Genomic DNA, 57,671 nt, shown 5'->3' on the forward strand with positions numbered 1-57,671 from the left:
AGAGGGTAAATCTAAGGTGATAATGACTCTTACTGAGAGATTATCAAGAATTAATATTGTTCGTTTATTAGATGCTAAGACTAATGATAATGTTATTAAAGAGGTTGAAAAGATTATTAAAAGTAATAAATATTTAATTCATTCTATTACTTCTGATAATGGTTCTGAGTTTTCTAATGTTAAGTATATTACTGATTTAGGTATTAAGTGGTATTTTGCTCACCCTTATTGTTCTAATGAGAGGGGTAGTAATGAAAATAATAATAAGATGATTAGGAGATTTATTCCTAAGGGTAGGTCTATGAATAAATTAAGAAAAAAAGATGTTAAATTTATTGAAAATTTTATGAATAATTATCCTAGAAAAATTTTCAATTCTTCAACATCTTATGAAGTTTATGAATGTCTTTTAAATCTTGTTTAAGTTGTTTTTGGACATTTACTTTTGGAATTTAGGAAAAATGTGATATTATAAATAAAAAAGAAAGTAGGTTTTTATGAAAAATTTAATTGATACTCATTTACATTTATATAGTGAACTATATATAAATAATAGAAAAGAAATAATAGATGATATGAAAGAAAAATTAGATATAGCTGTAAATATATCATGTGATATGGAAAGTACACTTGAATCTGTTAAATATGCTGATGAATATGATTTTATGTATGCTACTGTAGGGTATCATCCCTGTGATATATCTAAATTTAATGAAAAAGATTTTGAAGAAATGTTAAATTTAGCAATTAATCATCCAAAAGTTGTTGCAATAGGAGAAATAGGTTTAGATTATTATTGGATGAATGATTCAAAAGAAGAACAAGAAAAATATTTTAGATTACAAATAGAAAATGCAATAAAATTGGATATGCCAATAGTAGTTCATACAAGAGATTCATTAGAAGATACTATTAGTATAATAAATGATTATCCTAAATTAAGAGGTATATTTCATTGTTATTCTGGTAGCTATGAAATGATAGAACATCTATTAGATAGATTTTATGTAGGTGTAGAGGGAACTTCTACATTTAAGAATAATAAGATAACACATGAATTAATAAAGAAAATAAGTTTAGATAAAATAGTACTTGAAACAGATTCTCCATATTTAACCCCTGTACCTTTTAGAGGAAAGTTAAATAATCCCATTTATGTTTCTTATGTTGCAGAAAAAATCTCAGAATTAAAAGAAATTGATTTAGAGGAAGTAAAAAAGAAAACTACTGAAAACGCATTGAGGGTGTATAATATATGTTTAAAATAGGTGTAGATATAGTTGAAGTAAAAAGAATAGAAAAAGCAATAATTAAAAGTGAACATTTTTTAAAAACAGTATTTAGTGAAAAAGAGATAGAGTATTGTGAAAAGAAAATAAATAAATATGAATCATACAGTGCAAGATTTGCAGTAAAAGAAGCATATTTAAAAGCTATAGGAACAGGAATAACAGATATAAGTTTAAATAATATTGAAATAATTAATTCTGAATCAGGCAAACCATTTTTATATGTAAATGGAGAATTAATTGATGGCGATGTTTCTTTAAGTCATACTGAAACATTAGCTATTGCAAATGTTGTATTAAAAAAGTAGCATTTAATAAATGCTACTTTTAAGGTATTTCATAACCTAATTTTTTTGATATTTTTTTAGAACATTCTTTAATTTTTTCAACAAAAAAAACTTTAGATTTTTCTTTTTCTGAAAGAGGGATAGAAATACTTAAAGATCCACATACTTCAGTCTTAGAATTAAATATAGGACAACCTATACAATATAATCCAAGTTCATATTCTTCATATTCTACTGAATATCCATTTTTCTTTACTAGTTTAAGATTATCCATTAATACATCAAGATTAACTATCGTTCTAGCAGTATATTTTATTTTTTCAGTTTGATTCCAAATATTATTTATATCTTCTTCACTACAGTATGCAAGTATGGCTTTACCTGCTGATGTACAGTGCATAGGAGCCCGTCTACCAATCTTAGACCATTCCATATTGTTTGAAGTATTTTCAGGCGAAAATTTATCTATATACAATATTTGACTGCCATCTCTAATAACTAAATGTATTGTTTGGTTTGTTTCAACAGCAAGTTTAGTAATATAGCTTTTTGCTGGTTGAGTAAAATCAATATTTTGAATAATTCTATTTCCAACTCTAAACATTTTAAATGTTAAAGAATATTGACCTTTTTTATTTTGTTTAACATATCCATTTTCTTTTAGTGAATGTAATATACGAAAAGTTGTGGTTTTATTTAGTTTGCTTTTTTTGCATAGTTCAGATAATGAAAAATTTGTTCCTTGAGATAATATTTCAAGTAAGTTCATAGCTCTGTCAATTGATTGTACATACATATTTATTATTATTCTCCTTTCTTTTTATTATATCTTATAACTATCTTAAAATCAAGTATTTATGCCTATTTAGTTGATAAAGTTTTTCATTTGTGTTAAAATATAAAGAAAATGGAGTGAAAAATAATGAATGATTTCATAAAAAAAGCAGTTGATGATATCTATAATGAAATAGTTATTCATAGAAGACATTTACATGAAAATCCAGAACTAAGTGAATATGAATACAATACATCAAAATATATAGAAGAATTTTTAAAAAAACAAGGTATAGAGTATAAGAGAGTTGCAGATACTGGAATATATGCGTATATAAGAAATGGTAAAGGAAAAACAGTTGCATTTAGAGCAGATATGGATGCTTTACCAATATTAGAAGATAGTGATTTTGAATTTCATTCAAAAAATAAGGGTGTAATGCATGCTTGTGGTCATGATGTACATACAAGTGTACAATTAGGTGTAGCTAAAATTTTATCTGAAAATTTAGATAAATGGCAAGGAAATGTTAAATTTTTCTTTCAACCTGCTGAAGAAACAGTAGGAGGAGCAAAAAGAATGCTTGAAGATGGAGTTAATTCAGATTTTAAAGCAGATGCTCTTTTTGCATTTCATGTCGCACCAGAAATAGAAGTTGGAAAAATTGGCGTAAAATATGGGAAATTACATGCTACATCATCAACTTTTACAATAACTATAAATGGATTTGCATCACATGCTGCTCTTGCATACTTAGGAATAGACACTGTAGTTGTAGGTTCAAAAGTTGTAGAATATTTACAGTCTATAGTTAGTAGAAGAGTAGATGCAAGAGATTGTGCAGTAATAACTGTTGGAACATTTAATGCTGGAACTGCTCAAAATATTGTTGCAGATAAAGCAATATTAACTGGAACTATTAGAACATTGACACTTGATTTAAAAAAATGGATAGTAAATGAAATAAAAACTAATCTACCTAAATTTGTTGAAAGTATGGGAGCAAAAATAGATATTGATTTTAAAGATAGCTATATACCTGTTATAAATAATGATGAAAAAACTAGTTTTTTAGAAAAAAATGTAAGAAATATTTTAGGGGATGAAAATTGTGTGATAATTGAAAAATCAAGAATGGATGCAGAAGATGTAGGATATTTTTTAAATGAAATAGAGGGTTCATTTTATAGACTAGGGATAAGAAATGAAAAAATAGGAGCTATATATGACCTACATCATCCTAAATTTAAAGTAGATGAGAATGCAATAAAAATTGGTATGATAGTTCAATTAAAAAATGCTTTGGAGTTTTTGAATGAAAATTAATGATATAATAGATGTTAAAATAGAAAAATTAGTATTTGGTGGAGAGGGTATAGCAAAATACAATGATTTAATAATTTTTGTACCTATGTCTGTTCCTGGAGATGAATTAAAAATAAAAATAATATCTATCAAAAAAACATATGCAAGAGGTCTTATATATGAAATTGTAAAACCATCTGTAGATAGAATATCTTTTGATAAAATTACTTTTGAAGATTACTCAGGCTGTGATTTTGCAATGATGAATTATGATGCACAAATAAAATATAAATCAATGATTTTAAAAGATGTAATGCAAAGGATAGCTAAAGAGGACATAAAAGAAGATATTTTTGTTGAAAAATCAGAAAATATATTTAATTATAGAAATAAAGTTGCTGAACCATTTATTAAAATAAATGGAGAAATAAAGACAGGATTTTTTAAAAAGAAATCACATGAAATATTTGTTAGCGATGAAGTAAATTTAAGATCTAATATTGCAACAAAAATATTAGAAAAATTATTATTTAAATTAAATGAATATAAAGGAACTAAGAAAGAATATAAGGTATTTAATGATATAACTAATACTGGATTTTTAAAAACTTGTGTAATTAGAAATAATGATATTGGTGAAGTAATGCTAATATTAGTTGTAAATGGTAAATCTTCTATTAATCGTTTAAAAGATACTTTGATTGAATTATACAATAAAAATAATGAAATTAAGTCTATATATATTTCAATAAAAAATAAAGTTGATAATGTGATTTTTGGTGAAGAATTTATTAAAATAGTAGGAAATTCATATATTGTTGAAAATCTATTTGGAATTAATTTTAAGATATACCCTAATTCTTTTTTTCAAATTAATAAAAAACAAACTGAAAAACTATATTTAGAAGCATTAAATTTTTTAGGAGATTATAACAATAAAAATATTATTGATGCTTTTTCAGGAACTGGTACTATTGCTATGATAATGGCACAAAAGGCAAATAAGGTTATAGGACTTGAAATAGTACCAGAATCAGTTAAGGCTGGTATAAAAACTAGCAATGAAAATAATATAAAAAATGTTGAATTTATAGTAGGAAAAGTAGAAGAAACTATACCTAATGTTTTAGAAAAAAATAAAATAGATTACATAGTATTTGACCCTTCAAGAAAAGGAATAGAAAAATCAGTTTTAGAAAAAGTTAGTGAAAATAATATAAATAAATTGATATATATTTCATGTAATCCAACAACACTTGCTCGTGATATATATATTTTAAAAGAATATGGATATAAACTAGATTTTATAAAAGGCTTTGATATGTTCTCACAAACACATCATATTGAATGTGTGGTACTTATGACAAGAGTTGATAAATAGATAAGAAAATAAATTATACAGAACTTGTTGACCGCTATAGGGCATATTGTGTTGCATTCGGTTTTTAAATAGACTGTGATATTGCTGAGATAGTAGATGTTTAAAAATCAATATAAAGATTTACTTGCACGAATAAAAATTGTGAAATTGTGATATAATAACACATAGTATTAAATGTATAGATATAAAGTTAGAAGAATAAAATTAAATTACACATTATTTAATAATAATCTTGTGATTAAATAATATTATGAAAGGAGAATTTGTGATTGAATATAAAAAGGTTTCTCTAATATGTCCAATAGCTGGAAAAATTTTGAATGATATTAATTTAGAAATTCAAAAAGGAGAATTTTTTGTTATCATTGGACCAAGTGGAAGTGGTAAAACTACAATGTTAAAATTAATTAACAGACTTATTAAACAAACAGATGGAAATATTTTCTTTCAAAATAAGAATTTAAAAGACTATAATCTTAGAGAACTTCGTTTAGAAATAGGGTATGTATTACAACAAATAGCTCTTTTTCCTAATTTAACAGTAGAAGAAAATATAGCATTAATTCCAGAAATGAAAAAAATGGATAAATTATTAATAAAAAAGAAAACAGTAGATTTATTAGAAAAAGTAGGACTTGATCCAGAAAAATATATGAAAAGATTACCAAAGGAATTATCAGGGGGAGAAAAACAAAGAATTGGAATTTTAAGAGCTATTATTTCTAATCCTAAAATTTTACTTATGGATGAACCTTTTTCAGCATTAGACCCTATAAGTAAAACACAATTACAAGATTTAATTAAAATGTTACATGATGAATATAATATGACAACAGTTTTTGTAACACATGATATGAGTGAGGCTTTAAAATTAGCTGATAGAATTTGTATAATGAAAAATGGAGAAGTTATTCAATGTGATACTCCTACAGAAATGAGAAAAAATCCTATAAATGACTTTGTAAAAGAATTTTTCTATGTAAAGGAGTGTGAATAATGAGTATTATTAATGTATTTTTTGATAAAAAATCAGAATGGTTAGTAGCTTTATTTGAACATTTACAAATTTCTTTATTATCATTACTTATTGCAATTATTATTGCAGTTCCATTAGGGATTTTAGTTGTAAATTATAAGAAAACAAAAGAATGGTTATTACAAGTTACAGGAATATTTCAAACTATTCCATCATTAGCTTTACTAGGACTTTTTATACCAATTATAGGAATAGGTACATTTCCAGCAGTTGTTACTCTTGTAATATATGCAATATTTCCAATATTGCAAAGTACAATTACAGGATTATCTGAAATAGATACATCATTAGAAGAAGCTGCTACTGCTTTTGGAATGAACAGATGGGAGAAATTAAAAAAATATCAATTGGCTTTATCAATGGGTATATTAATGTCAGGTGTAAGAACTGCAAGTATTATGATTATTGGTACAGCAACTCTTGCAGCCCTAGTTGGTGCTGGAGGGCTTGGGTCATTCATATTATTAGGAATTGATCGTAACAATACAGAATTAATTTTTATTGGTGCTATTTCTTCAGCAATTCTTGCTATAATTTTTGGAGGATTAATTAAATTTTTACAAAATAAGAAACCTAAAACTATATTAATTGCATTAATTCTTTCAATTGTTTCAGTAGCTTTAAGTTTTACTCCTTTATCAAGTAGTTCAGAAAAAACATTAGTTATTGCTGGAAAACTTGGAGCAGAACCTGAGATTATTATAAACATGTATAAGTTACTTATAGAAGAAGAGACTGACATAAAGGTAGAAATAAAACCTAATTTTGGAAAAACTAACTTTCTATATGAAGCATTAAAATCAAGAAGTATTGATATATATCCAGAATATACAGGAACAATTGTAACAACACTTTTAAAAAATCAAGTAGAAAATATATCAAATGATTCACAAGAAGTATATGAAGTAGCTAGAGATAAAATATTTGAACAAGATAATTTAATTTATTTAAATCCAAGTAAATTTCAAAATACTTATGCTATAGCAGTAAAAACAGATTATGGTAAAATTCATAATTTAAATAAAATTTCAGATTTAAAGAAAATAGAAAAAAATATAATGGCTGGATTTACTTTAGAATTTAATGATAGAAAAGATGGGAATATGGGATTAAAAAGTCTTTATGGATTAAATTTAAAAGTAAGGACAATGGAACCATCTTTACGTTATAGTGCTATAAATAGTGGAGATGTTGATGTTATTGAAATTTATTCTACAGATAGTAAAATTTTAACATATGATTTAAAAATATTAGAAGATGATAAACAATTATTTCCACCTTATCAAGTTGCACCACTTTTAAGAGAAGAAACATTAAGAGTTTATCCTGAATTAAAAATTATTCTTGAAAAATTATCAAATAGAATTAGCTCTAAAGAGATGATAGATATGAATTATAAAGTGGATGTATTAGGAAAAACAGCAATAGAAGTAGCTAGAGAATATTTAATGAAAGAAAATTTAATAAAATAAAAAAAGAAAAGGAGTAATATGTTTAAGGTAATAATTTTAATTGTTTTGTCCTATTTATTAGGTTCAATACCTAATGCGTTGTGGATAGGTAAAATATTTAAAAATATTGATGTTAGGGAATATGGAAGTGGTAATGTTGGTGCAACTAATGCAGCAAGAGTTTTAGGATGGAAATTAGGAATATTTACATTATTATTAGATATTTTAAAAGGTTCAATTTTTGTATTAATTGCTAAAAAATTAAATTTAGATGATATTTATTTAGTATTAATAGGTATGGCTGCTATTTTAGGGCATAGTTATAGTATATATCTTGGATTTAAAGGTGGGAAAGCAGTTGCTACATCATTAGGAGTTTTCCTTATTTTAGTACCCAAAGTTATTTTATTTTTATTAATAATATTTTTTGTGATAGTTTTTATTACACAATATGTTTCTTTATCTTCTATAACTTGTGCTTTTTTTCTTCCAATTTTAACATATATGTTGTATAATAATCTCATATATACTATTTTTGGAATATTTATCGGTACTATAGTTATAATAAGACATAAGTCTAATATTATAAATTTAATAAATAAAAATGAAGCAAAATTCTTTGATAAAGCGAATAAAAAGTGAGGATTCAAATGAATATATTAACAATTGGTGGAGGAAGCTGGGGTACAGCTTTAACATATTTATTAGATAAAAAAGGACATAAATGTTTTTTATGGGAATATAATGAGGACTATAGAAAACAGATGAAAGAAAAAAGAGAAAATGAAAATTTTCTGAAAGGCTTTAAATTAAGTGAAAGTATTGAAATAGTAGATGATTATGGATTAGTTTTGGAAAATGAAAATATAGATATTATCTTACTTGCAACACCAACACAATTCTTAAGAAATACATTAAATAAATTAAAAGAAAGTATGAAAAAGAAATACATTTTAGTAAATGTTGCAAAAGGTATTGAGGTTTCAACAGGACTTACAATTTCTAATATTTGTGAAGAAGTACTTAAAGATAAAGAATATGAATATGTATTACTTGCAGGTCCAACTCATGCAGAAGAAGTTGTTAATAATATGCCATCAGTAATACTTTCTGTATCTAAAAATATTGAATCAGCTAAAATAGTACAACAAACTTTTAATAATAGTTCACTTAGAGTTTATACTGGTGTTGATGTTATAGGAGCAGAATTAGGGGGAGCAATTAAAAATTGTTTAGCTATATGTGCAGGTATTTGTGATGGTTTAGGTTATGGAGATAATACTAAAGCTGCTTTATTAACACGTGGAATGAATGAGATAATATTAATTGGTTCTACACTTGGAGCAGATCCTTTAACTTTTATGGGACTTACAGGTTTAGGAGATATGATAGTTACTTGTACAAGTAAACATAGCAGGAATAGATATTTAGGAGAGCAAATAGGTAAAGGTAGAAAATTAGAAGATATAGTTAGTGAAATGAAAATGGTATCTGAGGGAGCAACAACAATTAAAGCTCTTTATCAAATTATTAAAAAAAATGAAATAAGAACTCCGATTTTTACAGCCTTATATGAATTATTATATGAAAATAAGGATATAAGTACACTTACACAAACATTTATGGAAAGAGAATTAAGATCGGAATTTTAATGAGGTGGAGATGAAAAACGATAAAATAACTGGTTCTGATAATAATATTAACCTTATTTCTTTATATATTTCAGATTTACAAAATCATGAATTATTGACATCAGAAGAAGAAGTTGAATTATTTAAAAGAGTTAGAGAAGAAAATGATGAACAAGCTAAACATTTATTAATCTTATCAAATTTAAGATTAGTTGTATCTGAGGCAAAAAAACTTTTAGGTAATGGCTTACCTTTAATTGATTTAATTAGCGAGGGGAATTTAGGATTAATAAAATCAATAGATAAATTTGACTATACTAAGGGATTAAGATTTAGTACTTATGCAGTATGGTGGATTAAACAAACAATAAAAAAATCTATAGTTAATTTAGGTAGAGATATTAGAATACCTTCATATAAATATGAGCAATTATCTAAAGTAAATAAGGTTATTGAGAGTTACCAAAATGAGTTTGGAGATATTCCATCTGCTGAATATATTGCTGAAGTTTTAGGTATGAAACCTTCTAAAGTAGTATTATTACAAAATGAATTTCAAGAAATAATATCATTAAATGATGCTATAGGAGATAATATTTTTTTAGAAGATGTTATAGGACAAAGTGATAATGTAGAAGATGATATTATTAGAAATGATCAATTAGCTGAAATGTATAGTTTATTTGAAAAGACTTTAAATCCAAGAGAAAGAGAAATATTAGAGTTGAGATATGGTTTATCTAATAATAAAATACATACATTAAAAGAAATAGGGGAAAAGTTAAGTATAACTAGAGAAAGAGTAAGACAAATAGAGAAAAAAGCAATAACAAAATTAAAGAAAAATTTAGAAGAATATAAATACATGTATTAAGAAGGAGAGTAGTTTATGTTAAATATTAGACTTAATAGAAAAGAATTTCTAAAGAAAATACAAATTGTTGAAAATGCAATTGTTGATGATAAAGCTAATGGAATAAATTCAGGTATTTTTATAGAAACACTTGAGGATAAATTACTTTTAAAAGCAATGGGAGAGGGATTATACATTAAAGCTGAAATGCCTTGTGAAATTATAGAAAAAGGTGAGTTTATAATAAAGCATAAATTAATGGAAGAATTTTTAAAACAATTAGATCAAGAAATAATTGAGATAAAAGAAGTTAATGGTAAAATATCTATAATTTCTGGTAAAAGTAGTTCAGAGTTCTCTATTTATGAATATGAGAAAAGAAACGAACCATATATTACAAATGGTTTAGAATTTTCATTTAAAAGAGAAGAATTATTTAATGATTTAGAAAGAGTTAAATTTGCAGCCTATTTAAATGTAGATAGATTAGCAGTTAATTGTATTAGATTTGAAATAGATAACAATGGTTTAAAATTTGTTTCATCTGATGCACATAGATTAATATTTTTAAATAAAGAATTTGAAGAAAAAGCAAATATTGAAACTTTAAGTATAAGTATACCTTTAAGATCTGTTAATAGTTTAAGTAAAATATTGAAAGTTATGGAAGATGAAGTATTAACATTTAAATCTGAGGGCACAAGAATATTATTTAAATTTAAAGATGTTGAAATATTAACAAAATTAGTTGAAATGCAATATCCAGATTATAAGACACTATTAAATTCTGTGAGAAATAATAAGAAAGCATTGTTAAATACTAAAGATTTAATAAGTATTTTGAGAAGAGTTTCTGTATTTGTTAAAGATAATAATGATAAAAAAGATATTGCTATATTCAAATTTAATGATAATCAATTAGAAGTAGTAGGAAGTAATGATTTAGCAGTTTCAAAGGAAAAAATTAATTGTATTTATGAGGGAGATACTTTAAAAATAGCCTTAAATGTTAAATATATACTTGATTATTTATTAACAATATCTGAAGCTCCTGTAGTTGAAATGAAAATGTTTGATGAAAGAACACCTGTATTGATAAATGTTGAAAATAATTCTGAAAGCATATATTTAGTTGCACCTACACAAGTATAAAATAAAAATAAATAAAAAAGGTAAAATTAATACAAAATACTTAATTTTACCTTTTTATATTTCAACTATAATTCTATTTCATTATTTTCAGTTTTAATTTCAGAAATTTCTTCTTTGTTAAACATAAATTTTTTAAATTCAAATAAAACTACTATAAAAGATCCTAGAGTTCCTAAAAATAATACTATCCATCCCCAAGAGTATGAATAACTTACATTAAGTAATTTTATTGCAAAATTTTGACTTAATATTTTTTTAAGTTCAGTTCTTAGTATTAAAGAAACAGCTATTACTAAAATCATATTTAATGTAACAAAAACAATAGAGAATTTTTTTTGTAAATTATCTGATAAATAAAATGAATAAAGTGATAGAGCTACAATAATAAATGCTAGAATTGTTGCTTTTAAACCTAGATTTATAAGTCCTACTGTAAAATATCTAGCATCAAATCCAATAGGTTTTATTGTAAACTTTAATAATGGTAATAATGCACCAAGAGATGTGATAATTCCTAAATTTTTTTTAATATTTTTCATAATACTCCTTTCAAATTACATAAATTCAACATCAGAATTTAAAATATAAACCATGTCTTTTCTTTCAACAACGATTTTTATTTTATCTTTAATATTTTTATCATCTAATATTTTCTTGAATAATCTTTTTGCAGGATTTATTGCAACAGGATTACCTACCATTTCAAACATTCCAAAATCTCCTGTTGTATCTCCATAAGCATAAGAATTTTCTAAATCTATATTATATTTTTTCTCAAAATTTTTTATAGCATTTATTTTACTTTTACTATCCCACATAGGTATATTTTTACCATTATATTTATTGTTTTCATCAAGTAAATATTCAGTTGCTATAAAATCTGTTGCATTTAATTTTTTAGCCATTTTATCAACTAAAAATGATGGTGAACCAGAAATTATGATTACTAAATGTCCTTTTTCCAAATGTTCTTTTATCTTATTTCTTGAATAAGCATACAGTTTCTGAGCCCTATTTTCTATAACTCTTTGAGCTACATACTCAATATCTTTTTTATCGACATTTTTTATACATTCCATGTATATATCAACTAATTCTTCAAGATAATCATCGTAACTTCCTTTTCTTTCTTCCCACATTTTAAACTTGTGTTTTATTTCTCCGAAAAAACTACCCTCATCAATAAACTCAAATCTAATTAACATTTTAAAATGTTCTATTAGTAAAGAATTTCTAAATATGGTACCATCAACATCAAAAAAAGCTGCAATTTTTTTCATATATATCACCCTTAAATGTTTTTTAAAAGTATAACATAAGTTTATATTAAAATCAAATTGTATAGATATAAACAAAAATTGAAAAAAATGTTAATTTATAGTATAATTTAAACATGAGGTGATTATTTTGAAAATTAGAGTTCATGAAGATATGAATATTGATGAAGTAGTTGAAAAATATCCTATAGTTTCACATATTTTAATGCGTTATGGATTAGGATGTTCAGGTTGTATAATTTCTTCTGCTGAAACTATTGGAGAGGGTATAGAATTACATGGTTTAGATGCAGATATAATACTTGAAGAGATAAATATGATACTTGAAATGGAAGAAGAAGAAAAAAACAAGGAAAATACAATTTAATATGGTAACTACAGGAGAAATAATTTATAAATACTTAAAAATTAAAAATATTAATCAACTATTTTTAGCAAAAAATGTGGGAATAACACCACAATATATAAATGGTATTATTAAAAATAAGAGAAGTGCTTCTCAAAAAGTAATAGATAAAATTATTAAATTTTTAAAAATTTCAGATAATGATATTGATATGATTAAAAAATATGAAATTTTTAAAAAAACAGGAGTAATAAAAAAAGAAGCAATAAGTCTAAGAATTGAAGCTGTATATACTGATAATGGTTATATTATAGAATATAAAGATGGGGTAATTGTTTTAGAGCAATTTGGAAATAAGTATTTAGATAGCTATCTTATTAAGATTGAAACAGATAATTTAAATAGATTTAATTATGGAGATTATGTTGTTATAAAAAGAGAAAATATTGAATTAACAGAGCACCTTGATAAGTATTTATTAGTTAAATTTGATGATGAAATTGATTTTTGTAAATTAGAGAAAATTGATAATAAATTATTATTAACTTATTTAAACAAGAATAAAGCTAAAAAAATAATAAGATTTAATAAAAAAATTGATATTATTGGGACTATTATTGGTAAATATAGTCTATGGAAGGAAGAAAATGAGTAGAAAATATTTTGGAACTGATGGAATAAGAGGAGAAGCAAATAAGGATTTAAGTATTGATTTAGTTACAAATTTAGGATTAGCTTTAGGATATTATTTAAGAAAAGATAAAAAAGAAAATGAAAAAACTAAGGTAATACTTGGTACAGATACAAGAATATCTGGATATATGATAAGATCTGCACTTTCAGCAGGACTTACTGCTATGGGTGTTAATGTAGATTTTGTTGGTGTTTTACCTACTCCAGGAGTAAGTTTTTTAACTAGAACTTTAAATGCTGATGCAGGTATTATGATTTCAGCTTCTCATAATCCAATAAAAGATAATGGAATAAAAATATTTTCAAATACTGGATTTAAATTAAATGATGAAGATGAATTACAAATAGAAGAATTAATGGAAAATAGAGAAAAATTAATGGAAAACTTAGTACATGGAGAAAAATTAGGTAGATTTATTTTCATAGAAGATTATTTAAGAATGTATAGAAAATTTTTACAAACTACTGTTAAAAATAGTTTTAAGGGATATAAGGTAGTTATAGACACTGCAAATGGTGCAGGATATAGAGTTGCTGCAAAGGTTTTACAAAATTTAGGAGCAGAAGTTCAAGTTATAAACAATATACCAACAGGTAAAAATATTAATGTTGACTGTGGTTCTACAAATCCAGAAAAATTATGTCAAGCTGTAAAATTATTCAATGCTAATGTAGGGATTGCATATGATGGTGATGCTGATAGATTAATAGTTGTAGATGAAGAGGGAGAAATTTTAGATGGAGATATAATAGTTTCTATACTTGCTTTAAATTTACAAAAAAAAGATATGCTTAATTCTAATAAAGTTGTAATGACTGTTTTATCAAATATGGGTGTTGAAAAATATCTTGAGAAACATGGTATCAGAATGATAAGAGCAAATGTTGGAGATAGATATGTTTTAGAAAAAATGAGAGAGTTAGGTTTAAATTTAGGTGGAGAACAATCAGGACATGTAATAATGTTAGATCATAATACTACAGGTGATGGTGTATTAAGTAGTATACAATTAATGCAGGCATTTATTGAATCTGGTAAAAAATTAAGTGAACTTAGAAAAGAAATAAAATTATGGCCACAAGCAATGATAAATGTACCAGTTTTAAAAGAAAAAAAGAAAGATTGGGATAAAAATACTAACCTAGTTAATTACATAAATGAAAAAGAGGAAGAAATATTGGGAGAGGGTAGAATTTTAGTTAGACCATCTGGAACAGAGAATTTAATAAGAGTAATGGTTGAGGCTAAAACTAAAGAAACTATGGAAAGAATATTAAATGAAATAGTAGAAAAAGTTAAGGAAGAATTAGCATGAAACATAAAAAGTTTGCACAAATATATGATGAATTTATGAATTTTGTTGATTATAAATCATGGTTTAAATTTTTAAAATCATTTTCAAAAGGAAATAAGTTAAAAGTATTAGATTTAGGTTGTGGTACAGGAACTATTGCTTCAATGTTTTCTAAGGAAGGACATAGTGTTGTTGCAGTTGATATTTCAAATGATATGATAGAAATTGCACAATCTAAATACGGAGATTTAGATATAAATTTTTTAGTTGGAGATATCACTAAAGAAAATTTTGGAAATAATTATGATTTAATTATGTGTAATTTTGATACTGTAAATTATTTTAATGATTTAAATTCATTTAAGTCTTTTTTAAAGAATGTAAAAACTAGTTTAAAAGATAATGGTATTTTTATATTCGATATAGTTGAAGAGGGAATATTTGATGAAATGTTTGAAAATGACTTATTTATTGATGAAACTGATGAATATTTATGTATAATGAGGCATGAAAAAGTCAAAAAATTTAAACATTTAGTAGAAATGACTATATTTGTAAAAGAGGACGGGAATTTATATACAAAATATTCAGAAACACATAATAAGATAATATATGATACAGATTTAGTATTAGATACTTTAAAAGTAGAGGGTTTTAAATTATACGACAGTGCTAGAAATTCTGAATACGGAGAATCAAGACTATTTTTAATATGTAAGAAGTAGGAGTATTATGAAAAATATAGAAGATATGAAAGAATTTGAATTTAGTGAGTTATTATCTAAAACTAAGTTTAATTCTACTATTGAGGAATCAAATATTAATAAGGGAATAGATGAAGATGGAGATGAGATTAGAGAAGAATTTATTGACAACCATAAGGTAGAAAGAAATTCAAAATTACGTAAATATTTATCTTTTGCTACTGGATTTGCATATACTATTTTATCTCCTGTTATTTTACTTTTAGGTATATATTTTTTAGCTGAAAATATTATATCTTTTAAAAGGAATGAATTAGTGATTATCCTTCTTATATTACTTGGAATTTTAACTGGATATTGGACTTTATATAAGGATATTAAAAAGATTACAGCTAAAAAGGAGAATGGAAATGGAAGTAAAAATAAAGAAGTTAAATGATAATGCGATTATTCCAACATATGGGACTGAATTTTCAGCTGGAGCAGATTTATACGCATGTATAGATGAAAATTTAATAATTAAAAGTGGAGAAACAGTTATGGTTAAAACTGGTATTTCACTTGAAATACCTGAAGGATTAGTAGGATTAGTATATGCCCGTAGTGGACTTGCATTTAAAAAAGGTATTGCACCCTCAAATAAAGTAGGAGTAATAGATAGTGATTATAGGGGAGAAATAATGGTTGCATTACATAATCATAGTAAAGAAGATTATGTAATAGAAAAATTTGAAAGAATAGCACAACTTGTTATTGCTCCATATATTAAAGCAGATTTTGTAGTAACTGAAACATTAAATGATACTATAAGAAATCAAGGTGGTTTTGGAAGTACAGGTAAAAAGTAAACTATACTTAGGTATAGTTTTTTGTCTATGTAAGGAGTGAAATTATGGAAAAATATATAGTTGATGTTGCAGGTATGAAAATTGAGCAAATAAAAGGTTTACAATCTTTTACACTTGATTCCATGCTGATTGCTGATTACGTAAATATAAATAGAAAATCTAAAAAAATTCTTGAAATAGGTTCAGGATTTGGGATAATTTCTATGTTACTTAGAAAAAAGACATTGGCTGAAATTATAGGTGTTGAGATTAATAAAGAAGCATATAATATATCAGTAGAAAATTTAAAAAATAATGATATAGATAATGTTTTTTTTATAAATGAAAACATTTTAAATTATAGAAAATTTTTATCTGAACAAACATATGATATCATAGTATCTAATCCACCGTATTTTACTCATAAAGATGAAAATCAATTGAAAGAAAACCTAAATTTAAGAAATGCAAGAGTTGAAAATACTTTAAGTATAAAAGATATATTAAATATTTCAATTTATTTGTTGAAAAGTAATGCGAGTCTTTATTTAATTTTTAGAACAGAAAGACTTGCAGAAATAATAGGGTTATTAAAAGATACTTGTCTTGAAATTAAAAGAGTTAAACCTATATATACTAAAGTTGATGATGATAAAGCATTAATCTGTATGGTAGAAATAGTTAAAGGGGCTAAAAGTGGTTTTGTATTAGAAAAACCGATATATGTATATGAAAATGATGGTGAAAGAAGTGAATATATTGAAAGACTATATAAATAAGTTTCCTAAACATATTGGAATAATAATGGACGGAAATGGTAGATGGGCAAAAAAAAGAAATTTAGTTAGAACAGAGGGACATAAAGCTGGAGCTAATAAATTAGAAGAAGTAATAGAACATATTATTAATTTAGAAATAAAATATTTAACAGTTTATGCTTTTTCTACAGAAAATTGGAAAAGACCAAAACTTGAAGTAACAGCTATTATGAAATTATTTACAAAATACCTTAAGATTAATGAAGAAAAATTTATGAAAGAAAGAATTAGAGTTTGTATTAGTGGAAGTAAATCTAATTTATCTTCATCACTTATAACTCAAATTAATTATATAGAAAATTTAACAAAAGATAATGATAGATTAGTATTGAATATAGCATTTAATTATGGAGGAAGATTAGAAATTGTAGATGCTGTTAAGAAAGTTATTGAGCAAAATTTAGAAATAAATGAAAATAATATTTCAAATAATATGTATAACAGTTTTATACCTGATGTTGATTTAATTATTAGAACAGGTAATGATTTTAGAATAAGTAATTTTTTACTTTGGCAAATGGCTTACTCTGAAATATATGTTAGTGAATTACTTTGGCCTGATTTCACTCAAGAAGAATTACATAAATCAATATTTTCATTTATAAATAGAGAAAGAAGATTTGGAGGGATAAAATGTTAAGTAGATTATTTGTAATAATATTGGCATTACCTTTGTTGATATATATTTTACTTTCAGGAGAAATATCATTTTTAGTATTTAATGTTGTTGTAATAGCAGTAGCTTTACATGAATTTTATGTAATACTTAAAAATAAAGGTAATATTGTATATTATAAAACAGGGATATTAATAGGAATGTTTTTACCTATTTTTATATATTATAGAGAAGATATTAGTTTCTTTTTTAGATATGCTAAAATATTAAATAAAGAAAGTATTACTTTTGATGTTGGAGGATATATTATTTTTGCTATGTTACTTATAGCAATTATGCAAATATTATCATCAAGAATTAAAAATTCTACTAATGAATTAATGTTGACACTATTTGGTATTATTTATGTTCCTTTATTTAGTTCATATATGGTATCAATTAGAGAGGGATTATATAATGGTAGAATAATATTACTATATTCTTTTTTTAGTATATGGGCTGCTGATACATTTGCATATATAGTTGGTATGTTAATTGGTGGTAAAATATTTAAGAAAAGATTATCTGAAAAAATAAGTCCTAAAAAATCTATAGAGGGATTTTTTGGAGGTATTTTAGGTGTATTTATTGTAACTTTATACTTTGAATATATATATAATTTTTTAGTAAATATATTATCATATTTTAAAATATTAACTTATGTTGAAAAAATTGATAAAGTACTTATTTCTCAAAATATTATTAAATTATTCATTTTATCAATATTGATAGCAATTTTCTCAGTATTAGGGGATTTATTTGAGTCTAAATTTAAAAGAGAATTTGGAGTTAAGGATAGTGGTACAATATTGATGGGACATGGAGGGTTTTTAGATAGATTTGATAGTGCATTATTTGTACTACCTATAGTTTATTATTTTATTAAATATTTTATTTAGGGGTAAAAGATGAATAAAAATTTTATAGTAGAAGTGTATTTTAAAGATGATATAGAAATTAAGGATATTAGATATAATGAAATTCATAATTTCGTAGATAGTAACTGTAAAATTATAAAAAAAGATTATATTTTTTATGAAAATGTTAAATTAGAATATTATAATCCATTTAAATTATATTCATATGTTAAATATGAGGTTATGAACTTTGATAAAAATATAAATACACAACTTGGTTTATTTTATGAAATAAAATTAGTAAAATTTAGGACAAAAGTAAGTAATGAAGAAACAAACAATATAAATGTTTCTATAGAGCAAATAAATAATATAATAGAAAAAATTGATGATATTTATTTTATAAGAAAAGATTTGAATAAATTTACTAAATATATAGATGATAAAAAGAAAAATGACTTCTTAAAAGAATTAAAATTATTATCTACCTTAAAATATGATTTAAAACGTGAAACATTCTCTTTAAGAATAATAGATATAAAAAGAGAAATGTATTCAATAGAAAAAATAATTAAAGAATATATTTCTTTATTAGGGTTAAATATAAAATTTAATATTAATCATAATGATATTAAAATAGATAAAACAATGTTTGATAAAATTAAAGAAGCGTTAATTGATGTGTTACACAATTCAGTTTTATCATTTTTTGAAACTAAAAATTCAAATATTAATGATGAGGAAAATTATACACTAGAGTTAAATTTGAAACAAAAAAAATATAATTTAATTATTGAAATAGTTGAAAAAGGAAATAAGGTAGATATTAATAGTATATATAATAATGCTATAAAAGCAAATATATTAAATAGCAATGAAACATACAGTGAAAAGGATATATTATTAAGTATATTAAACAAAAACTATATTAATGCCTTAGAAGATTTAGAAGAAAAAGAAAAAATAATGAATTTTATTAAGATAAATAATGTTATAGAAGAATTAGATGGAAAAGTTGAAATATCACATGTTGATGATGTTATGAAATTTAATATTAACATACCATTTAAAATATTATTTATTAATGGTTTTGTTTTTAGTGAAATGAATAAAACTTATGTTATAAATACTGAATACATAGTGGATTCTTTTGATTTTGATAATAAAAATGTAAGTAATTTGAATGGATATAATTATTATATGTATAAAAATAATAATATAGAATATATTAAATTACCAATAGAAATTGAAGAAAAAGATAGATTAGGTTTATTGATTAAAACAAATAATAAATACACTATAGTAGATGTGAATAAAAAACATTATTTTGAAGATATATTCTTTAATAAAGATGAAAAATCAAAAATATATATGGGAGAAGTTCTTTTAAAGTCAGTAAAAAAAGCTAAGATATTAAATTTAGAAAGCATAATAGATATGTTGAAAGGTTAATATGGAAATAAAATATGTAAGAGAAATTTTAGAAAAAATTAATCAAGTAGAAAAAATATTACTTCAGATTCAAACTCCAAGAGAAGAAGAATTTATATATTTCACTAAAATTATTAATGAAATTGAAAATAATATATATTTTTTAAGAAATAATGAAGATATTAGTATAGTTTCTACATTAAAAAAGATTTTTGTTTATATAGAAAGATATCCTTATCAGTTTTTTATATTTAAATATTTAATTTTTGAAACATTATTAAATTTTGAATCATTATATAGCCTTTATAATACTAATGATATAGATAGAATAAGAGATTTAAGAGATAAATTAAATATAAATATACTTAACTTAAAAAAGGAATTTGAAATAATAAATAAAAATAAAGATTATTATTATATCAATTTTACATTAGATAAGAGTGTGCCTTATTTTTATCTTTCAAGGCGTAATATTTTATCAAGGTTAAGAGAATATGGTAAACCATATAATTATATTCCAATTTCTTTAGATGATGATAGATATACATATTTTATATTAGATTTTAAAGTAGAAAATAATATAGATGTTTCATTGTTGCTTGAAGAAATTAAAAATGATGATGATGGTATACTTGATTATAAATTTAATAAACTTGAAAATGATAAAAATATATATAATGTAAAATTGTATTTAGATGAATTAGATGATAAAGTATATACAGATATAATAAAAAAGTTTAATAAAGAAATTTTACTTGATATTATATCTTATGAAAACATGTATGATATTTATGTATATGCTAAAAATCAATTAGAAGTACTTAATATTATTAATTCTATTAATAACGAAAAGGTATATTTTGTGTTGTCTAAAAATGTTAATAATAGAGAAACTAAAGGGATAGCATTAAATGGAATTAATGTGAATAATGTAGAGAAAATTAGAAAATTAATTTCTATTACAATGCTTGATAAAAAAATTGTAGATATAATTTATCGTGATTTTGTAGATTTTGTTGGAAAACAATTTTTAGAATATTTAAAAGAAAATTATAATATAGAAAATGGGGAATACATAGTTTAAACAGTGTAATTACATTGTATTTAACATATATTTATGATATAATAATAAGAAAAAAGAGGTCATTAATGAGAAATAATAATAGAAAAAATAATGAATTAAGAGAAATAAAAATAACAAGAGAATATATAAAATATCCAGAGGGTTCAGTTTTAATAGAATTTGGTAATACTAAAGTAATTTGTAATGTTACTATAGAAGAAAAAGTACCACCTTTTCTTAAAAATTTAGGTCAAGGTTGGGTAACTGCTGAATACTCAATGTTACCAAGATCTACTAATACAAGAAACAAAAGAGAATCAAGCCAAGGTAAATTAAGTGGTAGAACTATGGAAATACAAAGACTTATAGGAAGATCATTAAGAGCTGGTCTTGACTTGAAAAAATTAGGAGAAAGAACAATAATAGTGGATTGTGATGTAATTCAAGCTGATGGAGGTACAAGAACGGCTTCAATCACAGGTGGTTATCTAGCTATGGAAATTGCTATTAATAAATTAATCTCATCAGGTATGTTAAATGAAAATCCAATTAAAGCAAAAGTTGCAGCTATAAGTGTAGGAAAAGTTGCAAATGAATTACTTCTTGATTTAGATTTTTATGAAGATTCACATGCTGATGTTGATATGAATATAGTTATGAATAGTAAAGGAGAATTTATTGAAATACAAGGTACAGGGGAAGATACTACTTTTACAAAACATGAATTAGATAAATTTATTGACCTTGCAAATTTAGGATTTGAAAAATTATTTAAATTATAGGAGAAAGATGATTAAAATTGATATTTTAGATTTATCTCTAATGGAATTAGAAAAAATATTTTTAGAGCTAGGTTTAAAAAATTTAATGCCTTACAAGTTTATCAATGGTTACATAAAAAATTGGTGTTTAACTTTGATGAATTTTCTAATATTTCTAAAGAAACAAGAGAATTACTAAAAGAAAAATTTGAAATAGGAACATTAAAATATGTTACACATCAGGTGTCTAAAGATAAAGAAACAGTGAAATTCCTATTTTCATTACCAGGTAAAAAGTTAATTGAATCAGTTTTGTTAAAATATAGAAATAGATACAGTATATGTGTTTCATCTCAAGTTGGTTGTCCTTTAAAGTGCGATTTTTGTGCAACAGGTATGATGAAATTTGAAAAAAATTTAAAAGCTTCAGAAATATTAATGCAGTTTTATTATTTACAAAATTATTTAAAAGAAAAAAATGATAAGATATCTAATGTTGTATATATGGGCATGGGTGAACCATTTTTAAACTATGATGCAGTTAATAAATCTATAAATATACTTAATTCAAAGGAAGGACAAGAATTTTCTAAAAGAAATTTTACTGTGTCAACTTCAGGATTAATTAAGGAAATAGATAAATTTGTGGAAGATCAAAAACAAGTAGGACTTGCTATTTCATTACATAGCGTTAATGAAAAAAGAAGAAGTGAATTAATGCCTATTAATAAGATTAATCCATTAGATAAACTAAAAGATTCATTGTTAAATTATCAAAATAAGACAAAAAATAGAATTACATTTGAATATATATTGATTGATGATTTTAATTGTGAAAAGGAAGATGCGATTGCATTAGTTAAGTTTATGAAATCGTTTAATCATTTAGTAAATTTGATACCTTATAATAAGGTAGCTGGGAAACCATATAAAACACCTAGTGTACAAAAACAAAAAGAATTTTATAATTATTTACTATCACATAAAATAAATGTTACTCTTAGAGAAACTAAAGGTGAAGATATACAAGCTGCATGTGGACAGCTTAAAGTAAAAAAAGAGGAGATTAAAGATGAAAAAATTAATTAGATATTTTGCGATGCTTATAGCAAGTTTATTTATTATAGGATTTTTTGGTTTATCTTATATAGTTTATGAAGTTAATAAAAGCTATCCACCTGAATTAATAGATAATTATAAACCATTAATACCATCAACTATATATGACATTAATGGTAACCAACTTGATTTGATAACTATTGAAAGAAGAGATCCAATAAGTATAAGTGAGATTCCAAAAATGGTTCAAGATGCTTTTATTTCTGTTGAAGATAAGAGGTTTAGAGAACATAATGGACTTGACTATATTAGACTTACTAAAGCATTAATATTAAATGTTACAAAAACTGGTCGTGAGGGTGGTTCAACTATAACACAACAATTGATTAAAACAATATTTTTAACACCTGATAGATCATTAAAAAGAAAAATAGTAGAAGCAGTTTTAGCTACTAGAATGGAAAGAAAATATACAAAAGATGAAATATTAGAACTATATTTGAATACTATAAACTTTGGTAGAGGGTCTTATGGTATTAAAAATGCTGCTAAAAATTATTTTGATAAATTACCTTCAGAGCTAACTATTGGAGAAGCAGCAATATTAGCTTCAATACCAAAATCACCTGCTAAATATTCAAAATTGGAAAATGCTTTAGAAAGACAAAAAATAGTATTAAATTTAATGTATAAAAATGGAGCTATAACTAGAGAAGAATATGAAAATGCAAAACAGGAAAATATAACTTTTGTTAATTTAGATACTAAACATTTATCAGATGATGAAAGAATATCTAAATCTAATATTTCACCAGAATTTACAACTACAGTAATTAATGAAGTTAAAAAAATTCTTCAAATTGATACTGAGGAAGATGAAAAATTATTGTTTAATGGATACAAAATTTATGCAACAGTTGATATTAATATGCAAAAGGCAGCATATAAAGCATTTGCAAGTAATAATAATTTAAGAAATAGAAAAAACTTAGAGGCTGCATTAATTTCTATTGATCCATCAAATGGATTTGTTAAAGCAATGGTTGGAGGTAAGAAGTATCAAAAAGGTGATTTTAATAGAGCATTAAATGCGAAAAGACAACCAGGTTCATCGTTTAAACCTTTTATATACTTAGCTACTTTTTTAGATAACTATACTATGGCAACTACACTTGAAGATTCACCAAGTACATTTGGTAAATGGACACCTAAGAATTATGACTGGAAATTTAGAAATAATTTAACAATGCTTAAGGCATTAGAAATATCTGATAATGTTGTTGCAGTTAAGGCTTTAGATTTAGTAGGAATTAAGAAATTTAATGAACTTTGGGAAAGTTTTGGATTTTCAAAAAAAGATATACCTCAAGATTTAACTACATCTTTAGGATCTATAACTCTTTCACCTATAGATATGGCAAAAGCTTATTCAATAATAGCAAATGGTGGACATAAAGTTGAACCTCAATTTATTTATAAAATTGAAAATAGATTTGGAGATGTAATATATGAGGCAGATACAACTAAGGAAAAAGTTTTAGAACCTGAATATGCTTCATTAATAACACATATGATGGAATCAGTTGTTAAAAATGGAGGAAGTAAAGGAGCCCAATTATATGCAAAAGGTAATGCTGTACCAGTAGCAGGTAAAACAGGAACTACAAGTGATTACATTTCAGCATGGTTTACTGGATATACACCTACTTTAGTAACTGTAGTATATGTTGGAAATGATGATAATAAATCTATGGGTCGTGGTATGAGTGGAGCTAGTGCCGCACTACCGATATGGAAAAACTATATGCAGGCAGTTGTAAATTTAGGAAACTTTGATATAGGAAGATTTGAATTTATTAGAGATGGAATTGTATCAGAAAAATTAGTGAAAAAAATTATAGATTTAAGATCTGGTTTACTTGATAGTGACGGAGTCAATGCAAGAGAAGCTTTATTTATCTCTGGAACAGAACCAATTGAATTAGAAAATATTATATATGATGGATATTAAAATAGAGTATCATTATTGCAAATTTTGCATTAATGATACTTTTTATTTCTGTCTTTACATTTCAATGATAATATGCTAGTATATACCTAATAACGAGATAGAGGTGCAAAATTCAATAGTAGAATTTAGGAGCTAGTCAAGGCTGTGATTAAATTTTAAAGGGGAAATTGCCGAACTTATGTATATGACAATTACATAGGTGGGATTACAAATAATATTTGTAATACTGTCATTATAGAATATAATGTTGTGCTATTGGTTAAGTATATCGAATATTTTTTATACTTACTGATAGAATACTATCAGTTTTTTTTATTTAGAAAGGAAAAAGTATGAAAAAAAGAATTTTATTATTTATTTTATTAATTTATTCTAGCTTTTCTTTAGGTATGGATAAACTTAGAGTTGGAATGGAAGCTGGATATGCACCATTTAATTGGTTTCAAAGTGATAATAGAAATGGAGCAGTAAAATTAAAAAATGGATATGTTGGGGGCTATGATGTAGAAATAGCAAAAATTATTGCTGAAAAACTTAATATGGAATTAGAAATAATACAAAGTGATTGGGATTCATTATTAGGTCCAGCATTAAATTCCGATAAAATAGATGTTGTAATTGCAGGAATGTCCCCTACCAAAGAAAGAAAAGAAAATTTAGAATTTACTAATCCATATTATGAATCAGATTTAGTAGTAGTTGTAAAAAATGATTCCAAATATTTAGATGCTAAAAATATAGAAGAATTTTCTAATAGTAAATTAACAGCTCAGTTAAATACTTTTCATTATACTGTATTAGATCAAATAAAAGGATTAAAAAAAGAAAATGCGAGTGAAAATTTTTCTAATATGTTAGTAGCATTAGAATCAGGTAAAATAGATGGATATGTTTCTGAAAAACCTGGAGCTTTGTCAGCTAAGATATCTAATCCTAATATATCATTTGTTGAATTTGATGAAGATAATGGATTTAAATACAATAGAGATGATGTAAATATTGCAATAGCCTTAAAAAAAGGTAATACTGAACTTAGAGATAAAATTAATGAGGCATTATCTGAAATTTCTTCAGAACAAAGAGAAGAAATAATGAAAAAAGCAATAGAAACACAACCTAATCAAGACTCAAATATATTGCCAACTAATTTTTCAGCTTGGATAAAATATTTTATTGTTAATTATTGGAAAGACTTCTTATATGGAACATTAACAACAGTTAATTTATCTTTAATAGGAACTTTTTTTGGATTTATTATTGGATTAATATTATCTTTATTAAGGGATGAAAGAAATGTTAATAAGAAATCATGGATATCAGTTTTCATATATACTATTTTTAAATATTTTGTAGAAATATATGTTACATTTATTCGTGGGACACCTATGATAGTTCAAGCTATAATATTCTATTATGGATTTTCACAAATAACTGGAATAAATATTCCAGCATTGACATCAGCATTAATAATAGTTTCATATAATACTGGTGCATATATTACTGAAATAGTTAGAGGTGGAATAGATTCTATTGAAAAAGGTCAATATGAGGCAGCACAAGCGTTAGGTATGAGTCATTTTAATATTATGAGAAAGGTTATACTTCCTCAAGCTATTAGAAATGTAATGCCATCTGTTGCAAATGAATTTATTATTAATATTAAAGATACTTCTGTTCTATTTTCTATAGGAGTTACAGAATTATTTACTACTTCAAAATCTATAGTAGGTTCTCATGTGAGATATTATGAAGTGTTTGTTATAACATGTGCTATATATTTTGTTTTAACTTATTCATTATCTAAATTATTTAGATATTTGGAAAAGAAGATGGATGGAAATAAAGAATATGAAATTGAGGGATAAATATGAATATAATTAAAGTTGTTAATTTAAAAAAGAGTTTTGGTAAAAGAAGTATATTAAAAGGAATAAACTTTGAAGTAAATGAGAGTGAGGTAGTTTCAATTATTGGTTCTTCTGGATCAGGGAAATCAACTTTATTAAGATGTTTAAATTTACTTGAAACATATGATGAGGGTAGTGTACTGTATAAAGATATAGATATAAATGATAAAAAAATATTACTTAACGAATACAGAAGTAAAGTTGGAATGGTATTTCAGCAGTTTAATTTATTCAATAATTTAAACGTACTTGAAAATTGTATGTTGGCACAAGTTAATGTTTTAGGTAGAACAAATGAAGAAGCTAAGGAAATTGCAATAAAATATTTAGAAAAAGTTGGTATGGATAAATTTATTAATGCAAGACCAAATCAATTATCTGGAGGACAAAAACAAAGAGTTGCAATAGCAAGAGCTCTTTCTATGAATCCAGAAGTACTATTATTTGATGAACCAACATCTGCTTTAGATCCTGAAATGGTCGGAGAAGTTTTAAAAGTTATGAAAGAATTAGCAGAAGATGGTTTGACAATGATAATAGTAACACATGAAATGGATTTTGCAAGAGAAGTTTCTGATAAAATAGTATTTATGGATGACGGAATTATTCTTGAAGAGGGTAATCCAGATGACATATTTACCAATCCTAAAAATGAAAGGACAAAAGAATTCTTATCGAGAATATTGAAATAAAGATATATATTTAAAAATTTAAAATAGATGTTTTAAAAATTCACAAGAAAAAATTATATAATTTGATAGTTAAAAAAATATGATAAAAAAGAAATGAAGTTAATATGAAGAATTATAAATCATTATTTAACACAGTATTATTTATTGCATTTTTGACAACAGAAAGTATTTTTGCTAATAGACAGACTACAAATTCAATGCCAAAGGGATTAAAAAATCAAAATGGTATGGATTATGAAGTAGCATTAACATATTATGGAATAGGGCATGATAATAGGGAAAGTATTAGTATAGGTTCTAAAAAAGAACATAGTGAAGAATACTCAATATCAATTGGAAATGAAAATTCAAGTGAAGGATATGGTTCAATATCACAAGGATATAAATTGAAATCTGATGGATATGCTTCTATATCACTGGGTTATGAAGCAGAGGCTAGAGCAAATCATTCAATAGCACATGGACATAAAGCCCAAGCTGATGGAGGAGTTTCAATATCAATAGGAAGACATTCAAAAGCGAAACAAGCATATTCAATATCAATAGGAGATGAGGCACAAGCAACTTTAGAAAATTCAGTAGCTATAGGTTCTGGAAGTATAACAAAAAATGCAATAAACACAAGTGAAGTTATAGTTGAAAATATAAAATACAATGGATTTGCGGGCATAAGACCTAATTCAGTAGTGTCTATAGGTAAAAGTGGACAAGAAAGGCAATTACAATATGTATCAGCTGGACAAATAAGTACTACATCAACAGATGCAGTTAATGGTTCACAACTTTATTCAACAAATAAGGTTTTGGGAGATTTTGCAAATTCAGTTAAAAATGTTTTTGGTTCAAGTTCAAATTTAGATACAAATGCTAAAATTACCATTACAAATATTGGTGGAACTAATAAAAATACTGTACATGATGCAATAAAAGAAATTTTTGATAAAAACAAAGAAACAAGTGAAAAATTAGAAAAATTATCTAAAAATACTTTATCTATTAGTGGAGATACTGGAACTACAGAAAAACAAGAATTAAATAAATCTGATGGACTTAGTTTCAAGATTAAAGGCTCAGAATATATTAGAACTAAAGCAAGTGGAAATGAAGTTAGTGTAGATTTATCAGATAAGATTAAAAAAGATATAGGAAAAGGAGTTATTGCAAATAGTGGAGTAGCAAATGCAGTAGCAATGGCAAATTTATCACAAGTAAGTGGAAATAATCATAATATTGTAGGTTCATATGGTTACTTTAATGGAGATCATGCTTTTGCATTAGGATTTTCAGGCTCAAATGATATAGTAAATTTAGTATATAGAGCAAGTGGAGCATTAAATACTAAAGGATATTTATCAGTTGGAGCAGGAATAGGTTATCAGTTTGGAAGTTATAGTAGTAATGTAAAAGATACAGATACTATTATGAATAGTTATTCAGAAAAATTAAATTATTTAAATGATTTATTAAATGAACAAAACCATAAATTTAATACACAAAACAGTAATTTATGTAAAGAAATTGAAGATCTTAATCAAAAACTAAAAAATATTAAAGTAAATGAAGATGACTTATATATATTAAATGGATATAATTTAGGAGTATCAGAGCTGACAAGCTCACAAATAGATAGACTTAAAAATATAGTAGAAGATCTAAATACTAATTGTAAGAATAGAAAGATATACATAACTGGGTATACAGATAATGTTTCAAATGAAAGAATAAATCTTGAGCTAGGTTTGAAAAGAGCTAAAAAGGTTGCTAAAAAATTAGTAGAATTAGGATTAGATATGAGTATATCTATAAGAAAAGTAAGTTCATCAGGATATAATAATATTATAGAAACAAATAAAAATTCAAATGGAAGATATTTGAATAGAAGAGTAGAAATTGAATTAAGATAGAAGATGTTTTGTTAAAACAGGTAGAATAAATGTTCTATCTTGTTTTTTTGAAAAAATTATGTTAAACTATTGTAGATGGCTGGGTGGCGAAATCGGTAGACGCAGCAGACTCAAAATCTGCCGAGAAATCATAAGGGTTCGAGTCCCTTCCTAGTCACCATTTTTTTTTGAAAGGATAATATAATGGAATTAAAGCTAACAAAAAAAGAAATAGAAATATTTAATAAAAATGAAGAAGTAATAAGAATGAATTTAGTTTCAAAAGCTATATATAATGAAAGTTTAAATTATGAATTTAATGAAGATGATAATAAAAATATATGGTTTAGTGAAGAAAATTTAGTTTTAGAATTATATATGAGAAAAAAAGTTGAACCAAGAGTTATGGTAAATGAAAATTCTATTATAGAAGTATATAATGATAATAAAGAATATTTTGAACAAAATAAAATACCATTTAATGAAGCAAGAGAAATGATAAAAGATGATTTAACAGAACAATCAAATTATGCTTTATTTGAAGATTTAGTAAAAAAACTAATGAATGAAATGGACGATAATGTTGTTTTATCAAAAGAAGATGTCTTATTTACTAAAGGAAATGAACAATTAATTAAATCTATATTATTAATAAATGTATTAAAAGAAAATGCTAAAAAAGATAATTTTTTCAAAGAAAATAAAGAAGAAATAGAATTAATTAAAAAAGATGCAAGACTTAATTATTATTTAAATAAATTAATTGAAGAAAAAGCTGTAATTTCTAATCAAACTGTATTAGATGAAATGCAAAAGTTTTCAAAAGAAAATTTTAATGCAGTGAAAAATTATTCTCAAGAAGAGTTATTCAAATATGTTGGAGATAATTTATTAAATGCAAAAGTTTCGGAAGTTAAAAAAGAAATAGTTGAAAGAATAATTAAGGAATATGATATAGAAAAACTTGTAAAGGAATATGTAAAATAGATAAATATGAAATTTAGAAATAAGGAACTTTGGGAATATTTTTTTGATAAACCTAAAAAACACTACAATATATACATGTATGAAATGCCTAAGTATCCTAATCATTTAATATTTGATGATGAAGAAATCTTGAATGCAAAAGGTATGTGGAATGAAATTTATTTTAAAAATAATAATGAATTACATTTAGAAATTGGAAGTGGTAGTGCTAATTTTACGAATAATAAAGCATTGCAAAATCCTAATATTAATTTTTTGGGCGTTGAACTTAGATTAAAAAGATTGGTTCAAGCTGCAAGAAAAGCTGAAAAAAATAATTTGAATAATTTAATATTTTTGAAAAAAAGAGTAGATTCACTTAAAGAATTTATAGGTGCTAATGAACTTTCAGGTCTTTATATAAACTTCCCAGATCCTTGGGAAAATGAAGAACATAAAAGAATTTTTGGACCTAAACTTTTAAATGATTTAGATGTAGTACTAAAATCAGGTTCAAAGATATATTTTAAAACAGACCATTTAAATTACTATTTAGATATTTTAGAATTAATAAAAGATACTGAAAATTATAAGGTTGTTTATCATACTGATGATTTACATAATTCTGAAAAAGCTATAGATAATATTAAAACTGAATTTGAACATTTATTTTTATCTAAGCATAATATGAATATAAAATATATAGAAATAATTAAAAAATAATATAGTAAGAATGTACCAATTTATGGTACATTTTTTTGTTTTAAGAAAATTAAATTAAAATTAAAAATAACTTGACATTAAAATTAAAAAATTATATAATGGGTTATCAATTGAGGAAAGGAGGTTAGTTGGGAAAATTTAGGGGTTAATTGATAAATAAGGGGGAGAGTTATTGGAGGTTATAAAACAAACAAATCGTGCATTACTGTTTGAGAAATTTAATGATGAAGTTTATGATATATTAACTTTAATAGGTGATGTTGAAAATATTAGTAGTTTAGATGATGAAAAAATTCAAGAAATAAATAAGTATTTATTAGTTTTTAATGAATTTTTAGAAAAATTTGAACCAAAAATTTATTCTTATATGGATGTTGAAAATAAAAGAATAGGATATACACTTACAAAAAATGAGAATATTCCTGATTCAATGTATACAACAATATATATTAATAATGAAAATACTTTTATTAGAATGTTATCAACATTGATTGAAAATAGAAAAAATCTTGATAAGAAAAATGTTGATTTTCAATTTGAAGATATATTGGAATTAATATCACCAAGAAAAGTAATAGAAAATATAAAACAACAGAGAAAAGAAATTAATTATTTATTTGCAAAATATGAAGCATTAAGTGATAAAAGTCCTAAAAAACTGGATGTTGGTGATTTACTTAACTATAAGTTTCAAGAAGCATCAAAAAATTATAATAATATTTTGGCAATGTTACCACTGGCGATAGAAGATATAAAAACTAGACTTGAAATAGGAGAAAATAAAGAAAATATAAATATTGAAGAAATTAAATTAGGTTATTTAGAATTTTCAGATGGTGGAGAAATAGAGTTTATAGAAAATCAATTGGAATTAGAAACTACAAAACTTTTACCTAATAATAGTCAAAAATTATTAGAGATATTTGAAGATGATTATTATGAAAGTGTTGAAAAACCAAATAATTATGTAGCTAATTTAATTAAGAGAACATATGTTCCTATAACAACAAATAATCTTAAAATCGATTTTGAAAAAGAGGTAAATAACTATAATCAATATTTAGAACTATATAAAAATTCACAAGAAGATTTTATCAAAATAGCTAAAGAATTAATAGAAAAGGTTATGGGGGTTAAATTATTCTTTGATCAATATTCAGTAAATACTAAAAATATGCTACCAAAATTAATCATTACTAATATTGATAATGAATTATTAATTCAAGCTAAGAACAGAGAAAAAATAGAAAAATATTTAACAACTGTTAATGATAAAAATGAATTTGAAAATACTATATGGTTTTCTATTTTTCCTAATATATCTTTAAAAGATGATTTCAAAAAAACTAATAAGAATATATTTAGTGGAAATAGTGATGTTAAATCAAAGAAAGTAAATACTATACAAGATTTAACAAATTTAATGGAAATACTTTATAAGCATAAAGTTCAAACTTTTATTAGTTTTGAAAGAAATAATGAAAATACTTTTGAAAATCTTGCTATACATGGAATTAATAAATATGTTGAAAAAACACAACCTTTAGAAAATAGTAAATTTTCAGAATATGTTATACCAGTTTTACCAAACTTAACTTTAATACCAAAGGATAAATCTGGTATTAAAATTGATAAAAGAGCTATAATAAATGAAGCTGGAGTATTTTTTAATGATGAGGATAGTTTAGAATTTTTCTTAGATGGGATATATATAGATGGTGCATATATAGCAGCTGGATTAGTTGCATCATATCAATGCCCTACCTATTTAAAGGAAAGATTTAAAAATGTATCTAATAATCCAGGTGTTAGATTTAATATAGAAGCAGAAGATAATTCATTAATAGTAAGAACAGTAATGGCACGTGAAATTAGTGGATTTACGGTTGGAATAAAAGAAGAAATAAATAGTAAAAATTATGGATTTATTTTTGCATCAGAACAAGCACAAATAAAAAATGAAAAAGTAAAAAATATAACAGTATATAAAGCGAGAAGTTTATACAAAACAAGTAATAATAATTATGAAAGTATTTATAAAACTTTAACGACTACATATATAGAAAGATTATTAAGATTTATGAGTAATGATTTTAAATCAGATAAATTAAATTATTTCTTTAGTAACAGTCCAAACAGTCAAAAAAGTATTTGGATAAAAGAATCTACAACTGTAAATGCTATATTAAGACAAGGTGATGATATATCACATATAATAGATGAGCAAAATAATACTTGTCAATTGAATTTAGTATTCCTTGGAGAAGTTAAAAATCTTAAAATTGAAATAAATAAAACTAATTAAAGTTGGAGGAGTTAATGGGATTTAAATTAAATTTAAAAGGAAATAGCGAAGAATTTACAATAGAACAAGAAAATATTGTAAGTGTAAAATTTTTATCAGATACAAATGATAGTTCTAATGCAAGATCTACAGATTTAAGCATTGGACTTGAAATAGAGGGTAAGATAATACCTAGTATAGGTCAAAATGATATTGAAGATCCAACAAGAAAGCTCTTGCTTTGGTCTTTAGTTAGTGCAGAAGATTTAGAGGCATATAAAAATGTAACACTTGAAGTAATTTTAGCTGGAAATGTAGTTAGAAAAATAAATTTAACAAATGCGTTTTTAATTGACTATAATGAATATTTTGATGAAAAAAATGGTAACGGAACTTTTTTAGTTAAAATTAAACAAAAAAAGGAAAAAATAAAAGAAATAGTTATTGAGGGTGGTTATCAAAAATAAGGGGGTTAAATGTTAGAAAATGAATATATAATACCAAAATTTTCTAGTAGAACCGTATTAAGAAGTGCAGATTTATTTACTATAAATCAAAATATAAGCAGTGCTAGTTTTTTAAAATATATAGACTATGAAGAAGGAATAATTCTAGGGTTACATCCAACAACTGATGGAGAAAAGATATTTATAGATAAGGGTATATATAAATTTGATAATGAAGTAATATTCTTATCTGAAAAAATTTCTATTGATGTACCTAATGATGAGGGGGAATTTATAGTATATATAATGACAGAAGATTATGAAGAAGAATACACTAAAAATAAAAGAATTTATTTAAAAATAAGTAGAAGTGAAGAAAAAGATTCTATAGAAGTTGTAAGATTTAATTTAAGAAAAGGTGCAACTTTGAAAAATTATGACTATGAATTGAAGAAGTTTTCAAAAGAGTATAATTCCTTAAATATTAATGAAGTTAAATATTCTAAAACGGGTATTAATCCAAAATTACTTAAAATATGGTCTAAAAAAATGATGGCTTTGAAACTTAATGAAAGTATGGATCTATGGATATCATCTTTATGTAATATAGAAACAATTAATATTGAAGTATTAAAAAAATATATTTTTACAAAGCTTAAATTTTATAAAGAAAAAATGACTAATACGGAAATATTAATTAAACTATATGAAATACTAAATATATTGACAGAATCTAGTGAAGAATTTGATTTTGATAAAAAAGTAGAAGTAGAGTAATATGAAAAAATTGTTTACTAGATTTAAAGTGAAGTTATTTAAATATATTATGTCAAATTCAAAGATTTATGGTAAAGTTAAATTTCAAAAAATTAATTCATACACACAATATATGATATTTTTGATTATTTTAATAATAATCTCTATTATATTTATATCAATTAAATTTTCATACAAAACATTACTTATTCTATATTCATTACTTAATGTATATATACTGTATTTTTTTCTTTTTTATTATCCTTATGAAAGAAAAAGAAATATTAGATATATAAATAAGATTTTACAAGAGAAAAAAGAAGAATATATAAAAGAATTAAATGAAGAAAAAATGAAATTAAATATAGATAATATAAAATTACTTACACTTAAAGATGATTTTGATTATGATATATATTCGTGGGATATTAGAAATAAAGCTTCAATAGTAATAGGTAAAAAAACTGAAAAAATTTCTGAGATAGATATTGATTTATCAGCTCATGAATATTCCCATTTAGTAAGTAGAATTCATGGTGTATTAAATAAGGTTAATGAAATATGGTATTATGAAGATTTAGGTTCTAAAAATGGTAGTGGAATAGAGAGAAAAAATAAAATAAAGGAAAAATTAGTACCAAATAAATCATATTTAATTGAGTCAGGAGATATTATATATATTGGTGTGATAAAGATATTGGTTAATTAAGGTGTGATTTAATGAAATTATTGAAATGTAGTAATGGGCATATGTATAATACAACTAAATATTCAAATTGTCCATATTGCGATGGAAATAAAATAAATATTGAAAAAGAAGAAGAAAAAAGACCAATAATATTAGAGGGTGATACTAAAACATCAGTTTTTTGGATTAAAGAAACTAATGTTTCACCAGTAGTAGGATGGTTAGTATGTATTTCTGGATCTGAAAAGGGAAAAGATTACAGATTAATAAATGAAAGGAATTTTATAGGTAGATCTTCTGAAATGAATGTATGTATTGAAAGTGATAAAACAATAGCAAGAAAAAATCACTGTTCTATAACATATAATCCTAAACAAAGAGTTTTTGTAATATCTCCGGGTGAAAGTAGTGGATTAGTATATTTACAAGGAAAAGCTTTATATGAAAGTAAACAAATTTTGAATTTAGATATCATAGAAATGGGGGAGAACAAATTCATATTCATAGAATTTTGTGGTATGAATTTTGACTGGAATTATTAATGGATAATAAAAAGTTAGACATTTTACCCTATTGTTTAAATGAAAAGGATACCCATTTTGTATATTATGAAACTGAAGAATTTACAATAGGGGTATCTATTTTTATTGAAAATAAAGGTGAAATAGAATTATTTGATAATTTAATTGAGGAATTAATTTATAGATTTATAGAAAATAGTATATTTAATGCAAAATATATAAAAAAATTGATTACAGAAATACTTTGTGAGTTTGAAGATAGAAAAATAGTAGAAAATATAGAAAATAGTAAAATATATTTATCATGTATTTTAACAGATTATTGCAATGTTATTTATGTATATATGAAAGATTGTTTTTTTAATATAAAAAGATCTGATGAGATATTTTTTAAAAATCAAATAATTGAAAAGGAAAATATAATTGGATATACTGAGTTATTTCCATTAAAAGAAAATGATTTAATAGAAATATATATAAAAGATAAAAAAATTATAGAATTTAAAATATTAAAAACAAATCAAATATCAAAATTTACAAATAATAATTTTTTTATAAAGCTCATAATATTATTTTTCATATTCTTAATATTTTCATATTTCATATTATCAAATATTTATATAGAAAATAATTTTAAATATATTGAAAATATGTTTGAAAGAATTAATGTAAATAATTTTAATTATTCATCAAATGAAAAAATATTAACTGAAATTGAAAATAAACTTAGATTAATGGATAGTAAATACATCTATTATACTAATAAAAATACAGTTAAAAAAGAGAAATTTAGAAACAAGATAAATGATGAAAAGAAAAAGAATAATATTTTTAAAAATATTTTTGATATTAAAGATAAAACTAAAAAAATGATAAAAAATAGAGAGTTTTTAAAGGCTAAAAATGAATATGTTAATATAAAAAATAAGTTGGAAACTATTTCATCAGATTTATTAATAGATGTTAATAAAGATATAGAGGATTTAGATAAATTAATAATTGAACAAAATAATGAGCTATTTTTAATTGAGGAAGATATAGTTAAAAATATGAGTATTTTAGATAGTTTAATTGATAAATATAAAAAATCAAAATTTGAAATAGATATAAAGGATTTAGAAGATAGAAAAAATAATAATTTAAAAATATTAGATGATTTGAAAATAAAATTAGATAGTAGATATTTAAAAATTGATGATATATTAGATGAAAATATTTCAGAGGGATTAAAAGAAATAATATATTTAAAAAAAGAATACGGTAAGTTAAATTTTAATAAAGAAGTTGAATATTTGAGTAAAAAAGAAATTGAAATATCAGATAAAATATTAAATTTAGAAAATGAAATGAATGAATTATATAATAATCATAAAAAATATTATGATTTAAAAGAATATATGACTTCTATATCATTTCTTGAAAAATCACTTTATTATGCTAATTTATTGCATAACCACAATAAAGTTAAAGAATTAGAGGGTAGAATTAGACTTATTTATAAGCAAAAGAAAAAATTAGAAATGGAAAATAAAAAGAAAATTCAAAGTCCAGAAGATAAATTGAGAATAGAAAATGAAATAAAACATACTATAAAGCTATCTATTGAAAAAGGCGATGAGTTATTAAAAAATGATGAATATGAAAAAGCATTTATAGAATATAGAAGAGCTATAGAGTTAATGGAAAAAGTAAGTTATTCAAAAAATAGAAAAGAAGATATTAATAAAAAAATAGAATATATTAAGAAAAAAATGGGTAAAAAGTGGTGGGAATTATGGAAATGAAATATTATAAAAAAATATTTAATGTTAATTTACCAGAACATGATATGATGTTTAATTATGAAATAAACACCATGATATTTTTATTGAAAAATAAGATTTCATTTATACCTAAGATATTAAAAGTCAAAATGAGAAAAGATAATAAAGAGATTTTTTATGAAAAAATAGTTGGAAAGACCCTTAAAGAAATGAATGTATTAAATTATTCTTTGAAAGAAAGATTAGAACTATTTAGTAAAATTATTATGGCTGTAAAAGAAATTCATGATTTAGGTTTAATACATAATGATATTAATTTAGGTAATGTAATTATTAATGGAAATGATGTATATATTATAGATTTTTCAGAGTCAAGATTTTTAGATAGTGAATATAGTAAAAAATATTTTTCATATACTAAAGGATTTTCTTCTTTAGAAAGATATTCAAACAATGAAAAAAATTTCATTGAAAATGATACATATTCTTTAACATCTATATGTTATTATTTAGTTTTTAATAAAATTTATCCTAATATCTGTGATTCAAACTATATAGATATTATTCATTCAAATAAAAAATTAGAAAAATTTTTAAAAAAGGGATTATCTTTGGTAAAATATAAAAGATATGATAATACAGTTATTATGCAAGAAATGATAAGTGATATAATTGAAGAATTATAATAAAAATGAATTAGTAATAAAAAATAATTATGAATTACATGATATAGCAAAGAAAGAGAATATCGTTGATAGATATAATTTTGATATAAATAGAGATAGACTTATAAATAATATATTGAAAAATAATGAATACAAGTATAATAAAGGGATTGAAGAATATCTTGAAATAGGTTATTATTCGATGCAAAATTTTTTTGAAAAGAATTTAAGAGTATTAGAATTTGAAAAATTTGATATAATTGTTGAAGATATAACTATATATAAAGAAATAATTACAAAAATTATTGTATATGTAAATAAAAATAGGAAGTTGGATTTAAATATAGTTCTTTTAGTTAATGAATATAGATATATTTATGGTATTTTTAGTTCTAATATTTTAAGTGTAAACGATGATTACTATAAATGTGAATTAACATTAATACCTGAATTAAACAGGTTTATGTCAGAATATAATAATGAAAAACTTTTCTTTTCATTTTTTGAAGAAACTACTGACTTATATAATGTTTATTATAATAAATATAAAAGTGAAGTGTTAAATGATAGTATTTATGGATACATTGTGCCTATTATTAAATATAAAGTTATACAAAAAGTTAAAAGTATAGAAAATATTTATGTTAAATTAGGAATTGATAATGTTGAATCTAAATATTTAAAGGAAGATTTTTGTATAGATATTTCAAACTTAGAAAATAATATTTCTTTAAATTATGGATATGAAGCTAAAAAAATTTTGGAAGAAAATGACTATAAAACAAATAGAACTTTTTTTACTAAAATAGATGACATAATTTACAATGAAAATAATCTAATAATTATAAAAGATGAAAATTTGAATAGTGAAACAATAAGTTTTAATGAACTATTTTTAAAATTTATGAAATTTTATGTAAATAAAATAGAATATCAAATAAAAAGTAAAATAAATAATGTATTGATATTAAAAAATGAAGATGAGAATTTAGATAATAATTTGAGTCTTGAATGTTATCATAATTTAAAATATTTTATAGGTAAAGATAGAGAATACACATACATATTATCGGACCTTAAATATTTTAAAATAATCTATGTTAAACATAATGTAGTAAATAATAAAATTTCATATAAATTAAAAATGTCAGAACAAGTAATACATGAGAATATATATCTTACAGAAATAATGTTTTTGAAAACTATAATGGAATATATCTTAAATGATAAGAAATCTCTATTTAAGTATGAGGGTAATATATTTAATTTTATGAAAGAAAATAGAAATTTTGAAATACAATTATCTAATGATTATTCAATTTACATAAGAGAAGAAGCAAAAAAATTAATGAATATGTACTATAATGATGAATATTTTAATAATAAAAAAGATTTAGATGATATAATTATATATCTTTCATTTAAATCTATTTATGATTTTTTTGAAAATTTTAAAATTATAGATATACTTAAAAAATTTACAGATATTAAATTAAGTGGGAAATTAGTACATACTAAGTATTTTATTGAAGTTTTAAAAGAATTTATACCTGGGAAAATATTGGAATATAAGAATACAGTAAATGAAAAGGAAATATTTGAGATAATTGATGATTATGAAAATAAAAGAGATAAAGGTAACCTTATATTAGAATATAAGTATATAGAACTTAAATATGATATTTATCTTTCATATATTAATTATTTGGGAGAGAGTATTAGAATAATAACACTTTATGAAAACAAAATTAATTTTATAGATAAGGATAATAATACAGTATTTATTGAAATTATTATAGAAAAAATTTATCAATATAAAAACAACGAGAAATCTACATTGATTATTAATCTTCCACAAGAATATATAGAACTTGATGAAAATGAGCTACTATATACAGATGAATTAGGAATAAAAGATTTTGAAATCGATGAAGTGATTAATGATGTGGTGAGAATATTCTTATTATTTGAAAGTAAAAATAAACTTAAATTATGTTTTGTTAAACGTATTGAAGATCAATTATTTTGTTATTTTGATGACATTAATATATAGCTAAAATTGACAAATATAAAATATGTGTGTTATACTGAGTTAATTCAGAAACGGAGGTACTATGAGAAAAATACTAACAATATTTTTATTGAGTTTAACTTTTTCATCAGTTAATGCTAATGAAAGTATTAGTAGTAGTCATATTGAAAATGTTGAAGTTAAAGAAGATACTATTAAAGAATTAATATCTGAGTTAAAAGGGGAACAAAAAGAAAATGAATTTGACATTAACATTGAAGCAAAAGAACAAAGTCAACCAGTAGAAGAAGATGTTGAAAAAAAAGAAGTGATAGAAACTGAAATTTATCAAACTGGAATAGCATCATATTATGGTGAAAGATGGAATGGTAGAAAAACTGCTAGTGGAGAAATATTTGATACATGGAAAGTTTCAGCAGCACATAAAAAATTACCTTTTGGTACAAAAGTAAAAGTTACAAACTTAAGTAATGGTAAATCAGTAATAGTTAGAATTAATGATAGAGGACCATATATTAAGGGTAGAGTTATTGATTTAAGTAAGGCAGCATTTAAAAAAATTGAAAATTTCAATAAAGGAATTACTAAAGTTAAGCTAGAAATAGTAAAATAAGAGTTTGTAGACTTTGTTTAAAATGACTATAAAATAAGTTTTAGATATAAAAGTTCAGGTGTCTGGACTTTTTTATTTTAAATAAAAATTTAACTTCTGTTTAAAAATTGAAAAAAATATATGTAAAATGTTAAAATTTATATAGAGAAAATATTAATAAAATACATTATTATACATTAAGATAATATTTTTGAATATAATTGCTTTCATATTTGTAATTAAAGGGCATACGAGATATTAATTTAATCTATAGAAAGACATATTTTACAGAATCGATAGGTATAAAAAAATATTTTAGCCGTTTTGTAATGTGAAACTGTGTTAGTTTAAAAGTAAATGAAAATTGTTTGAATGTAATTTTATATAATATTTTTAAAAATAAGAGAGGGAGGATTTTAAGATAAAAATATATTTTTATCTGAAAAACTATGATTAAAAAATTTAATAAAGCGTTAATTAAATTGAGTAGTTTATTTCTATTATCAATTTTAACAATTTTACCTATTTCTAGTTTAGGTAATAACAATATGGTAGCGAGAAAAAACAGCGACTATATTTTAACTAAGGAAGAATACAAAAAATTATCGGCTGTTCAAATGGCTAAATTAGTTAAAGAAAAGAAAGTAACACCTAAACAATTAATAGATTTAGCATATGAAGTAATAGAAGAAACAGATCCTATTTTAAACAACATAATTAAATATGATGGGAAATCAATAGATCCTAAATTAAAAGAAAGAGCATATTTAGAAGCTGAAGATGTTAAAAATATGGATAAACCTTTCTATGGAGTACCTATATTAGTAAAAGGAATAACTTTTGAATTAAAAGATGGAATTAACTCTCAAGCTTTAGTGTATAGAAAAGATAATATATCTAATAAAGATAATGCTTTAGTTAAAATGTTTACTGATTTAGGATTTATACCTATAGCTCAAACTACTATACCTCAATTAGGTTGGATAAATGTAACTAATTCAGATTTATATGGAATTACTAAAAATCCTTGGGATATTAGTAAAAATCCTGGAGGTTCATCAGGTGGAACTGCTGCTGGGATAGCAATAGGACAAACTGCTATAGGTACTGCAAATGATGGAGGAGGTTCTATTAGAATACCATCATCATTCTCAAGCTTAATAGGATATTTTCCTACAGGTGGAGTTATTAAAAATAATTCTGCATCTGAAGGATTTAAATTAGAAAATTTTCTTATAGCTGAAAAAATGGAAGATGTTTTAGCTATAGCTAAGGCTCTTCATAATCCTGAATATAAATTAAATGATAAAAAATTAAGTAAGGATAAAGTAATAGCTTATACTACAAAAACTCCTGCTAATACATCTATAAGTCCAGAAGCTGTAATAGCAGTTGAAAATGCTGTTAAATTCTTAAGAGATATGGGTTATACATTAGAAGAAGTTGATTACCCTATAGATGGTAAAGCTATGATGATGGCATATTATACAAATGCTTCATACATAGGAAGTAGAGTAGGGGCATTTGCTAAAACACTTTTAAATAGATCTTTAGAAATAAATGATGTTGAATTATTAACTTGGGCTTTATATCAAGCTGGTAATAAGTTAAATAAGGAAGATGTAGATAATGCAAAAGCAAGTATAAAAGAATTAAGAATGACTGTAGATAAATTTTTTGATAAATATCAAGCGTTTATAACACCTACAACTTCTTATCCAGCTCCTTCAGCTGATTATAATCATATACCAGAAGAATTAAAAGCTCAAATGAGAGATATGTCTAATTTAACTAAAGAAGAAGCTATACAATTGATTTATGATCAATGGTTACCTGCTTGGACTATTACACCATTTACTCAATTATCAAATGTAACTGATACTCCAAGTATAAGCATACCAACTCATTTAACTGAGGATAAATTACCATTAGGAATATTAATTTCAAGTGGAAGATTTGATGATAATATAATATTAGAAATAGCTAAGTTATTTGAAGAAAATAATAAATTTTTCTTATATCAAGACTATGTAAAATAAATAAACAGGGACTAATTTTTAGTCCCTGTTATATTAATCTATATATTTATTCATCCAATTTGTTATTTCCTCTAATCTTTCAATTCTAGCTTTAGGCTTACCATCTCTTGAAAGTCCATGAGATTCTCCGTAAAATAATACCATCTTAGTATCTACGTTTCTATCTCTTAAAGCAGTAAATAATTGATATCCTTGATCTACAGGACATCTATAATCTTCATTTGAATGTATTATTAAAGTTGGAGTTTTAGCATTTTCTATATATTTTAATGGAGAATGATTCCAAATTTTTTCAAATCCTTTTTCATTAGGTAATGTAGTATAATTTTGGTCATCTGAGAAATAATAACCTATATCACTAATACCATACATAGAAATCCAGTTAGATATAGATCTTTGAGTAGCTGCAACTTTAAATCTATTTGTATGTGTGATTATCCAGTTAGTCATGAAACCACCATAAGATCCACCAGTTACCCCTAGTTTTTCTTTATCGATATTAGGATACTTAATTAATACCTCATCTACAAAATTCATTAAATCTTCATAATCTATAGTACCATATTTTCCTCTAATATCACTAAATTTATCTCCTCTACCACTAGAACCATGAGGGTTTGTAAACATAACTACATATCCTTTATTTACCCAAACCTGCATTTCATGATAATAGATAGTTGAATAAACAGTCTTAGGACCACCATGAATATCTAATATAGCAGGGTATGATTTATTTTCATCAAAATTTTCAGGTAATAATACAAAACCTTTAATTATATCTCCATTAGATTCGAATTCAAACATATTAGGTTCTGCTATATATTTATCTTTTATAACATCATCATTATATGAAGTAATTTGTTCTAATCCATTTGATTTATATATTTCTAATAATTTAGAATCTTTAAATCCTAATAGATATAGGTCATCTTTTAAAATTGCATATCCATCAACTGAACCTAATGAATTAGAAATAACATATGATTTTCCATCTTTTACACCATGTAGTTCTGCTTTATATTCAGTAGTACATATGTATGTTACTTCCTCTGTATCATAATTTACTTTAAAGTTTTCATTATATCCAAATCTAGCATCAGTACCAGTAGCATTTCCATAGCTAACATCTTCATCTAAATAAAGTTCAATTTCTGAATTACTTCTATTTATTTTATACATTTTACTATTTTCATTTATACCATAAAATTCCATTAAACTAGCTATTGCATAGATATTATTTTTACCATATTTAGCATTTGAAAAACTATATTTACCATCTTCAACTATAGTTTTTATTTCTGAATTATTAACGTCATATTCCATTAAAGAATTAAATTTATTCATTTTTTTGTCAAAATATTCAGATATTAAAAGTATTTTGTTATTATCTATGTCTAAAATACTTGCATTAGTTCCGTCAAGTAAAGTAATGTTTTCAATTTTATTTTCAGAAGGTATATATTTAAAAATTGCATTTCTTGTTTTAGAAATATATGTAGCACCATCATTCCAAAATGGAATTTCATCTATAATTCTTCTAAAGCTTTTATCTTTTGTTTCTTTTAGGTATTTAGATTTTTCTTCTTTAGATAACATATAAAATTCTGGATTATCTAAAGAATATTCAGAAGATAAAATGTATAAATCATCATGTATTCTATATATTTTGTTTACAGGAAAGTCAAATTCTAAAAATTTTTCAGCCTCACCTGATTTTTCAATATTTAATTTATATATTACACTACCAGCTTCATTTTCTTTATCTTCGTCACTTCTTTTAGAGAAAAAGTATATATTAGAATTATCTAAATATTCATAATTTCCCTCATTTGCTAACTTTCTGTGTTCTTTACCATCAAACATATATATAGAACTATCGTATCTATTTTTTTCTAAATTTGGTTTTGAAAGTATATATGTTAGTATAGTTTTATCTTTATTTGATTTTAAGTTCCAAATGTATTTAAAATCATTCATTGTATCTATGTTTAATTTAGACATTATATATTTACCTCTTCTAATTTACTAATTAAATTTATTATTCCCTCTTTAGATTTACAGTTAGAAACAACATTTACATTAGTTTTGTTATAAAAAATTTTAGCTATTTTAGCTAATGCTTCTAAATGCCAGTTGTTATATTTTGTAGGAGTAGCTATGAATAGAAAAAGTTTAGTTTTTTCATTATCTAAAGATTCAAAATCTACACCATCTTGACTTATTCCTAAACCAATAGAAAAATGACTTATATAATCACTTCTAACATGTGGTATAGCTAATCCATGCTCTAAAGCTGTTGAACCAACATCTTCTCTAGCAACCAAATCATTATATAATTTTTCTTCATCTAAAATTTCTCCAGTTTCTACTAAAGATATTAGCTCTTTTAAAATTCCTTTTTTTGTTTTTGATTTTAAATCAATACAAATATTTTCTTTTTTTATAATCTCACTTATTAGCATATAAGTACCTCCATTCTTCTTATTTATTATAACATTATAAAATAAAAAGTCAATATAATAAAAATCATAGTTTAATGATATTTAATATAGTCAATAAAGTTTGATTATGTAAACTTTTTTACTGATTGATAAAAAAGTACATTTATGCTATAATAAATAGTAAAAATATGAAAAAAGTGAAAGGAGAAAATAATGTTTCAAAAATTAGATGAAGTTGTTGAAAAATATGAAGAAATAAATAGATTACTTATGATGCCAGAAGTATTGTCTGATCCTAAAAAATTAATGGAATATAATAAAACATTAAGTCAAATGTCAGAAATTGTTGAGAAATATTTAGCATATAAATCAAAAAAAGAGGCTTTAGAACAATATAAAGAAGATATTAAAATTGAAAAAGATGAAGAAATGTTAGAAATGTTAAACATGGAAATTGATACAATAGAAGAAGAAATTCCGAGGATTGAAGATGAATTAAAAATATTACTTTTACCAAAAGATCCAAATGATGAAAAAAATGTAATAGTTGAATTAAGAGCAGGAGCAGGTGGAGATGAAGCTGCCTTATTTGTTTCTGATATATTCCGTATGTTTACAAGATATGCTGAAAGAAATAAATGGAAAACAGAAATAATAGATAAAAATGAAATAGGTGTTGGAGGACTAAAAGAAATAACTTTCTTAATATCTGGTAAAGGGGCATATTCAAGATTAAAATTTGAAAGTGGAGTACATAGAGTACAAAGAGTTCCTGATACAGAAGCATCTGGAAGAATACATACATCAACAATTACTGTTGCAGTATTACCTGAAATAGATGATGTAGAGCAAGTTGCCATAAATCCATCTGATTTACAAATAGATACATATAGATCTAGTGGTGCAGGGGGACAACACGTAAATACAACAGATTCAGCAGTTAGAATTACACATAAACCTACTGGTATAGTTGTAACATCACAAGATGGAAGATCTCAAATTAAAAATAAAGAGGCTGCTATGAAAGTACTTGCTTCTAAATTATATGAAATTGAAGTAGAAAAACAAAGAAGCTCAGTAGAAGCTGAAAGAAGAAGTCAAGTTGGTACAGGAGATAGATCTGAAAAAATCAGAACATATAACTATCCTCAAGGAAGAGTTACTGACCATAGAATTAAATTAACTTTACATAGATTAGATGTTATACTTGATGGTGCATTAGATGAAATTATTGATGCTTTAATAGCATTTAATCAAGCAGAATTATTAAAAAATTCAGGTGAAAATTAATATGGAAGACACTTTATTAACATTACTGAATAAATCAGTAAAATATTTAGAAAATAAAGGTGTCCCTAAACCAAGGTTTGTTGTTGAAAAGATACTATCTGAGATTTTATTGCTTGATAGAATTTCACTTTATTCAAATTTTGAAAGAATAATTTCAGATGATGAAAAGAAAATGATAAAAGAAAAATTATTAAATTATGATGCTAATAAAAAAGAAGAAATAGTGCTTGAAACTATTAGAGATTATTATGAAAAAACAAAGGTTTATTTAGATAAAAAAGGTGTAAGTGAAAGTAATATTATTACAAATATTATTTTTTCTAATTTATTAAATATTGATATGAGTTTATTATTTACTAAATATAATACTAGCATTAATGAAGAACAAAAAAATAAGTTAAGAGATATATTAAAAAAGATAGTTGAAAAAAAAATACCTATACAATATATATTTAATGAACAAATTTTTTATGGTTATTCGTTTTATGTAGATAAGAATGTTTTAATACCTAGGATAGATACAGAAGTTGTAGTTGAAAAATCATTAGAATTAATTAGTAAAATAGATTCTCCAAAAGTTTTGGATATAGGGACAGGTAGTGGAGCTATAGCTTTAGTAATAGGACTTGAAAATAGAAATAGTAAAATTTTAGCAGTTGATATATCAGAAAATGCTTTGAAAGTTGCTAAAAAAAATTCAGAAATATTGAATGTAGAAAATGTAAAATTCTTACACTCTGATTTATTTTCTAATATTACATATAAAGAATTTGATTTAATTGTTTCTAATCCTCCTTATATATCTCAAGATGAAATAGGAATTATGGGTGAAAATGTTTTATTACATGAACCAGAAAATGCCTTATTTGCAGATAATGGAGGACTATATTTTTATTTTGAAATATCAAAAAATGCACAAAATTATTTAAAAGATAATGGATATTTACTTTTTGAAATAGGATATTCTCAAGGAAGTAAAGTAAAGGAAATTATGGAAAAATTTGGATACATTGAAGTATCTATTGGTAAAGATTTAACTGGAAATGAAAGATATGTTTTTGGTAAAAAGAAAGGAAATTAATGAAAGTTGAAGATTATGATTTTGATTTACCTTTAGAATGTATAGCACAACATGCAATAGATCCAAGGGATCATTCAAAATTATTAGTTTTAAATAAAAATAATGGAAATATAGAAGATAAGAAATTCTATAATATCATTGATTATCTTACCCCTAATGATATATTAGTAATTAATAGAACTAAAGTTATTCCAGCTAGATTATTTGGTAAAAAAGAAAATGGAGTAATATTAGAATGTTTTTTATTAAAAAGAATTGATTTAACAAAATGGGAAGTTTTATTAAAACCTGCAAAAAGATTAAAAATAAATGATAAACTAATATTTTCAGATAAATTATCTGCAAAATTATTAGAAATTAAAGAAGATGGAAATAGAGTAATGGAATTTGAATTTGAGGGAGTATTTGAAGAAATACTTGATGAACTTGCAGAGATGCCATTACCACCATATATAACTGAAAAATTAGAAGATAAAAGTAGGTATCAAACAGTTTATGCTAAATCAGGTGAATCTGTTGCTGCTCCTACTGCTGGATTACATTTTACAACAGAATTACTTGAAAAGATTGAAAAAAAAGGTATAACAATAGTAGAGGTATTTTTGACTGTTGGACTTGGAACATTTAGACCTGTTCAAATGGAAAATATTGAAGATCATATAATGCACAGTGAAGAATACATTGTACCTACAAGTACTGCTGAAATAATAAATAAGGGTAAAAAAGATGGAAAAAGAATCATAGCAGTTGGTACAACATCTATTAGAACACTTGAGTCATCACTTGATGAAAATAATAATTTAATTGCACAAAAATCTGAAACGAGTATATTTATACATGGTGAATATAAGTTTAAAATAGTTGATGCCTTAATTACTAATTTTCATTTACCTAAATCAACTTTAATAATGTTAATTTCATCTTTTGCAAATAAAGACTATGTTATGAATGCTTATCAACATGCAATAAAAAATAATTATAGATTTTTTAGTTTTGGTGATGCAATGTTTATACAAGGAGAATTATGAGAATTACATCTGGATATTTAAAAAATAGAGTTATTTTAAGTAGAATAGGTAAGGAAACTAGACCTACTCTTGAGAGAGTAAAAGAAGCAATTTATAGTATTATTTCAACTAAGGTTGAAGATGCTATTTTTTTAGATTTATACTCTGGCACTGGAAATATGTCTTTTGAGGCTATGAGTCGTGGTGCAAATAGAGCTGTAATGATTGAGATGGATAAAGAGGCTTTAAGAGTAATTATTGAAAATGTAAATAATTTAAATCTTGAAAAAAAATGTAGAGCATATAAAAATGATGTTTTGCGTGCGATTGAAATATTAGAAAATAAAAATGAGAAATTTGATATAATTTTTATGGATCCACCATATAAAGAAAATTTAACAGAAAAAACATTAAAAAAACTTTCTAATCATGATATATTAGATAAAGATGGAATAATAATATGTGAACATGGTAGATATGAAAAATTAGAAAATGAAATAGGAAATTTTGTTAAATTTGATGAAAGAGAGTATAATAAAAAAATAGTAACTTTTTATAAGAAAAAATAGGAGTGAAAAAATGGCTAAAAAAAATTTTGAAACAATTTTAGAAGAAATTAAAGAAAGTATAGATAAATTAGAAAGTTTTGATATATCTTTAGATGATTCTATAATTGAATATGAAAATGCTATTAAATTAATAAAAATGGCTGAAAAAAAATTAAAAGAAGTTGAAGGTAAATTAGAAGTAATAAAAATAAATGTTGAGAAAGAATAGTTTATGGAAAGTTATTTACAAAATATTAGAAAAAATATAGATGAAAATATAAGAAAAGTATTAAAAAAACATAAATCAATAAAAGAAATTGATGAAATGTTAGAATATGCTGTTCTTTTGGGTGGAAAAAGAATAAGACCATTAATTATGTATATACTTGCAGATTTATATAAAAAAGATAAAAAGTTTATAGAAAATGAAGCAGTTGCAATAGAATTAATACATGCTTATTCTTTAGTACATGATGATTTACCATGTATGGACAATGATATTTATAGAAGAGGAAATTTAACTGTTCATAAAAAATATGGAGAGGCAAATGCAGTTCTTGTAGGAGATGCTTTATTAACACTTGCTTTTTCAGTACTTGCAGAATCAGAATATTCTAATAAATATAGTATAATTGCCCTTTCATATTATTCAGGTCATAGAGGAATGATATTAGGACAGTATTTAGATTTATTAAGTGAAAATAAAACTGATATTAATTTTGATGAGTTGATGGAAATACATTTAAATAAAACTGCAATGCTTTTAATGGCAGCTATTGAGATAGCTTCTATTAGTTTATCCATAAATACAGAAGCTAGAAATGCTCTTAGAAAATATATATTGTATATTGGTTTGGCTTATCAGATACAAGATGATATTTTAGAAGCAGAATCTAGTTTTGAAAAGATTGGTAAAGAAAATACTGATGATAAAAATAATAAATCAACTTTTCCTAAAATATTAGGTTTAGAAAAATCTAAAATATTAAAAGAAAAATTTACAAATGATGCAATAGAAATAGTGAAAGATAATCAAAAATTAGTTGATTTTGCATATTATTTATTAAATAGGGAGTATTAATGTTTAAAGAAGAGAAAAAACTATATATCATAGATGAATTTTTAAAATATAATTGTATTGCTGTTTTTACAAAGAAAGAATTAGGAAATATGGCAGATTATATAAATAATGGTAATCCTAAAAATAATAGAGAAAATGCACTTTCTATATTAGGAATAAGCAATAAAAAAATTATTTTTGCTTCACAAAAACATACAAACAATATTATTGATATACCTAATGATGCTGATATTGAAAAATTGTTAAATATTAATAATGTTGATGGTTTTGTAACAATGAGAAAAGATGTTGCAATATTCACTTTTTATGCAGATTGTTTACCTATTTATATATTGGATAAAAAAAATGGAGCATATGGTTTAGCACATTCTGGTTGGGTAGGTACAATAAAGTTTGTAATACATAGATTAATCGATAAAATGATTAATACATATAACAGTAAAAAAGAGGACTTATTAATAGGTCTTGGTATAGGAATACATATTGATGATTATGAGGTAGGAATTGAATTTTTAGAGAATTTTAAAAATATCTTTCCAAATCATTTTCAAAAGTGTTTTAAAGAAATTAATGGTAAAATATTTTATGATAATACATTATTAAATAAATTATTAGCATTAGATTATGGAATATTAGAATCTAATATAATTGTAGATTATAGAGGAGTTAAAAAAGCTAATACATTTTCACATAGATTAGATAAAGAAAATATTGGAAGATCTGCTGCAATAATAACAATAAAGGAGTAAAATGCAACAAAAAAATAAGTTAATTTCTATTTTTATGCTTTCACTTTTACTTATAATGGTGAATAATAAAAGTTTGAATAATTCAGGAACTAATATTCACATTAATAAAATAATAACAAGCTTTTTAAAAATAGAAAAAAAAGAAAATAAAAATATAAATATAAAAAATAATATAGAAAAATTTTTTCTTAAAAATATAAAAATAATAAGAAAAAATAATATAATATTTTTTTGGAAAAATTTTTTTACTTATAATAAAATTTATGGTAGGAATAATTTAAAATATCTTGAATAGAAATTTCCTTTTTAAAATATATAAATAATAATAAAGGAGTAAAAATGAAAATAATAGATATAATTAATAAAATATTTGGTTCATCTGATGAAAAAATTATAAAAAAAATGAGAAAACAAGTTGAAAAAATTAATGAATTAGAACCAACTATGGAAGCATTAAGTGATGAAGAATTAAAAGCTAAAACAGAAAAATTTAAAAATAGATTAAAACAAGGTGAAACTTTAGATGACTTATTAGTTGAAGCTTTTGCCGTGGTTAGAGAAACTGCAAAAAGATTAACAGGTATGAGAATATATGATGTACAGTTAATAGGTTCAATGATAATACATAGTGGTAAAATTGCAGAAATGAAAACAGGTGAGGGTAAAACTCTGATGTCAACTTTAGCAATATATTTAAATGCTTTAACTGGAAAAGGAGTGCATGTAGTTACTGTAAATGATTATCTAGCTAAAAGAGATAGAGATACTATGTCGCATATTTATAGTTTTTTAGGTTTAACTTCAGGAGTAATAATAGCTAATTTAGATAATGAAACTAGAAGAGAACAATATAATTGTGATATAACTTACGGTACAAATAATGAATTTGGATTTGATTATTTAAGAGATAATATGGTTCATGATCCAAGTGAAAAGGTTCAAAGAGAACACAATTATGCTATAGTTGATGAAATAGATTCGATTTTAATAGATGAGGCTAGAACACCATTAATAATATCTGGTCCAGCAGAGGAAACAACACATTGGTATGATGTATTTGCTAATGTAGTATTAAGATTAAAGAGAAGCTATAAAACAGAAGAAATTAAAGATAAAAAGAATACTATTATTCCAGATGAAGATTGGGAAGATTATGAAGTTGATGAAAAAGCTAAAACAGTTACAATAACTGATAAAGGTATAAAAAATGTTGAAAAAATACTACAAATTGATAATCTTTATTCACCACAGTATGTTGAATTAACTCACTTTTTATCACAAGCTTTAAAAGCTAAGGAATTATTTAAAAGAGATAGAGATTATATTATTAATGAAAAAGATGAGGTTATTATAGTTGATGAATTTACTGGAAGATTAATGGATGGTAGAAGATATTCTGATGGATTACATCAAGCTATAGAAGCTAAAGAACATTTAAAAGTTGCAGGAGAAAACCAAACACTTGCAACAATTACATTACAAAATTATTTTAGAATGTATCAAAAATTATCTGGTATGACAGGAACTGCAAAAACTGAAGAAGAAGAATTTAAACAGATATATAAGCTTGGAGTAGTAGTTGTTCCAACTAATAAACCAGTAATAAGAAAAGATTTACCTGATGTAATATATCAAACTACTAGAGCTAAATATAGAGCTATAGTTAATAAAATTATAGAATTATTTGAAAAAGGACAACCTGTTTTAGTTGGTACTGCATCAATAGAACATTCAGAGTTACTTTCATCATATTTAACTAAAGCTAGAATACCTCATGAAGTATTAAATGCTAAATATCATGAAAGAGAAGCAGATATTATTGCACAAGCTGGTAGATATAAAAATGTTACGATTGCAACTAACATGGCAGGACGTGGAACAGATATTAAATTAGGTGGAGATCCAGATTCATTAGCAGTTAAGGTTGCAGAACGTGGAACACCAGAATATTATGAAGCTTATAAAACTTATGAAAAAGAATGTCAAGAAAATAAAGAAAAAGTTCTTGCAGCAGGAGGATTATTTATTCTAGGTACTGAAAGACATGAAAGTCGTAGAATTGATAATCAGTTAAGAGGAAGAGCAGGACGTCAAGGAGATACTGGAGCATCTGAATTTTATTTATCTTTAGAAGATGATTTAATGAGATTATTTGGTGGAGATAAACTTAAATCAATGATGAGAGCTTTAAATATACCTGAAGATGAAGATATTAGACATAAAAGAATATCTAAAGCTGTTGAAAATGCACAAAGAAGAATTGAAAGTAGAAATTTTTCTATAAGAAAAAGTCTTATTGAATATGATGATGTAAATAATAAACAAAGAGAAGTTATATATAAACAAAGAGATCAAATATTGTATAACGAAGAACTTAGAGAATTAATTTATGATATGATTGATAATACAGTTGTTTCTACTGTAGATGATATATTGGCAACTAATAATGCAGAATGGGATTTTGAAAATCTTAATTCAAAAATTTATGAAATATATGGATTTGACTTACCAGAATCTGTATATAAAGTTAAAAAATTAGATGAAGTTTACGATATATTATATAATGAAGTTAAAAATAGATATGATAATAAAGTATTGGAAATAGGAGAAGAACAATTTTCAAGAATTGAAAGATATATTATGCTTGAGGTGTTAGATCAAAAGTGGAGACAAAATTTAAAAGATTTAACTGAATTAAGAGAGGGAATAAATCTACAATCTTATGGACAAAAAAATCCTGTAAATGAATATAAAATATCAAGTACGGATGTGTATAATGATATGATAGATAGTATTAATAGAGAAACAACTTCTTTTCTGTTAAAATTAAAATTAAATATACCTGAAGAATTAACTACAGTAAATGAGGAAGTTTTTGAAGAAGAAAATGAAAGTTTTGAATTTAAGAGTAGAAGAGAAAGAATGGAAGAAAATGAATAAACTTAAAAAGAGAATTTTTTATAAATTCTCTTTTTACTTAAGAGGAGTGAAATTGTGATTAATAAAATTATAAAAAAAGAAGATATATATGAGGTTATGTATAATGAACTTTACTCTAAAAATGAAGATTTAATATTAAAGGAAGAAAAAGTTTTTGATACTTTATTAGAAGATGATAAAACAAAATTAAAGCAATTAGCAAAAATTAAATTTAAAATGAAAAAATATTTTTATGATATTCAATTTAAAAAACTTTTTGATGAATTTAATAATAATGATTTTGCTAAGTTACATACATTTACAACAAATAGTTTAAATAGGCTTGAAATAACAAAAGCAACAAAAGAAATAAGTAATGAAAATATGTTTAATTATCAGAGCATTATTATTCATTCAGATATATTAACGAATTTACAAAATAGATTAGTATGTGATAAAGGTTGTCCTCTTAATTCCTCTAAAGTAGAAGATGAATTAAGATTAAAAATTATACTTAATAATGATATAACATTAAATCAAAATGGAGAATACATATCATATGTTTTAGGAAATAAAATTTATGATTTTAATGTTAATGTTGTTAATGAAGAAAAGAATGATAAAGCATTTACAAATGTTAAATATACTTTTGATATAATAAATCATGATATTATTAGAATAATTAGTAAAGATTAATCATATTTAAAATATATACAATCATATATTATATATACTTGTAATTTATACAAATATATGATAATATAGCTTTATAGCGATTTTGGAGGATAAAAATATGATAAATAACGTAGTTACATTTGAAATGAATATGATGCACATGTGATAAAGCTTGTATCTTTTGGGTACAAGCAGTTTGTGTTTGTGCCTCGAATGTAACTAGTTAAGTCAGGCACTAAAGCCTGACTTTTTATTTTAAGGAGGAATAATGTCATACTTAACAATAGAAAATTTAAGTAAAAAATTTAATGAAAAATTAGCTGTTGATAATATTAACTTAGAAATATCAAAGGGAGAAATATTTGGTATAATTGGTTTATCAGGTGCTGGAAAATCAACCTTAATTAGAATGATAAATAAGTTGGAAAGTCCTACATTAGGAACTATTTTTCATGAAAATAAAGATATTTTTAAATTTAATGATGTAGAAACTAGAGAATATAGAAAAAAGACATCAATGATATTTCAAAACTTTAATTTATTATCATCAAGAACAGTGTTTGAAAATATAGCTTTACCTTTAGAAATATCAAAATTTTCAAAAAATGAAATTGATAAGAAAGTAAATGATTTACTTGTATTAGTTGGATTAGATAAGTTTAAAAATGAATATGTAAATAATTTAAGTGGAGGACAAAAACAAAGAGTAGCTATTGCAAGAGCTATTTCTACAGATCCTGATATATTATTGTCAGATGAATCTACTTCAAGCTTAGACCCTATAACATCTAATTCAATATTAGAATTATTAAAGGATATAAATAGTAAGTTGGGAATTACAATTATTTTAATAACACATCAAATGGAAGTTATTAAAAAAATATGTGATAGAGTTGCAGTTATGAAAGATGGAAAGTTAATAGAAGTGTCAACTGTAAAAGAGTTATTTATGAATCCTAAAACTAATTTTTCAAGAGAATTAATAAGTGATTTAAAAATAGAAGTACAAAAAGGAAAAGAAAATACTCTTAGTTTGATTTTTGATGGAGAACAGGCAGATAAACCATATGTTTCAGAGCTTACTAGAGAATTTAATTTAGATATTAATATATTGGGTGGTTCAATAGACACATTGGCAAGTGGTGTTAAAGTAGGACATTTAAATATAAGTATAGAAACAAATAATATAGATGAAATAATAAATTGGTTAGAAAATGTTGGAATTAAAGTAGAGGTGGTAAAATGATTATTAAAGCGATATTAGAAACTATATATATGATATTTATTTCAATAAGTATAGCAAGTATTATTGGATTGCCATTGGGGATTTTGCTTTCTATTACAAAAGAGGGGTCTATTTCAGAAAATAGAACTTTAAATAAAATTCTTGATTTGGTAATAGTTAATATAACAAGATCTATACCATTTGTAATTTTAATTGTACTTTTAATTCCATTATCAAGATTGATAGTAGGTAAATCATATGGTACAACTGCATTCATTATTCCTTTATCTATAGGAACAGCACCATTTGTAGCTAGAATTATAGAAAACTCGTTAAATGAAGTTAGTTATGGTTTAATAGAGGCAGGTATTTCAATGGGAGCGACTAATAAAGATATAGTGTTTAAGATATTAATACCTGAGGCAATACCTTCAATAATTAATGGATTAACTTTAACTTTAATTTCACTTGTTGGTTTTTCTGCTATTGCGGGTATAGTTGGTGGTGGAGGATTAGGCAACTTAGCTGTTATTGAAGGATTTCAAAGAGGTAATTATAAATTAATGTATTTATCAACATTTATATTGATAATCATGGTTCAAATAATACAATTTGTTGGAACTAAAATAGTAAAATTTATTGAAAAGAAAAGAGGTAGATAATATGTTTAAAAAAATAATATTAGCATTATTAACATTTATTTTAATATCGTGTACTGGTGGAAAAGGGAGCGATGAAAATACACAGAAATTAGTTTTAGGAGTTTCTCCAATTCCACATCAAGAAATAGTAGAATTTATTAAAGATGATTTAAAAGCTCTTGGAGTAGACCTTGAAATAGTAGTATTTAATGATTATGTTCAACCTAATATATCATTAAAAGATGGAAGTATAGATGCTAACTATTTTCAACATATTCCATATATGGAATCATTTGGCAAAGAAAATAATATAGATATGGTTAGTGCAGGAGCAGTGCATTTAGAACCTTTAAAAGCATATTCAAATGTAGTTAAGGATATAAATGATATAAAGGAAAAATCAGAAATTTTAATACCCAATGATCCTACAAATAGAGGAAGAGCTTTATTGTTATTAGATGCTTCAGGTTTAATTAAATTAAATAGTAGAGAAAAATTAGATGCAAATATTTCTGATATTATAGAAAATCCTAAAAATTTAGTAATTACAAGTTTAAATTCAGAACAAATAGCACCAAGATTATCTGAGGTTACACTAGCAATTATTAATACAAATAATGCTTTGGCATCAGGTATAACAGGAGATAAAGCTGTAATAATTGAAGATAAAAATTCGCCTTATGTTAATATAATTACAGTTTTAAAAGGTAAAGAAAATGATGATAAAATACAAAAATTAATTAAGGTATTACAAACAGATAAAGTAAAACAATTTATAATTGAAAAATATAATGGAGAAGTAGAGGTTGGATTTTAATTAAATATAATAAGACTAAGCTAAATTAAATTGACTTAGTCTTTTTTGTTTAGTATAATTAATGTATATAAATAAGAAGTGAGTGTGATGAAATGGAAAACAAACAAGAATTTACGTTAAAAAGATTTTTACCATTAATATACATGATAACAGTTATATTAATAGCATTTATTGCTTTTAAAGCCTCTTTATATTTATTGCCATTTGTTATTGCATTCATGGTAGTTACAGTAACTAGAAAACCTGTTAATTTTTTAGTAAACAAGTTTAATTTCAGTCATAG

At 23.8% G+C, this 57,671-nt stretch carries 58 protein-coding genes, 1 tRNA gene and 1 riboswitch (1 of these 60 running past the window's edge); of the genes, 54 read left to right on the forward strand and 5 right to left on the reverse strand.

All coding sequences use genetic code 11. From position 1 onward, the window contains the following. The 3 genes from BT993_RS00005 to acpS form a co-directional block, all read left to right on the forward strand. Window positions 1-424, forward strand: a 424-nt coding sequence (locus BT993_RS00005) for an IS30 family transposase (RefSeq protein WP_143604208.1), incomplete at its 5' end; no start/stop codon positions are given. A gap of 73 nt (window positions 425-497) precedes the next feature. Then, the gene (locus tag BT993_RS00010) at window positions 498-1,268 is read left to right on the forward strand and encodes a TatD family hydrolase (RefSeq protein WP_072592630.1); all 771 of its coding nucleotides are present in this window, start codon (window positions 498-500) and stop codon (window positions 1,266-1,268) included. Next, window positions 1,256-1,597, forward strand: a complete 342-nt coding sequence (gene acpS, locus BT993_RS00015) for a holo-ACP synthase (protein ID WP_072592631.1) — start codon at window positions 1,256-1,258, stop codon at window positions 1,595-1,597. The genes BT993_RS00010 and acpS overlap by 13 nt, the downstream gene beginning before the upstream one ends. Window positions 1,598-1,616: 19 nt before the next feature. Here the strand turns inward: acpS and BT993_RS00020 are convergent, their stop codons facing one another. Continuing rightward, the gene (locus BT993_RS00020; protein ID WP_072592632.1) at window positions 1,617-2,372 is read right to left on the reverse strand and encodes an IclR family transcriptional regulator; all 756 of its coding nucleotides are present in this window, start codon (window positions 2,370-2,372) and stop codon (window positions 1,617-1,619) included. A 126-nt stretch (window positions 2,373-2,498) separates the two neighbouring features. On the opposite strand from BT993_RS00020, the gene BT993_RS00025 reads away from it, so the two are divergent. From BT993_RS00025 to dnaN, 8 genes are all read left to right on the forward strand, one after another. Next, window positions 2,499-3,677 (forward strand): M20 metallopeptidase family protein, encoded by a 1,179-nt coding sequence (locus BT993_RS00025; RefSeq protein ID WP_072592633.1) that lies wholly within the window; start codon window positions 2,499-2,501, stop codon window positions 3,675-3,677. Beyond that, a complete protein-coding gene (rlmD, locus tag BT993_RS00030) occupies window positions 3,667-5,037 on the forward strand; it encodes a 23S rRNA (uracil(1939)-C(5))-methyltransferase RlmD (RefSeq protein ID WP_072592634.1) in 1,371 nt (456 codons plus the stop codon). Before BT993_RS00025 ends, rlmD begins: the two co-directional genes overlap by 11 nt. Window positions 5,038-5,302: 265 nt before the next feature. After that, window positions 5,303-6,034: an ATP-binding cassette domain-containing protein gene (locus tag BT993_RS00035; RefSeq protein ID WP_072592635.1), complete on the forward strand. Its 732-nt coding sequence runs from the start codon at window positions 5,303-5,305 to the stop codon at window positions 6,032-6,034. Then, window positions 6,034-7,545, forward strand: coding sequence for an ABC transporter permease/substrate-binding protein (locus tag BT993_RS00040; RefSeq protein ID WP_072592636.1), 1,512 nt, complete (start codon window positions 6,034-6,036; stop codon window positions 7,543-7,545). Before BT993_RS00035 ends, BT993_RS00040 begins: the two co-directional genes overlap by 1 nt. A gap of 18 nt (window positions 7,546-7,563) precedes the next feature. After that, the gene (gene plsY, locus BT993_RS00045) at window positions 7,564-8,166 is read left to right on the forward strand and encodes a glycerol-3-phosphate 1-O-acyltransferase PlsY (protein WP_072592637.1); all 603 of its coding nucleotides are present in this window, start codon (window positions 7,564-7,566) and stop codon (window positions 8,164-8,166) included. Between the two features lie 8 nt (window positions 8,167-8,174). Then, complete coding sequence (locus tag BT993_RS00050; protein ID WP_072592638.1) at window positions 8,175-9,176, forward strand: NAD(P)H-dependent glycerol-3-phosphate dehydrogenase; 1,002 nt, start codon at window positions 8,175-8,177, stop codon at window positions 9,174-9,176. A 10-nt stretch (window positions 9,177-9,186) separates the two neighbouring features. Then, the gene (locus BT993_RS00055; protein WP_072592639.1) at window positions 9,187-10,029 is read left to right on the forward strand and encodes a sigma-70 family RNA polymerase sigma factor; all 843 of its coding nucleotides are present in this window, start codon (window positions 9,187-9,189) and stop codon (window positions 10,027-10,029) included. 15 nt (window positions 10,030-10,044) lie between these two features. Then, complete coding sequence (gene dnaN, locus BT993_RS00060) at window positions 10,045-11,160, forward strand: DNA polymerase III subunit beta (RefSeq protein WP_072592640.1); 1,116 nt, start codon at window positions 10,045-10,047, stop codon at window positions 11,158-11,160. Window positions 11,161-11,225: 65 nt separating this feature from the next. Here the strand turns inward: dnaN and BT993_RS00065 are convergent, their stop codons facing one another. Together BT993_RS00065 and BT993_RS00070 are read right to left on the reverse strand one after the other, a co-directional pair. After that, window positions 11,226-11,699: a hypothetical protein gene (locus BT993_RS00065; RefSeq protein WP_072592641.1), complete on the reverse strand. Its 474-nt coding sequence runs from the start codon at window positions 11,697-11,699 to the stop codon at window positions 11,226-11,228. Window positions 11,700-11,714: 15 nt separating this feature from the next. Next, the gene (locus tag BT993_RS00070) at window positions 11,715-12,440 is read right to left on the reverse strand and encodes an HAD family hydrolase (RefSeq protein WP_072592642.1); all 726 of its coding nucleotides are present in this window, start codon (window positions 12,438-12,440) and stop codon (window positions 11,715-11,717) included. 118 nt (window positions 12,441-12,558) lie between these two features. Here BT993_RS00070 and BT993_RS00075 point away from each other — a divergent pair, with 118 nt between their 5' ends. The 30 genes from BT993_RS00075 to BT993_RS00220 all read left to right on the forward strand — a co-directional run bounded on the left by BT993_RS00075 (window position 12,559) and on the right by BT993_RS00220 (window position 42,914). Further along, a complete protein-coding gene (locus BT993_RS00075) occupies window positions 12,559-12,804 on the forward strand; it encodes a DUF1858 domain-containing protein (protein ID WP_244147522.1) in 246 nt (81 codons plus the stop codon). 1 nt (window position 12,805) lies between these two features. After that, window positions 12,806-13,438, forward strand: coding sequence for a helix-turn-helix domain-containing protein (locus tag BT993_RS00080; protein WP_072592643.1), 633 nt, complete (start codon window positions 12,806-12,808; stop codon window positions 13,436-13,438). Further along, on the forward strand, window positions 13,431-14,792 hold the full coding sequence (gene glmM / locus BT993_RS00085) for a phosphoglucosamine mutase (RefSeq protein ID WP_072592644.1): 1,362 nt from the start codon (window positions 13,431-13,433) through the stop codon (window positions 14,790-14,792). Before BT993_RS00080 ends, glmM begins: the two co-directional genes overlap by 8 nt. After that, window positions 14,789-15,496, forward strand: coding sequence for a class I SAM-dependent DNA methyltransferase (locus BT993_RS00090; RefSeq protein ID WP_072592645.1), 708 nt, complete (start codon window positions 14,789-14,791; stop codon window positions 15,494-15,496). The genes glmM and BT993_RS00090 overlap by 4 nt, the downstream gene beginning before the upstream one ends. 7 nt (window positions 15,497-15,503) lie before the next feature. After that, window positions 15,504-15,914 (forward strand): hypothetical protein, encoded by a 411-nt coding sequence (locus BT993_RS00095; protein ID WP_072592646.1) that lies wholly within the window; start codon window positions 15,504-15,506, stop codon window positions 15,912-15,914. After that, on the forward strand, window positions 15,886-16,323 hold the full coding sequence (gene dut / locus BT993_RS00100) for a dUTP diphosphatase (RefSeq protein WP_083557330.1): 438 nt from the start codon (window positions 15,886-15,888) through the stop codon (window positions 16,321-16,323). Before BT993_RS00095 ends, dut begins: the two co-directional genes overlap by 29 nt. 44 nt (window positions 16,324-16,367) lie before the next feature. Then, window positions 16,368-17,081: a tRNA1(Val) (adenine(37)-N6)-methyltransferase gene (locus tag BT993_RS00105; RefSeq protein ID WP_083557331.1), complete on the forward strand. Its 714-nt coding sequence runs from the start codon at window positions 16,368-16,370 to the stop codon at window positions 17,079-17,081. After that, window positions 17,026-17,760: a polyprenyl diphosphate synthase gene (gene uppS / locus BT993_RS00110; protein ID WP_083557332.1), complete on the forward strand. Its 735-nt coding sequence runs from the start codon at window positions 17,026-17,028 to the stop codon at window positions 17,758-17,760. The genes BT993_RS00105 and uppS overlap by 56 nt, the downstream gene beginning before the upstream one ends. After that, entirely contained in the window at window positions 17,754-18,674 is a 921-nt protein-coding gene (locus BT993_RS00115) for a phosphatidate cytidylyltransferase (RefSeq protein ID WP_072592648.1), read from the forward strand. The genes uppS and BT993_RS00115 overlap by 7 nt, the downstream gene beginning before the upstream one ends. 9 nt (window positions 18,675-18,683) lie before the next feature. Continuing rightward, window positions 18,684-20,084, forward strand: coding sequence for an ATP-binding protein (locus BT993_RS00120; protein ID WP_072592649.1), 1,401 nt, complete (start codon window positions 18,684-18,686; stop codon window positions 20,082-20,084). 1 nt (window position 20,085) lies between these two features. Further along, the gene (locus tag BT993_RS00125; protein ID WP_072592650.1) at window positions 20,086-21,147 is read left to right on the forward strand and encodes a hypothetical protein; all 1,062 of its coding nucleotides are present in this window, start codon (window positions 20,086-20,088) and stop codon (window positions 21,145-21,147) included. Window positions 21,148-21,212: 65 nt separating this feature from the next. Beyond that, entirely contained in the window at window positions 21,213-21,908 is a 696-nt protein-coding gene (gene rph, locus BT993_RS00130) for a ribonuclease PH (protein WP_072592651.1), read from the forward strand. A 123-nt stretch (window positions 21,909-22,031) separates the two neighbouring features. Continuing rightward, on the forward strand, window positions 22,032-22,976 hold the full coding sequence (gene rlmN, locus BT993_RS00135) for a dual-specificity RNA methyltransferase RlmN (protein ID WP_341860432.1): 945 nt from the start codon (window positions 22,032-22,034) through the stop codon (window positions 22,974-22,976). Continuing rightward, on the forward strand, window positions 22,960-24,957 hold the full coding sequence (locus BT993_RS00140; protein WP_072592652.1) for a transglycosylase domain-containing protein: 1,998 nt from the start codon (window positions 22,960-22,962) through the stop codon (window positions 24,955-24,957). Before rlmN ends, BT993_RS00140 begins: the two co-directional genes overlap by 17 nt. 90 nt (window positions 24,958-25,047) lie before the next feature. Beyond that, window positions 25,048-25,220: riboswitch (Lysine riboswitch) on the forward strand. A 69-nt stretch (window positions 25,221-25,289) separates the two neighbouring features. After that, on the forward strand, window positions 25,290-26,822 hold the full coding sequence (locus tag BT993_RS00145; RefSeq protein ID WP_072592653.1) for an ABC transporter substrate-binding protein/permease: 1,533 nt from the start codon (window positions 25,290-25,292) through the stop codon (window positions 26,820-26,822). 2 nt (window positions 26,823-26,824) lie between these two features. Further along, window positions 26,825-27,556: an amino acid ABC transporter ATP-binding protein gene (locus BT993_RS00150; RefSeq protein ID WP_072592654.1), complete on the forward strand. Its 732-nt coding sequence runs from the start codon at window positions 26,825-26,827 to the stop codon at window positions 27,554-27,556. Between the two features lie 104 nt (window positions 27,557-27,660). Further along, window positions 27,661-29,460: an OmpA family protein gene (locus BT993_RS00155; RefSeq protein ID WP_072592655.1), complete on the forward strand. Its 1,800-nt coding sequence runs from the start codon at window positions 27,661-27,663 to the stop codon at window positions 29,458-29,460. 77 nt (window positions 29,461-29,537) lie between these two features. Continuing rightward, window positions 29,538-29,620, forward strand: a tRNA-Leu gene (locus tag BT993_RS00160). 23 nt (window positions 29,621-29,643) lie between these two features. Further along, entirely contained in the window at window positions 29,644-30,426 is a 783-nt protein-coding gene (locus BT993_RS00165) for a hypothetical protein (RefSeq protein WP_072592656.1), read from the forward strand. 6 nt (window positions 30,427-30,432) lie between these two features. After that, a complete protein-coding gene (gene trmB / locus BT993_RS00170) occupies window positions 30,433-31,128 on the forward strand; it encodes a tRNA (guanosine(46)-N7)-methyltransferase TrmB (protein ID WP_072592657.1) in 696 nt (231 codons plus the stop codon). 172 nt (window positions 31,129-31,300) lie between these two features. Then, the gene (locus BT993_RS00175) at window positions 31,301-33,433 is read left to right on the forward strand and encodes a transcriptional regulator (RefSeq protein ID WP_072592658.1); all 2,133 of its coding nucleotides are present in this window, start codon (window positions 31,301-31,303) and stop codon (window positions 33,431-33,433) included. 14 nt (window positions 33,434-33,447) lie between these two features. Next, window positions 33,448-33,879: a hypothetical protein gene (locus BT993_RS00180; protein WP_072592659.1), complete on the forward strand. Its 432-nt coding sequence runs from the start codon at window positions 33,448-33,450 to the stop codon at window positions 33,877-33,879. A gap of 9 nt (window positions 33,880-33,888) precedes the next feature. After that, window positions 33,889-34,635: a hypothetical protein gene (locus tag BT993_RS00185; RefSeq protein WP_072592660.1), complete on the forward strand. Its 747-nt coding sequence runs from the start codon at window positions 33,889-33,891 to the stop codon at window positions 34,633-34,635. A 1-nt stretch (window position 34,636) separates the two neighbouring features. Next, entirely contained in the window at window positions 34,637-35,323 is a 687-nt protein-coding gene (locus BT993_RS00190; RefSeq protein ID WP_072592661.1) for an FHA domain-containing protein, read from the forward strand. An 11-nt stretch (window positions 35,324-35,334) separates the two neighbouring features. Continuing rightward, the gene (locus BT993_RS00195; RefSeq protein ID WP_072592662.1) at window positions 35,335-35,844 is read left to right on the forward strand and encodes an FHA domain-containing protein; all 510 of its coding nucleotides are present in this window, start codon (window positions 35,335-35,337) and stop codon (window positions 35,842-35,844) included. Next, window positions 35,844-37,607: a hypothetical protein gene (locus BT993_RS00200; protein WP_072592663.1), complete on the forward strand. Its 1,764-nt coding sequence runs from the start codon at window positions 35,844-35,846 to the stop codon at window positions 37,605-37,607. The genes BT993_RS00195 and BT993_RS00200 overlap by 1 nt, the downstream gene beginning before the upstream one ends. After that, window positions 37,598-38,272: a protein kinase domain-containing protein gene (locus tag BT993_RS00205; protein WP_072592664.1), complete on the forward strand. Its 675-nt coding sequence runs from the start codon at window positions 37,598-37,600 to the stop codon at window positions 38,270-38,272. The genes BT993_RS00200 and BT993_RS00205 overlap by 10 nt, the downstream gene beginning before the upstream one ends. Further along, window positions 38,259-40,304, forward strand: a complete 2,046-nt coding sequence (locus BT993_RS00210; RefSeq protein ID WP_072592665.1) for a transcriptional regulator — start codon at window positions 38,259-38,261, stop codon at window positions 40,302-40,304. Before BT993_RS00205 ends, BT993_RS00210 begins: the two co-directional genes overlap by 14 nt. 61 nt (window positions 40,305-40,365) lie before the next feature. After that, window positions 40,366-40,896 (forward strand): septal ring lytic transglycosylase RlpA family protein, encoded by a 531-nt coding sequence (locus BT993_RS00215; protein WP_072592666.1) that lies wholly within the window; start codon window positions 40,366-40,368, stop codon window positions 40,894-40,896. Between the two features lie 428 nt (window positions 40,897-41,324). Then, the gene (locus tag BT993_RS00220; protein ID WP_072592667.1) at window positions 41,325-42,914 is read left to right on the forward strand and encodes an amidase family protein; all 1,590 of its coding nucleotides are present in this window, start codon (window positions 41,325-41,327) and stop codon (window positions 42,912-42,914) included. A gap of 33 nt (window positions 42,915-42,947) precedes the next feature. On the opposite strand, the gene BT993_RS00225 is transcribed toward BT993_RS00220, so the two are convergent. Both BT993_RS00225 and BT993_RS00230 read right to left on the reverse strand, forming a co-directional pair. Then, window positions 42,948-44,915: an alpha/beta hydrolase family protein gene (locus tag BT993_RS00225; protein ID WP_072592668.1), complete on the reverse strand. Its 1,968-nt coding sequence runs from the start codon at window positions 44,913-44,915 to the stop codon at window positions 42,948-42,950. Next, window positions 44,915-45,376, reverse strand: coding sequence for a PTS sugar transporter subunit IIA (locus BT993_RS00230; protein WP_072592669.1), 462 nt, complete (start codon window positions 45,374-45,376; stop codon window positions 44,915-44,917). The genes BT993_RS00225 and BT993_RS00230 overlap by 1 nt, the downstream gene beginning before the upstream one ends. Before the next feature lie 192 nt (window positions 45,377-45,568). Between BT993_RS00230 and prfA the strand changes: the two genes are divergently transcribed. From prfA to ytvI, 13 genes are all read left to right on the forward strand, one after another. Then, a complete protein-coding gene (prfA, locus tag BT993_RS00235; protein ID WP_072592670.1) occupies window positions 45,569-46,645 on the forward strand; it encodes a peptide chain release factor 1 in 1,077 nt (358 codons plus the stop codon). Between the two features lies 1 nt (window position 46,646). Further along, window positions 46,647-47,726, forward strand: a complete 1,080-nt coding sequence (prmC, locus tag BT993_RS00240; protein ID WP_072592671.1) for a peptide chain release factor N(5)-glutamine methyltransferase — start codon at window positions 46,647-46,649, stop codon at window positions 47,724-47,726. Beyond that, entirely contained in the window at window positions 47,726-48,754 is a 1,029-nt protein-coding gene (gene queA, locus BT993_RS00245; RefSeq protein ID WP_072592672.1) for a tRNA preQ1(34) S-adenosylmethionine ribosyltransferase-isomerase QueA, read from the forward strand. Before prmC ends, queA begins: the two co-directional genes overlap by 1 nt. Beyond that, window positions 48,751-49,302: a 16S rRNA (guanine(966)-N(2))-methyltransferase RsmD gene (gene rsmD / locus BT993_RS00250; RefSeq protein ID WP_072592673.1), complete on the forward strand. Its 552-nt coding sequence runs from the start codon at window positions 48,751-48,753 to the stop codon at window positions 49,300-49,302. Before queA ends, rsmD begins: the two co-directional genes overlap by 4 nt. Window positions 49,303-49,312: 10 nt before the next feature. Continuing rightward, on the forward strand, window positions 49,313-49,510 hold the full coding sequence (xseB, locus tag BT993_RS00255) for an exodeoxyribonuclease VII small subunit (RefSeq protein ID WP_072592674.1): 198 nt from the start codon (window positions 49,313-49,315) through the stop codon (window positions 49,508-49,510). A 3-nt stretch (window positions 49,511-49,513) separates the two neighbouring features. Then, the gene (locus tag BT993_RS00260; RefSeq protein ID WP_072592675.1) at window positions 49,514-50,362 is read left to right on the forward strand and encodes a polyprenyl synthetase family protein; all 849 of its coding nucleotides are present in this window, start codon (window positions 49,514-49,516) and stop codon (window positions 50,360-50,362) included. Continuing rightward, window positions 50,362-51,111 (forward strand): purine nucleoside phosphorylase YfiH/LACC1 family protein, encoded by a 750-nt coding sequence (locus BT993_RS00265; protein WP_072592676.1) that lies wholly within the window; start codon window positions 50,362-50,364, stop codon window positions 51,109-51,111. Before BT993_RS00260 ends, BT993_RS00265 begins: the two co-directional genes overlap by 1 nt. A gap of 339 nt (window positions 51,112-51,450) precedes the next feature. Continuing rightward, window positions 51,451-54,051, forward strand: a complete 2,601-nt coding sequence (gene secA / locus BT993_RS00275; protein WP_072592678.1) for a preprotein translocase subunit SecA — start codon at window positions 51,451-51,453, stop codon at window positions 54,049-54,051. Between the two features lie 54 nt (window positions 54,052-54,105). Further along, window positions 54,106-54,726 carry a hypothetical protein gene (locus BT993_RS00280; RefSeq protein ID WP_072592679.1) on the forward strand — a complete coding sequence of 207 codons (621 nt, stop codon included), beginning with the start codon at window positions 54,106-54,108 and terminating at the stop codon, window positions 54,724-54,726. Between the two features lie 247 nt (window positions 54,727-54,973). Continuing rightward, window positions 54,974-55,951, forward strand: coding sequence for a methionine ABC transporter ATP-binding protein (locus BT993_RS00285; protein WP_072592680.1), 978 nt, complete (start codon window positions 54,974-54,976; stop codon window positions 55,949-55,951). Continuing rightward, window positions 55,948-56,592, forward strand: a complete 645-nt coding sequence (locus tag BT993_RS00290) for a methionine ABC transporter permease (RefSeq protein WP_072592681.1) — start codon at window positions 55,948-55,950, stop codon at window positions 56,590-56,592. The genes BT993_RS00285 and BT993_RS00290 overlap by 4 nt, the downstream gene beginning before the upstream one ends. Before the next feature lies 1 nt (window position 56,593). Continuing rightward, on the forward strand, window positions 56,594-57,388 hold the full coding sequence (locus BT993_RS00295; RefSeq protein WP_072592682.1) for a MetQ/NlpA family ABC transporter substrate-binding protein: 795 nt from the start codon (window positions 56,594-56,596) through the stop codon (window positions 57,386-57,388). A gap of 92 nt (window positions 57,389-57,480) precedes the next feature. Continuing rightward, a protein-coding gene (gene ytvI / locus BT993_RS00300) for a sporulation integral membrane protein YtvI (RefSeq protein ID WP_072592683.1) crosses the window boundary here: on the forward strand, window positions 57,481-57,671 show its beginning. The gene runs 913 nt beyond the window's last position; 191 of the gene's 1,104 nt are visible here — the first part of the coding sequence; its start codon is at window positions 57,481-57,483; the stop codon falls past the right edge of the window.

Origin of the sequence: Streptobacillus ratti (assembly GCF_001891165.1) — a bacterium.
GTDB lineage: Bacteria > Fusobacteriota > Fusobacteriia > Fusobacteriales > Leptotrichiaceae > Streptobacillus > Streptobacillus ratti.

Bases quoted from the DNA above. Each gene is read 5' to 3' on its own strand.
- glmM (WP_072592644.1), top strand. From the start codon at position 13,431: ATGAGTAGAAAATATTTTGGAACTGATGGAATAAGAGGAGAAGCAAAT.
- BT993_RS00150 (WP_072592654.1), top strand. From the start codon at position 26,825: ATGAATATAATTAAAGTTGTTAATTTAAAAAAGAGTTTTGGTAAAAGA.
- BT993_RS00105 (WP_083557331.1), top strand. From the start codon at position 16,368: ATGGAAAAATATATAGTTGATGTTGCAGGTATGAAAATTGAGCAAATA.
- BT993_RS00065 (WP_072592641.1), bottom strand. From the start codon at position 11,699: ATGAAAAATATTAAAAAAAATTTAGGAATTATCACATCTCTTGGTGCA.
- rlmD (WP_072592634.1), top strand. From the start codon at position 3,667: ATGAAAATTAATGATATAATAGATGTTAAAATAGAAAAATTAGTATTT.
- BT993_RS00090 (WP_072592645.1), top strand. From the start codon at position 14,789: ATGAAACATAAAAAGTTTGCACAAATATATGATGAATTTATGAATTTT.
- BT993_RS00125 (WP_072592650.1), top strand. From the start codon at position 20,086: ATGGAAATAAAATATGTAAGAGAAATTTTAGAAAAAATTAATCAAGTA.
- rsmD (WP_072592673.1), top strand. From the start codon at position 48,751: ATGAGAATTACATCTGGATATTTAAAAAATAGAGTTATTTTAAGTAGA.
- BT993_RS00080 (WP_072592643.1), top strand. From the start codon at position 12,806: ATGGTAACTACAGGAGAAATAATTTATAAATACTTAAAAATTAAAAAT.
- prmC (WP_072592671.1), top strand. From the start codon at position 46,647: ATGGAAGACACTTTATTAACATTACTGAATAAATCAGTAAAATATTTA.
- rph (WP_072592651.1), top strand. From the start codon at position 21,213: ATGAGAAATAATAATAGAAAAAATAATGAATTAAGAGAAATAAAAATA.
- secA (WP_072592678.1), top strand. From the start codon at position 51,451: ATGAAAATAATAGATATAATTAATAAAATATTTGGTTCATCTGATGAA.
- BT993_RS00200 (WP_072592663.1), top strand. From the start codon at position 35,844: ATGGATAATAAAAAGTTAGACATTTTACCCTATTGTTTAAATGAAAAG.
- BT993_RS00050 (WP_072592638.1), top strand. From the start codon at position 8,175: ATGAATATATTAACAATTGGTGGAGGAAGCTGGGGTACAGCTTTAACA.
- BT993_RS00285 (WP_072592680.1), top strand. From the start codon at position 54,974: ATGTCATACTTAACAATAGAAAATTTAAGTAAAAAATTTAATGAAAAA.
- BT993_RS00140 (WP_072592652.1), top strand. From the start codon at position 22,960: ATGAAAAAATTAATTAGATATTTTGCGATGCTTATAGCAAGTTTATTT.
- BT993_RS00215 (WP_072592666.1), top strand. From the start codon at position 40,366: ATGAGAAAAATACTAACAATATTTTTATTGAGTTTAACTTTTTCATCA.
- plsY (WP_072592637.1), top strand. From the start codon at position 7,564: ATGTTTAAGGTAATAATTTTAATTGTTTTGTCCTATTTATTAGGTTCA.
- acpS (WP_072592631.1), top strand. From the start codon at position 1,256: ATGTTTAAAATAGGTGTAGATATAGTTGAAGTAAAAAGAATAGAAAAA.
- BT993_RS00180 (WP_072592659.1), top strand. From the start codon at position 33,448: ATGGGATTTAAATTAAATTTAAAAGGAAATAGCGAAGAATTTACAATA.
- BT993_RS00095 (WP_072592646.1), top strand. From the start codon at position 15,504: ATGAAAAATATAGAAGATATGAAAGAATTTGAATTTAGTGAGTTATTA.
- BT993_RS00055 (WP_072592639.1), top strand. From the start codon at position 9,187: ATGAAAAACGATAAAATAACTGGTTCTGATAATAATATTAACCTTATT.
- BT993_RS00185 (WP_072592660.1), top strand. From the start codon at position 33,889: ATGTTAGAAAATGAATATATAATACCAAAATTTTCTAGTAGAACCGTA.
- BT993_RS00260 (WP_072592675.1), top strand. From the start codon at position 49,514: ATGGAAAGTTATTTACAAAATATTAGAAAAAATATAGATGAAAATATA.
- BT993_RS00070 (WP_072592642.1), bottom strand. From the start codon at position 12,440: ATGAAAAAAATTGCAGCTTTTTTTGATGTTGATGGTACCATATTTAGA.
- uppS (WP_083557332.1), top strand. From the start codon at position 17,026: ATGTATATGAAAATGATGGTGAAAGAAGTGAATATATTGAAAGACTAT.
- BT993_RS00190 (WP_072592661.1), top strand. From the start codon at position 34,637: ATGAAAAAATTGTTTACTAGATTTAAAGTGAAGTTATTTAAATATATT.
- trmB (WP_072592657.1), top strand. From the start codon at position 30,433: ATGAAATTTAGAAATAAGGAACTTTGGGAATATTTTTTTGATAAACCT.
- BT993_RS00205 (WP_072592664.1), top strand. From the start codon at position 37,598: ATGGAAATGAAATATTATAAAAAAATATTTAATGTTAATTTACCAGAA.
- BT993_RS00295 (WP_072592682.1), top strand. From the start codon at position 56,594: ATGTTTAAAAAAATAATATTAGCATTATTAACATTTATTTTAATATCG.
- dnaN (WP_072592640.1), top strand. From the start codon at position 10,045: ATGTTAAATATTAGACTTAATAGAAAAGAATTTCTAAAGAAAATACAA.
- BT993_RS00195 (WP_072592662.1), top strand. From the start codon at position 35,335: ATGAAATTATTGAAATGTAGTAATGGGCATATGTATAATACAACTAAA.
- BT993_RS00120 (WP_072592649.1), top strand. From the start codon at position 18,684: ATGAATAAAAATTTTATAGTAGAAGTGTATTTTAAAGATGATATAGAA.
- BT993_RS00225 (WP_072592668.1), bottom strand. From the start codon at position 44,915: ATGTCTAAATTAAACATAGATACAATGAATGATTTTAAATACATTTGG.
- BT993_RS00115 (WP_072592648.1), top strand. From the start codon at position 17,754: ATGTTAAGTAGATTATTTGTAATAATATTGGCATTACCTTTGTTGATA.
- BT993_RS00155 (WP_072592655.1), top strand. From the start codon at position 27,661: ATGAAGAATTATAAATCATTATTTAACACAGTATTATTTATTGCATTT.
- BT993_RS00025 (WP_072592633.1), top strand. From the start codon at position 2,499: ATGAATGATTTCATAAAAAAAGCAGTTGATGATATCTATAATGAAATA.
- xseB (WP_072592674.1), top strand. From the start codon at position 49,313: ATGGCTAAAAAAAATTTTGAAACAATTTTAGAAGAAATTAAAGAAAGT.
- BT993_RS00145 (WP_072592653.1), top strand. From the start codon at position 25,290: ATGAAAAAAAGAATTTTATTATTTATTTTATTAATTTATTCTAGCTTT.
- BT993_RS00290 (WP_072592681.1), top strand. From the start codon at position 55,948: ATGATTATTAAAGCGATATTAGAAACTATATATATGATATTTATTTCA.
- prfA (WP_072592670.1), top strand. From the start codon at position 45,569: ATGTTTCAAAAATTAGATGAAGTTGTTGAAAAATATGAAGAAATAAAT.
- BT993_RS00220 (WP_072592667.1), top strand. From the start codon at position 41,325: ATGATTAAAAAATTTAATAAAGCGTTAATTAAATTGAGTAGTTTATTT.
- BT993_RS00265 (WP_072592676.1), top strand. From the start codon at position 50,362: ATGTTTAAAGAAGAGAAAAAACTATATATCATAGATGAATTTTTAAAA.
- BT993_RS00040 (WP_072592636.1), top strand. From the start codon at position 6,034: ATGAGTATTATTAATGTATTTTTTGATAAAAAATCAGAATGGTTAGTA.
- BT993_RS00165 (WP_072592656.1), top strand. From the start codon at position 29,644: ATGGAATTAAAGCTAACAAAAAAAGAAATAGAAATATTTAATAAAAAT.
- queA (WP_072592672.1), top strand. From the start codon at position 47,726: ATGAAAGTTGAAGATTATGATTTTGATTTACCTTTAGAATGTATAGCA.
- BT993_RS00010 (WP_072592630.1), top strand. From the start codon at position 498: ATGAAAAATTTAATTGATACTCATTTACATTTATATAGTGAACTATAT.
- BT993_RS00020 (WP_072592632.1), bottom strand. From the start codon at position 2,372: ATGTATGTACAATCAATTGACAGAGCTATGAACTTACTTGAAATATTA.
- BT993_RS00230 (WP_072592669.1), bottom strand. From the start codon at position 45,376: ATGCTAATAAGTGAGATTATAAAAAAAGAAAATATTTGTATTGATTTA.
- dut (WP_083557330.1), top strand. From the start codon at position 15,886: ATGGAAGTAAAAATAAAGAAGTTAAATGATAATGCGATTATTCCAACA.